General features: G+C 39.9%; 52 protein-coding genes, 3 tRNA genes and 1 other annotated feature (1 of these 56 cut by a window edge). Of the genes, 18 read left to right on the forward strand and 37 right to left on the reverse strand.

Annotation, left to right across the window (positions count from 1 at the left end; translation table 11 throughout):
* Positions 1-193, reverse strand: the 5' portion of a protein-coding gene (locus tag FVA69_RS12435) for a Grx4 family monothiol glutaredoxin (protein WP_004910439.1). Its footprint begins 155 nt before the window's first position; the window shows 193 of its 348 coding nt (coding positions 1-193); it begins with the start codon at positions 191-193; its stop codon lies off the left edge, out of view.
* 479 nt (positions 194-672) lie between these two features.
* Here FVA69_RS12435 and sodB point away from each other — a divergent pair, with 479 nt between their 5' ends.
* Both sodB and purR read left to right on the forward strand, forming a co-directional pair.
* Positions 673-1,251, forward strand: coding sequence for a superoxide dismutase [Fe] (sodB, locus tag FVA69_RS12440; RefSeq protein ID WP_110731882.1), 579 nt, complete (start codon positions 673-675; stop codon positions 1,249-1,251).
* Positions 1,252-1,691: 440 nt separating this feature from the next.
* Entirely contained in the window at positions 1,692-2,717 is a 1,026-nt protein-coding gene (gene purR, locus FVA69_RS12445; protein ID WP_004910435.1) for an HTH-type transcriptional repressor PurR, read from the forward strand.
* Between the two features lie 9 nt (positions 2,718-2,726).
* On the opposite strand, the gene punR is transcribed toward purR, so the two are convergent.
* Entirely contained in the window at positions 2,727-3,632 is a 906-nt protein-coding gene (punR, locus tag FVA69_RS12450; RefSeq protein ID WP_004910433.1) for a DNA-binding transcriptional activator PunR, read from the reverse strand.
* 122 nt (positions 3,633-3,754) lie between these two features.
* Here punR and punC point away from each other — a divergent pair, with 122 nt between their 5' ends.
* From punC to FVA69_RS12465, 3 genes are all read left to right on the forward strand, one after another.
* Positions 3,755-4,981 carry a purine nucleoside transporter PunC gene (punC, locus tag FVA69_RS12455; RefSeq protein ID WP_164528914.1) on the forward strand — a complete coding sequence of 409 codons (1,227 nt, stop codon included), beginning with the start codon at positions 3,755-3,757 and terminating at the stop codon, positions 4,979-4,981.
* A gap of 311 nt (positions 4,982-5,292) precedes the next feature.
* Positions 5,293-6,051: a helix-turn-helix transcriptional regulator gene (locus FVA69_RS12460; protein ID WP_226537834.1), complete on the forward strand. Its 759-nt coding sequence runs from the start codon at positions 5,293-5,295 to the stop codon at positions 6,049-6,051.
* Between the two features lie 24 nt (positions 6,052-6,075).
* A complete protein-coding gene (locus FVA69_RS12465) occupies positions 6,076-6,348 on the forward strand; it encodes a putative quinol monooxygenase (RefSeq protein ID WP_004910428.1) in 273 nt (90 codons plus the stop codon).
* A gap of 213 nt (positions 6,349-6,561) precedes the next feature.
* On the opposite strand, the gene FVA69_RS12470 is transcribed toward FVA69_RS12465, so the two are convergent.
* On the reverse strand, positions 6,562-7,227 hold the full coding sequence (locus FVA69_RS12470; RefSeq protein WP_004910425.1) for a riboflavin synthase: 666 nt from the start codon (positions 7,225-7,227) through the stop codon (positions 6,562-6,564).
* 276 nt (positions 7,228-7,503) lie between these two features.
* On the opposite strand from FVA69_RS12470, the gene FVA69_RS12475 reads away from it, so the two are divergent.
* The 6 genes from FVA69_RS12475 to FVA69_RS12500 all read left to right on the forward strand — a co-directional run bounded on the left by FVA69_RS12475 (position 7,504) and on the right by FVA69_RS12500 (position 11,811).
* Positions 7,504-8,877, forward strand: coding sequence for an MATE family efflux transporter (locus FVA69_RS12475; RefSeq protein WP_004910423.1), 1,374 nt, complete (start codon positions 7,504-7,506; stop codon positions 8,875-8,877).
* Positions 8,878-9,035: 158 nt separating this feature from the next.
* Positions 9,036-9,112: transfer RNA gene (locus FVA69_RS12480), tRNA-Val, on the forward strand.
* 30 nt (positions 9,113-9,142) lie between these two features.
* Positions 9,143-9,219 (forward strand) — tRNA-Val (locus FVA69_RS12485).
* Between the two features lie 31 nt (positions 9,220-9,250).
* Positions 9,251-9,327, forward strand: a tRNA-Val gene (locus tag FVA69_RS12490).
* A gap of 418 nt (positions 9,328-9,745) precedes the next feature.
* Positions 9,746-11,158, forward strand: coding sequence for a pyruvate kinase PykF (gene pykF, locus FVA69_RS12495; RefSeq protein ID WP_004910422.1), 1,413 nt, complete (start codon positions 9,746-9,748; stop codon positions 11,156-11,158).
* 416 nt (positions 11,159-11,574) lie between these two features.
* The gene (locus FVA69_RS12500) at positions 11,575-11,811 is read left to right on the forward strand and encodes a major outer membrane lipoprotein (protein ID WP_004263789.1); all 237 of its coding nucleotides are present in this window, start codon (positions 11,575-11,577) and stop codon (positions 11,809-11,811) included.
* A 97-nt stretch (positions 11,812-11,908) separates the two neighbouring features.
* Here FVA69_RS12500 and FVA69_RS12505 read toward each other — a convergent pair whose 3' ends face one another.
* The 9 genes from FVA69_RS12505 to ydiJ form a co-directional block, all read right to left on the reverse strand.
* On the reverse strand, positions 11,909-12,973 hold the full coding sequence (locus FVA69_RS12505; RefSeq protein ID WP_004910418.1) for a L,D-transpeptidase family protein: 1,065 nt from the start codon (positions 12,971-12,973) through the stop codon (positions 11,909-11,911).
* 389 nt (positions 12,974-13,362) lie between these two features.
* Positions 13,363-13,779 carry a cysteine desulfuration protein SufE gene (sufE, locus tag FVA69_RS12510; RefSeq protein ID WP_004910417.1) on the reverse strand — a complete coding sequence of 139 codons (417 nt, stop codon included), beginning with the start codon at positions 13,777-13,779 and terminating at the stop codon, positions 13,363-13,365.
* A 33-nt stretch (positions 13,780-13,812) separates the two neighbouring features.
* Positions 13,813-15,051 carry a cysteine desulfurase SufS gene (sufS, locus tag FVA69_RS12515; RefSeq protein ID WP_004910416.1) on the reverse strand — a complete coding sequence of 413 codons (1,239 nt, stop codon included), beginning with the start codon at positions 15,049-15,051 and terminating at the stop codon, positions 13,813-13,815.
* 5 nt (positions 15,052-15,056) lie between these two features.
* Positions 15,057-16,364 carry a Fe-S cluster assembly protein SufD gene (gene sufD / locus FVA69_RS12520; RefSeq protein ID WP_123382028.1) on the reverse strand — a complete coding sequence of 436 codons (1,308 nt, stop codon included), beginning with the start codon at positions 16,362-16,364 and terminating at the stop codon, positions 15,057-15,059.
* A complete protein-coding gene (gene sufC / locus FVA69_RS12525; protein ID WP_109911265.1) occupies positions 16,339-17,085 on the reverse strand; it encodes a Fe-S cluster assembly ATPase SufC in 747 nt (248 codons plus the stop codon). Before sufC ends, sufD begins: the two co-directional genes overlap by 26 nt.
* 45 nt (positions 17,086-17,130) lie before the next feature.
* Positions 17,131-18,630, reverse strand: a complete 1,500-nt coding sequence (gene sufB / locus FVA69_RS12530) for a Fe-S cluster assembly protein SufB (protein ID WP_109911264.1) — start codon at positions 18,628-18,630, stop codon at positions 17,131-17,133.
* Positions 18,631-18,646: 16 nt separating this feature from the next.
* Positions 18,647-19,015, reverse strand: a complete 369-nt coding sequence (gene sufA, locus FVA69_RS12535; protein WP_004910405.1) for a Fe-S cluster assembly scaffold SufA — start codon at positions 19,013-19,015, stop codon at positions 18,647-18,649.
* A gap of 409 nt (positions 19,016-19,424) precedes the next feature.
* Positions 19,425-19,841 (reverse strand): hotdog fold thioesterase, encoded by a 417-nt coding sequence (locus FVA69_RS12540; protein ID WP_109911263.1) that lies wholly within the window; start codon positions 19,839-19,841, stop codon positions 19,425-19,427.
* Complete coding sequence (gene ydiJ / locus FVA69_RS12545) at positions 19,841-22,894, reverse strand: D-2-hydroxyglutarate dehydrogenase YdiJ (RefSeq protein WP_109911262.1); 3,054 nt, start codon at positions 22,892-22,894, stop codon at positions 19,841-19,843. The genes FVA69_RS12540 and ydiJ overlap by 1 nt, the downstream gene beginning before the upstream one ends.
* A gap of 256 nt (positions 22,895-23,150) precedes the next feature.
* Between ydiJ and ydiK the strand changes: the two genes are divergently transcribed.
* Positions 23,151-24,266: an AI-2E family transporter YdiK gene (gene ydiK, locus FVA69_RS12550; protein ID WP_109911261.1), complete on the forward strand. Its 1,116-nt coding sequence runs from the start codon at positions 23,151-23,153 to the stop codon at positions 24,264-24,266.
* Between the two features lie 711 nt (positions 24,267-24,977).
* Here the strand turns inward: ydiK and ppsA are convergent.
* A complete protein-coding gene (ppsA, locus tag FVA69_RS12555) occupies positions 24,978-27,356 on the reverse strand; it encodes a phosphoenolpyruvate synthase (protein ID WP_109911260.1) in 2,379 nt (792 codons plus the stop codon).
* A gap of 262 nt (positions 27,357-27,618) precedes the next feature.
* Between ppsA and ppsR the strand changes: the two genes are divergently transcribed.
* The 5 genes from ppsR to FVA69_RS12580 all read left to right on the forward strand — a co-directional run bounded on the left by ppsR (position 27,619) and on the right by FVA69_RS12580 (position 34,334).
* Positions 27,619-28,482 carry a posphoenolpyruvate synthetase regulatory kinase/phosphorylase PpsR gene (gene ppsR / locus FVA69_RS12560; protein ID WP_110731880.1) on the forward strand — a complete coding sequence of 288 codons (864 nt, stop codon included), beginning with the start codon at positions 27,619-27,621 and terminating at the stop codon, positions 28,480-28,482.
* 123 nt (positions 28,483-28,605) lie between these two features.
* Positions 28,606-29,655, forward strand: coding sequence for a 3-deoxy-7-phosphoheptulonate synthase (locus FVA69_RS12565; protein ID WP_164528915.1), 1,050 nt, complete (start codon positions 28,606-28,608; stop codon positions 29,653-29,655).
* 368 nt (positions 29,656-30,023) lie between these two features.
* Entirely contained in the window at positions 30,024-32,198 is a 2,175-nt protein-coding gene (locus tag FVA69_RS12570) for a TonB-dependent receptor domain-containing protein (RefSeq protein ID WP_164528916.1), read from the forward strand.
* A 105-nt stretch (positions 32,199-32,303) separates the two neighbouring features.
* A complete protein-coding gene (locus FVA69_RS12575; RefSeq protein ID WP_123382030.1) occupies positions 32,304-33,332 on the forward strand; it encodes a hemin-degrading factor in 1,029 nt (342 codons plus the stop codon).
* 630 nt (positions 33,333-33,962) lie between these two features.
* Positions 33,963-34,334, forward strand: coding sequence for a helix-turn-helix domain-containing protein (locus FVA69_RS12580; protein ID WP_004910390.1), 372 nt, complete (start codon positions 33,963-33,965; stop codon positions 34,332-34,334).
* Between the two features lie 236 nt (positions 34,335-34,570).
* Here FVA69_RS12580 and FVA69_RS12585 read toward each other — a convergent pair whose 3' ends face one another.
* The 11 genes from FVA69_RS12585 to btuC all read right to left on the reverse strand — a co-directional run bounded on the left by FVA69_RS12585 (position 34,571) and on the right by btuC (position 45,550).
* Positions 34,571-35,587 carry a lipoate--protein ligase A gene (locus tag FVA69_RS12585; RefSeq protein WP_109911255.1) on the reverse strand — a complete coding sequence of 339 codons (1,017 nt, stop codon included), beginning with the start codon at positions 35,585-35,587 and terminating at the stop codon, positions 34,571-34,573.
* A 63-nt stretch (positions 35,588-35,650) separates the two neighbouring features.
* On the reverse strand, positions 35,651-36,139 hold the full coding sequence (locus tag FVA69_RS12590; RefSeq protein WP_004910384.1) for a C40 family peptidase: 489 nt from the start codon (positions 36,137-36,139) through the stop codon (positions 35,651-35,653).
* 81 nt (positions 36,140-36,220) lie between these two features.
* Complete coding sequence (gene arnF / locus FVA69_RS12595; protein ID WP_004910382.1) at positions 36,221-36,628, reverse strand: 4-amino-4-deoxy-L-arabinose-phosphoundecaprenol flippase subunit ArnF; 408 nt, start codon at positions 36,626-36,628, stop codon at positions 36,221-36,223.
* Complete coding sequence (gene arnE / locus FVA69_RS12600) at positions 36,625-36,972, reverse strand: 4-amino-4-deoxy-L-arabinose-phosphoundecaprenol flippase subunit ArnE (RefSeq protein WP_004910381.1); 348 nt, start codon at positions 36,970-36,972, stop codon at positions 36,625-36,627. Before arnE ends, arnF begins: the two co-directional genes overlap by 4 nt.
* Entirely contained in the window at positions 36,969-38,627 is a 1,659-nt protein-coding gene (arnT, locus tag FVA69_RS12605) for a lipid IV(A) 4-amino-4-deoxy-L-arabinosyltransferase (protein ID WP_109911254.1), read from the reverse strand. The genes arnE and arnT overlap by 4 nt, the downstream gene beginning before the upstream one ends.
* A 7-nt stretch (positions 38,628-38,634) precedes the next feature.
* Positions 38,635-39,528 carry a 4-deoxy-4-formamido-L-arabinose-phosphoundecaprenol deformylase gene (gene arnD / locus FVA69_RS12610; RefSeq protein WP_115167380.1) on the reverse strand — a complete coding sequence of 298 codons (894 nt, stop codon included), beginning with the start codon at positions 39,526-39,528 and terminating at the stop codon, positions 38,635-38,637.
* Positions 39,528-41,513, reverse strand: coding sequence for a bifunctional UDP-4-amino-4-deoxy-L-arabinose formyltransferase/UDP-glucuronic acid oxidase ArnA (arnA, locus tag FVA69_RS12615; protein ID WP_109911252.1), 1,986 nt, complete (start codon positions 41,511-41,513; stop codon positions 39,528-39,530). The genes arnD and arnA overlap by 1 nt, the downstream gene beginning before the upstream one ends.
* Positions 41,513-42,505 (reverse strand): undecaprenyl-phosphate 4-deoxy-4-formamido-L-arabinose transferase, encoded by a 993-nt coding sequence (gene arnC / locus FVA69_RS12620; RefSeq protein ID WP_164528917.1) that lies wholly within the window; start codon positions 42,503-42,505, stop codon positions 41,513-41,515. Before arnC ends, arnA begins: the two co-directional genes overlap by 1 nt.
* The gene (gene arnB / locus FVA69_RS12625) at positions 42,505-43,650 is read right to left on the reverse strand and encodes a UDP-4-amino-4-deoxy-L-arabinose aminotransferase (RefSeq protein WP_109911251.1); all 1,146 of its coding nucleotides are present in this window, start codon (positions 43,648-43,650) and stop codon (positions 42,505-42,507) included. Before arnB ends, arnC begins: the two co-directional genes overlap by 1 nt.
* A gap of 119 nt (positions 43,651-43,769) precedes the next feature.
* The gene (locus FVA69_RS12630) at positions 43,770-44,543 is read right to left on the reverse strand and encodes a vitamin B12 ABC transporter ATP-binding protein BtuD (RefSeq protein ID WP_226537833.1); all 774 of its coding nucleotides are present in this window, start codon (positions 44,541-44,543) and stop codon (positions 43,770-43,772) included.
* A 5-nt stretch (positions 44,544-44,548) separates the two neighbouring features.
* Positions 44,549-45,550, reverse strand: a complete 1,002-nt coding sequence (gene btuC, locus FVA69_RS12635; RefSeq protein WP_164528919.1) for a vitamin B12 ABC transporter permease BtuC — start codon at positions 45,548-45,550, stop codon at positions 44,549-44,551.
* A 121-nt stretch (positions 45,551-45,671) separates the two neighbouring features.
* Here btuC and FVA69_RS12640 point away from each other — a divergent pair, with 121 nt between their 5' ends.
* Complete coding sequence (locus tag FVA69_RS12640) at positions 45,672-46,667, forward strand: RhoGAP domain-containing protein (protein WP_109911248.1); 996 nt, start codon at positions 45,672-45,674, stop codon at positions 46,665-46,667.
* Positions 46,668-46,723: 56 nt separating this feature from the next.
* Here FVA69_RS12640 and ihfA read toward each other — a convergent pair whose 3' ends face one another.
* The 13 genes from ihfA to fos form a co-directional block, all read right to left on the reverse strand.
* Positions 46,724-47,020 carry an integration host factor subunit alpha gene (gene ihfA, locus FVA69_RS12645; RefSeq protein WP_004263721.1) on the reverse strand — a complete coding sequence of 99 codons (297 nt, stop codon included), beginning with the start codon at positions 47,018-47,020 and terminating at the stop codon, positions 46,724-46,726.
* A gap of 4 nt (positions 47,021-47,024) precedes the next feature.
* On the reverse strand, positions 47,025-49,412 hold the full coding sequence (gene pheT, locus FVA69_RS12650; protein ID WP_164528920.1) for a phenylalanine--tRNA ligase subunit beta: 2,388 nt from the start codon (positions 49,410-49,412) through the stop codon (positions 47,025-47,027).
* Between the two features lie 14 nt (positions 49,413-49,426).
* On the reverse strand, positions 49,427-50,410 hold the full coding sequence (gene pheS / locus FVA69_RS12655) for a phenylalanine--tRNA ligase subunit alpha (RefSeq protein WP_004263717.1): 984 nt from the start codon (positions 50,408-50,410) through the stop codon (positions 49,427-49,429).
* 123 nt (positions 50,411-50,533) lie between these two features.
* Positions 50,534-50,663: a sequence feature (Phe leader region), on the reverse strand.
* Complete coding sequence (gene pheM, locus FVA69_RS21830; RefSeq protein ID WP_123382177.1) at positions 50,613-50,657, reverse strand: pheST operon leader peptide PheM; 45 nt, start codon at positions 50,655-50,657, stop codon at positions 50,613-50,615. It overlaps the preceding feature by 45 nt.
* Positions 50,664-50,752: 89 nt before the next feature.
* On the reverse strand, positions 50,753-51,109 hold the full coding sequence (gene rplT, locus FVA69_RS12665) for a 50S ribosomal protein L20 (RefSeq protein ID WP_004263714.1): 357 nt from the start codon (positions 51,107-51,109) through the stop codon (positions 50,753-50,755).
* 45 nt (positions 51,110-51,154) lie between these two features.
* Complete coding sequence (gene rpmI / locus FVA69_RS12670; protein WP_004263702.1) at positions 51,155-51,352, reverse strand: 50S ribosomal protein L35; 198 nt, start codon at positions 51,350-51,352, stop codon at positions 51,155-51,157.
* Positions 51,353-51,447: 95 nt separating this feature from the next.
* The gene (gene infC, locus FVA69_RS12675; RefSeq protein WP_071524539.1) at positions 51,448-51,987 is read right to left on the reverse strand and encodes a translation initiation factor IF-3; all 540 of its coding nucleotides are present in this window, start codon (positions 51,985-51,987) and stop codon (positions 51,448-51,450) included.
* 420 nt (positions 51,988-52,407) lie between these two features.
* Entirely contained in the window at positions 52,408-52,947 is a 540-nt protein-coding gene (gene infC, locus FVA69_RS12680; protein ID WP_071524538.1) for a translation initiation factor IF-3, read from the reverse strand.
* Positions 52,948-52,950: 3 nt separating this feature from the next.
* Positions 52,951-54,879 carry a threonine--tRNA ligase gene (thrS, locus tag FVA69_RS12685; RefSeq protein WP_004910357.1) on the reverse strand — a complete coding sequence of 643 codons (1,929 nt, stop codon included), beginning with the start codon at positions 54,877-54,879 and terminating at the stop codon, positions 52,951-52,953.
* A 256-nt stretch (positions 54,880-55,135) separates the two neighbouring features.
* Positions 55,136-55,723: a hypothetical protein gene (locus tag FVA69_RS12690; protein ID WP_109911245.1), complete on the reverse strand. Its 588-nt coding sequence runs from the start codon at positions 55,721-55,723 to the stop codon at positions 55,136-55,138.
* Between the two features lie 79 nt (positions 55,724-55,802).
* Positions 55,803-56,252, reverse strand: coding sequence for a methyltransferase family protein (locus tag FVA69_RS12695; protein WP_004910353.1), 450 nt, complete (start codon positions 56,250-56,252; stop codon positions 55,803-55,805).
* A 102-nt stretch (positions 56,253-56,354) separates the two neighbouring features.
* Positions 56,355-56,753, reverse strand: a complete 399-nt coding sequence (locus FVA69_RS12700; protein WP_004910352.1) for a hypothetical protein — start codon at positions 56,751-56,753, stop codon at positions 56,355-56,357.
* 103 nt (positions 56,754-56,856) lie between these two features.
* Positions 56,857-57,270: a fosfomycin resistance glutathione transferase gene (gene fos, locus FVA69_RS12705; protein ID WP_109911244.1), complete on the reverse strand. Its 414-nt coding sequence runs from the start codon at positions 57,268-57,270 to the stop codon at positions 56,857-56,859.
* Between the last annotated feature and the right edge of the window lie 401 nt (positions 57,271-57,671).

The raw sequence follows: 57,671 nt of genomic DNA on the forward strand, positions 1-57,671 counted from the left end.
CGTATTTTGGCAATTCAGCGCGAATATCTGGGTTTTGTAAGATATCAACATAAGCAAAACGCTCACCACAAGAAGACAGAGCTTGTACTGCTTGAGCAGAAAAACCACAGCTCGGAAGTTTAGGAGAGCCTTTCATATATAATAAAATTGGGTTTTCTTTAATTTGGCGCTCAATTCTTTCAATAGTTGTCATTTTTAACTTCCTTAAAACAAAGATGCAGGTTTGCAGTCAGCCGGTAACTGAGAGTCTACCGCAACTTAACAGAATACATTGACTGATATAATAAGAAACTGAATTGTTTCATACAATATGCCAGTTTTATAGGGGCATTACTATAGCATTCCAAAAAGCAAAAAGGCATCTTTTCTATCTTCTCTTTACCTAAGTCAAACAAGCAGCTATTTCTAGTTAAAAATGCATATTTGATATATTCAGGTCATCTATTCGGAATATCCATATGATTTCTATGTGTAACTCCCCTATTTATTTGTTAACATTTGAGTAACGCTATTACCTTTACCTTTGTAAGGTTTAACGTGTTATCATTAATATATTAAATATCATATCGCCGATAGGCGAAACTCTAATGATAAGCAGTAACCGACTATTTCGCTCATTTTAAGAGCAAACACCCTAAGTTTTTTGATATAAAAGCAATCAAGGAGTACGAAATGTCATTTGAACTACCCGCTTTACCGTATGCAAAAGATGCTTTAGAACCTTATATCTCAGCTGAAACCTTAGAATATCACTATGGTAAGCACCATAACACGTACGTTGTTAACTTAAATAACCTAATCAAAGGCACTGACTTTGAAGGAAAATCTTTAGAAGAAATTATCAAAACTTCTGAAGCCGGAGTTTTTAACAACGCAGCACAAGTTTGGAATCACACTTTCTATTGGAATTGCTTAGCGCCAAATGCAGGTGGTGAACCAACAGGTAAAGTAGCTGATGCAATCAATAAATCATTCGGTTCTTTCGCTGAATTTAAAGCTCAATTTACTGATGCAGCAACCAAAAATTTTGGTGCAGGTTGGACATGGCTGGTGAAAAAAGCAGATGGTAGCCTTGCTATAGTGAATACATCTAACGCTGCAACACCTATTTCTGGTGATGATAAGCCCGTGTTAACTGTTGATATTTGGGAGCACGCTTACTATATCGATTACCGTAACGCTCGCCCTAAATATTTAGAAAACTTCTGGGCACTGGTTAACTGGAAATTTGTGGAAGAAAATTTAGCATAACAATTTCTGCTTGTTGCTAAGTTTAGATACTGCAAGGGCGAGATATACTCGCCCTTTTAAATTCACCCTACTCAAGGCTGAAATAAAATCAGAAAATATGCGCAGCAAGAAAGATAATTAATGCTAATGAGCCCAGCGCAGCAAGCAATCCATATTTAACATCTGTATCCATGAGTTCCTCTCATTCTAATGTAATTGAATTAATAAATAACCATGAAACAATAAAGGTTATTAAGTATACATATCCAAAAAAGTAAAACTAGTGTCTATATCACATGTTATAACATCAATTATTTCTTTCGTTTTTGCGCTAGATCAGACAAAATCGACAACAAATCGCTAAATTATTGCCAGCAAAGGATCAATGCATCAATATGCAGGTAATTTTTTAACAAGAATTCTTATAGAGACCGGTTATTGGTCAGGAGTTTTTTTCCCCCATGGCAACGATTAAAGATGTGGCGAAGCGCGCTGGCGTATCTACCACAACCGTATCCCATGTTATTAATAAAACGCGCTTTGTAGCTGATGACACTAAGGCTGCGGTTTGGGCTGCAATTAAAGAGCTCAATTATTCGCCAAGTGCGGTTGCCCGTAGTTTAAAAGTTAACCACACAAAGTCGATTGGGTTGTTAGCAACTTCCAGTGAAGCGCCTTACTTCGCTGAGGTGATCGAATCTGTTGAAAATAGCTGTTATGAAAAAGGCTATACGCTGATTCTTTGTAATTCTCATAACAATTTGGGAAAACAAAAAGCGTATTTACAGATGCTAGCACAAAAGCGCGTTGATGGCTTACTTGTGATGTGTTCCGAGTACCCTGATACCTTAATTGGTATGCTAGAAGATTACCGCAATATCCCAATGGTAGTCATGGACTGGGGAACTTCTCGTGGCGATTTTACAGATAGCATTATTGATAACTCGTTCCATGGTGGATACCTAGCAGGTCGCTATTTAATTGACCGTGGGCATCGCGATATTGGAGTGATCCCTGGTTCACTTGAAAGAAATACAGGTATTGGACGTTTAACTGGCTTCAAAAAAGCAATGGAAGAGGCCAAAATTACACTAAAAGAAGAATGGATAGTTCAGGGGGATTTCGAACCTGAGTCTGGCTATAAAGCAATGACGCAAATTTTAAGCCATAAACAGCGCCCTACCGCTGTATTTTGTGGTGGTGATATCATGGCAATGGGAGCAATTTGTGCCGCTGATGAAATGGGATTACGTGTTCCACAAGATATTTCAATCATTGGCTATGATAATGTGCGAAATGCGCGCTATTTTACACCGGCATTGACCACAATCCACCAACCCAAAGAGCGTTTAGGGCAAATGGCCTTCACAATGCTGCTCGATCGTATCGTCAATAAGCGCGAAGATGCTCAAACAATCGAAGTCCACCCTCGCCTTGTAGAACGTCGTTCTGTTGCAGATGGTCCATTTATCGATTACCGCCGATAGTACGAATAACTAGGTTGAAAGCCACTCTGCGTTAAGCGTTTCGTTATCGCCAAGGTAATCTAACAACCAGCTGAGCGCTGGTGATGTATTATTTTCCACCCAAGTTAAACAGCAAGGACTGGGTGGAAAAGGCTGCGCTAATGATAGTTCAACTAATTGGCCGTTTTCACAAAGCGGAGCCGCTCGATGCTCAGGTACCATCCCAACACATAACCCATTAACTAAACAAGCTAAGCCATTTTCCCAGTAAGGCACAACAAGCCGACGCTGGTTATCAAGAGCCCAAGTATCACGTTTGGGTAGGTTACGTGAAGTATCTTCAAGGCACAAACTAGGGTACTCTCTCATTTGATCATCGGTCAGTTTTTCACCTATTCTGGCTAATGGGTGCTCTGGGCTTGCAACACACATCCACGACATAAAACCCATATCACGGAAACTATACCTTTCACCAATTGGAGATGCTCGAGTCGCACCAATCGCAACATCTACACGCCCATCAGCAAGTGCATCCCACACCCCATTAAACACCTCTGGATGAATAAAGAGTTCGATATCAGGAAAATGACGATAAAAATCAAGAATTAGCTGTTCTGTCCGCTGTGGTTTGACAATACAATCAACGGCAATACTAAATTGACCACGCCAACCATTCGCAACTTGCTGACACTGGTGACGAGTATCTGTCATTTTTTTGATAACAGAACGGCTCTCCTTAATAAATATCGCCCCAGCTTCCGTTAGCACAACATCACGATGTCGACGCTCAAACAGAGGAACCGCAAGCCATTCTTCAACTTGCTTAACGGTATAGCTGATTGCAGAAGGTACACGGTGCAATTCTTCAGCAGCACCACTAAAGCTTCCAGTTCGAGCAACTGCATCAATCACTTCGAGTGCATGCGCAGACCACATAACTTCTCCTTTCAAAAATTTTGATAACAAGATCCAAATATTACCGTTTCACAACCTAAAAAAATAGCCTATACAATGGCGTCATCATTAACATTTTTTTAAATATCAGATAAGTAATAATTATGTCGAATACTGTGAAAAAAAACGCCCCTGGATTTATGGTGTACCTTGCAGGACTTAGCATGCTGGGGTTTTTAGCCATTGATATGTATTTACCTGCATTTGGTGCTATGCAAGACACCCTGCATACATCCGAAGGCGCGATCAGTGCTTCTCTCAGTATCTTTTTAGCTGGTTTTGCCTTCGCTCAGCTATTATGGGGGCCATTATCAGACAAACTTGGCCGTAAGCCTGTTCTCATTGTGGGCTTAACTATTTTCATTTTAAGTAGCTTAGCTATTTATTGGGTGGAAACCGCAACACAGCTATTAACACTACGTTTTTTACAGGCGGTTGGAGTCTGCTCCGCGGCTGTTTTGTGGCAAGCACTAGTTATCGACCGCTATGATGAAGCAAATACCCAAAAAGTTTTTGCTTCTATTATGCCGCTAGTCGCGCTATCCCCTGCTTTAGCGCCATTATTAGGTGCATGGGTTCTTGAGCACCAAACATGGGAAGCAATTTTCCTGATCCTAATGGCGGTGGGTATATTACTTTTATTACCAACGCTCTTTTTGAAAAATGTTTCAGTTAAAACAATAACTGATGACAACCAACCACAAGCTAAGATTTCTTTCTCAAATTTGCTCAGTTCCCCTGTTTTCAGCGGCAACGTACTAGTTTATGCATCCTGTAGTGCAGGTTTCTTCGCTTGGCTAACAGGTTCTCCCTTTATTTTACGCAATATGGGCTTCAATCCTGCTGATATTGGTTTGAGTTATATTCCACAAACTCTAGCCTTCATTATTGGTGGATATGGCTGCCGTATTTTATTAGCAAAAATCCGAGCAGAAACAATATTTCCATTGTTACTTCTTGGTTACGCGCTAAGCATGTCCATTTTATTTATCATGGCTATCTATACCACACCATCATTAACCATGATCTTGATTCCATTCTGCTTTATGGCAGCAATGAATGGAGCCTCTTACCCAATTGCAGTATCTAAAGCACTAAATACATTTCCTAGTGCGAGTGGTAAAGCAGCTGCGTTACAAAATGCCTTACAATTAGGGCTATGTTTTTTAGCAAGCCTACTTGTTTCTGCCTTGACCTTCGATCCATTGTTGGCAACAACCGGGGTCATGGCAGTCACAATTATTCCAATGGCCATTGGCTATTTTATGCAACGTTGTGCCAGCAAAAACAATCAAACTCTTAAGCAAGTCGATTACCATGCGAATTCATAAAGTGTAGTTTACTGAATCAACCATGCCGATAAGACTCGGCATGGTTTTTATTTTAGTGAATTCAAGAAAATGTTCCTTCAGTGTATAGCACTTGTGAGGATACGGTAATATTTATTAAGTATGTTGCTATATAACCCATTATTCTTAACTTACAACCCCTAATATTCTCTCATCAATTTTCTTTATTCAAAGCGGATTTCACTAAAAAATAAGGCTTTTATTTTGTCATCTACTAAGATATAGATATTTCTTGGTTAATTTTCTTGTTAAAAAACGTTATCATTGCGACATTAAATAATGAGTGCTCAAAAATGATGTTAAAACAGTATTATCCACCAGATGAATTAAAATCCTTTGTTAGTTCTATTTTGATAATCAAAGAGTTTACAGAGGCAATTAAAATTTTCCCTGGAACTGGTGCTGAAATCTGGGTTTCATCAGATGCTTTTTGCATGACAACAGAGAGCGACTCAGTCGCAGACTCATACCAACTTATTATTCCTAGGGTTAATACGTTTACTGCTAGCCCCAATCATTCTAAAGTCATGGTATTACGTATTCGTCATGATGCCTTACGTTTTTTACTACCTCAAAGCACACTAAATTATACGGATAAACCCATCGCATTGAGTGGCATATGGGAAGACCGCTGGTTTGAAGCTTTAGCTAATTCTTCATTTAAAGAGCTGTTAGAGTGTTTTAATAAGACAAAAGCCAAGAAAAAACCTCATTTCATAGATGAAATCTTAGAGTTGCTATATCGTAACCCAACTAAAAAAATCACTGAAATTGCCGAAGAGACCGGCTTACATGTCCGTGTCATTCAAAAAGAGTTTCTAAAAGAATATGGTATTACGCCAAAAAGGTACCAGATCAATTGTCGCTTAGAACATGTTTTAAAAAGTATGGTAGTAGAACAAGACACCTACCGCTGGTTTGAAACAGGCTATTATGATCAATCCCACTTTTACCGTGATTTTAAAAGATACTTTACTATGACGCCGTCGGCATTTTTAAAATCGAGTTATTCGCTTTTTTACAATACAAAAACTAAGTACCCATTAAGATAGTTCTTAATACATAAGGAGAACGGAATGAGTATTGTTGTGTATGCCCAAATTACAACAGAAAGGACGGATGGGTATTTAACGAAAGAAATCGTTCGTGACTTAGCAAAACTAAGCCGCCGAGAGAAAGGATGCATTCAATATGATCTTATGGCTAAAGAGAATGGTTACATTGTTTTCGAGGAATGGGAAGACACTCAGGCATTAGAGATGCATAAAAATAGCCCTCATTTCAGGCGATTAGTTGAAGCAATTGAACGTGATAACGCCAGCTTTTCTGTCAATTTTAGTGAAAGATGATCTATTAATAATGAAAGCTAGAGCTAGTTGTCATTTTTGAGAATTTTAATCATCTTTATTTAATAGAACTTCATAACCTACATTCAAGAAACAAAGATTGAACGTGTTTCATTCAGGCTATAGCATAAACCATTATTGCTATAGCCTACCTGACTGTTTATGCCGCTATTTATCTTTCAAGCACGAAACACGGTTATTACTTTGCATGCCTATTTACTCTGTTTTTGCTGCGTCAGCCAATTCTTCTGCTTGTTGTAATAATCTTTCTTGTTCTTTTTGATTTAAAACACGCTCAACAGTATCAACAATCGCCTGAGTTTGTGGATCTATCTCAATATTTATTTTATCACCCAAACGTTTTTTACCTAATGTTGTTCTCTCTAATGTTTCAGGAATGAGATGCACACAAAAACGATTATTGATCACGTCACCGACAGTTAAACTAATACCATCAATCGCTACAAATCCTTTATGTAAAATGTATTTCATTAATGGTTTATCATGAATTGACAACCAAATTTGATGGTTATCTTCAGATGTGAAGATTTTACTAATTTCAGCGGTTGTCATAATATGACCAGAAACAACATGCCCACCTATTTCGTCACCGTATTTTGCGGCACGTTCGATATTAACAACATCACCTTCTTGCAATTCCCCCAAATTAGTTAATCTCAGGGTTTCTTTAATTAGATCAAAACTGACTCTTTCGCCATCAATTTTTGTTACCGTCAAACAACAACCATTATGCGCAACGGAGGCCCCTGTTTCTAAACCTTTCAGCAATTCTGGGGTAAACTTCATTACATGAGTTCTAAAGTTGGCTCTTTCTGTAATTTCAATAATAGGAGCAGTCGCTTGAACAATGCCTGTAAACATAATGATTCTCAGTGTAGTGGATTAATAGACTCAGTTTACATCAGAATTTTTAGAGATCTATCCTATTTGAGTGGTAAACAACACGATAATAAACCTTATATTCAGTAATATATTAGGCTTGAAAATGCTCTTTTATAGTTTGTTACCATATCATTATTGGAATCTATTTAGAAACGGGATAGAATGAGCGGTTTTTAATAATCAATGAGTTTTAAGTAACTCACTTATTTTTCTAATTTTTTTCCTCTTACTTGCTTTTATTACAAAGGTGTATGCGTGCAGAAATATTTTACAGAAGCGCGTAGCTTGTTGGCACTTGGTATTCCTATCGTTTTAGCTCAATTTTCACAAACTGCGATGGGGTTTGTGGATACAGTTATGGCTGGAAGCGTTAGTGAAATTGAGATGTCCGCAGTTGCAGTTGGTTTTTCCATCTGGCTGCCAGCTATTCTTTTTGGCCAAGGGATTTTAATGGCATTAACCCCAATCGTTGCACAAATGAATGGGTCAGGTCGTCGTAACTTAATTGGTGACCAAATTCAGCAGGGCCTGTGGTTAGCGCTACTTTTAGCCTTAGGTATTATGTGCCTTCTTTATAATAGTCAGCTAATTATTAGTAATATGCCCCATATTGATAAAGAATTGGCGGATAAATCTGTCCGTTTTTTACATGCTATTATGTGGGGTGCGCCAGGCTACTTATTTTATCAAGTATATCGTAGCCAATGTGAAGGGCTTTCAAAAACCAAGCCGGGGATGGTGATTGGTTTTCTCGGCTTAATGATTAATATTCCCATTAACTATATCTTTATCTATGGTCACTTTGGTGCCCCCGCTTTAGGTGGTGTTGGTTGCGGTGTCGCCACCGCATCAGTGTATTGGGCTATGTGTCTGATGATGAGATGGTATGTGAAACGTGCTACTGCGCAGCGTGATATTCGCCCTACACTCTCTTTCACATCGCCAAATCCATTAATCTTGAAGCGAATTATTGTGTTAGGTACACCAATTGGTCTGGCACTTTTCTTTGAAGTCACTTTATTTGCTGTCGTTGCACTGCTAGTCGCTCCATTAGGTGTTGTCGCAGTAGCTGGTCACCAAGTTGCGTTGAATTTCAGCTCTGTGATGTTTATGTTCCCATTATCATTAGGAATAGCTGCAACCATTCGCGTAGGTTACAACTTGGGACAGAAATCAACTGAAGCGGCTAAAGTTTCATCTTATACTGGCATTGCTGTTGGCTTAATGGTCGCTTGTTTTACCGCGGTTCTCACAGCCGTCTTCCGTGAGCCGATTGCAATGATGTATAACAAAAACCCCGAGGTGGTTGTTTTAGCTAGTAGTTTAATGCTATACGCCGCTATTTATCAGTTGTCAGACTCTGTGCAAGTTATTGGTGCGGGCATTTTACGTGGCTATAAAGATACGCGTTCTATTTTCTTTATTACCTTCACTGCATATTGGTTACTTGGCTTACCTTCCGGCTATATCTTAGCGTTAACTGATATCATTGCACCGGCGATGGGGCCTAAAGGCTTCTGGATTGGCTTTATTATTGGTTTGAGTGCGGCTGCAATAGGAATGGCGACACGAATTATGTGGATCCATAAGCAGACAGAGGATGTTGTTTTACTTCGTTCAGCGCGCTAATCGACGGTTTTTTAAGCTTTTTATTATGGGAGAAGATGTATTTCGCACCAGATAGTTTTAAATACGAGCAAACTATCACGAAAATACATTTTCCCCTTGCCAGATGAACTTCATAACGTTAATATTCATCCCCGTTGTCACCTAGATAACTTTTAGATGCGTCCGTAGCTCAGTTGGTTAGAGCACCACCTTGACATGGTGGGGGTCGGTAGTTCGAGTCTACTCGGACGCACCATTTCTAGTGAACACAATGTTAATTTTCAGCGCGTCCGTAGCTCAGTTGGTTAGAGCACCACCTTGACATGGTGGGGGTCGGTAGTTCGAGTCTACTCGGACGCACCATTTCAAATTAACACAAATCAAGTCTCTCAGTGCGTCCGTAGCTCAGTTGGTTAGAGCACCACCTTGACATGGTGGGGGTCGGTAGTTCGAGTCTACTCGGACGCACCATTTAATTTATCTTCCTACCCCACTATAATTTCTCTTGATTGTCTATTATTATTCCCTTATTTTGTTGCGCAACAAATTAACAGCCTAATATCAACTGAATTTTTGATCTGAACGCCTTCTTCTTTTAATTTAATAAAATTTGATTTGTCTCACAGTTTTTTGTTGTCTATAATACTCACATTGGCTGAAAGGTTTCAACAGTAATAAATCAATACGTTAGCTTTAATTGAATTTGTCATCTACACTATAATAAGAATCAAAATGTGACAAATTTAAGTGTAAAAATGCATTAAACACCAGACTGTCGCCTATTCTTATAAATGAGTTGCGCAACAAAATTTACCCTGCGCACGACTTATTAAATGTACTAAGCATCGGCGGCAATACCGATTTCCTTTATAACATTAGATAGACTGCCATGAAAAAAACCAAAATTGTTTGTACTATCGGTCCAAAAACCGAATCAGAAGAAAAACTGACCCAACTCCTTGATGCAGGCATGAACGTCATGCGTCTCAATTTCTCTCACGGTGACTACGAAGAACACGGTCAACGTATCAAAAACCTTCGCGCTGTTTGTGCAAAAACAGGTAAACAAGCTGCTATTTTGCTAGATACTAAAGGGCCTGAAATCCGCACCATGAAATTGGAAGGTGGTAACGACGTTTCTCTCGTTGCTGGCCAAACTTTTACATTTACTACCGATACCTCTGTGGTAGGTAATAAAGATAAAGTTGCGGTGACCTATGCGGGTTTAACTTCAGATTTGAAAGTTGGCAATACCGTATTAGTTGATGATGGCTTAATTGGTATGAAAGTGACTAATGTCACTGCAACTGAAGTTGTTTGTGAAGTTTTAAATAACGGTGACCTCGGTGAGAAAAAAGGGGTTAACCTGCCAGGCGTTTCAATTGGCCTTCCAGCATTAGCAGAAAAAGATAAAGAAGACTTAGTCTTTGGTTGCCAGCAAGGTGTTGATTTTGTTGCTGCTTCATTTATTCGTAAGCGCTCAGATGTTGAAGAAATTCGAGCTCACCTGAAAAAACACGGTGGCGAGAACATCCAAATTATTTCTAAAATTGAAAACCAAGAAGGTTTAAATAACTTTGATGAGATTTTAGAAGCCTCTGACGGCATCATGGTCGCTCGTGGTGATTTAGGCGTTGAAATCCCAGTTGAAGAAGTTATTTTTGCACAAAAAATGATGATTGAAAAATGTGTTGCAGCACGCAAAGTCGTGATCACAGCAACCCAGATGCTTGATTCAATGATCAAAAACCCACGCCCTACTCGCGCGGAAGCGGGTGACGTTGCCAATGCTATTTTAGATGGCACTGATGCGGTTATGTTGTCTGGTGAAAGTGCTAAAGGTAAATACCCGGTAGAAGCTGTTACCATTATGGCAACTATCTGTGAACGTACAGACCGTGTAATGCAAACTCGCATCGATAACCAAAAACCAAGCCAACGCCTACGTGTCACTGAGGCTGTATGTCGTGGTGCGGTGGAAATGTCTGAAAAATTAGATGTCCCATTAATCGTTGTTGCAACTTATGGCGGTAAATCGGCTAAGTCTGTCCGTAAGTATTTCCCTACTGCACCAATCTTAGCGTTAACTACCAATGAAGAAACTGCACGCCAGTTACTGTTAGTTAAAGGTGTGATCCCAATGATAGTTGGTGGTTTTACTTCTACAGATGACTTTTATCGTGAAGGTAAACGCGCAGCTCTAGAAAGTGGTTTAGCTGTTTCTGGTGATGCGGTTGTAATGGTCTCTGGCGCATTAGTACAAAGCGGAACAACCAATACATCTTCAGTTCACGTACTTTAATTAGTCTTTAATTGTCTTCTAAAAGGCCGATAGTGATTATTTTAGCTATCGGCCTTTTTATTTAGATTTAACATTTAGTGCTGCCTTGATGTAACTATCCCTTTATTTACTTTTCTCTAGTAAATATCTTATTGCATTTTAAGTGTAATATCATAAACCCCACTTAAATTGGTCAAATAACAACCTTCATTGATCTTAATTTAAATTTTTCTTCTTTTTCCTAGTACTAAATATAAAGTATTTCTAGCAAAACTTCATATTTAGTACTAGCATAAGACATAGTAAGTGCCATACCCTAATTTTCATTAGGTTGTTTTAAAGGGATATAGCAAGCTTTAAGATAACAAGCTTAGCTCTATTGTTTGGTGACTTGCTTTTTTATATTTTCAAGATAAATCAATCTAGAGGGTAAAATAATGATTCGTACTAAAATTGTACTGGGCTCTATCGTATTAGCTTCAGCATTACTAGCGGGTTGTTCTAACAGCACTGAAGTGCAAAAACTCTCTTCAGATGTGCAAACTCTGAATGGTAAAGTTGATCAACTGAGCAACGACGTTCAGTCTCTGCGCTCTGACGTACAGACAGCTCAAGAAGAAGCAGCACGTGCTAACCAACGTCTGGATAACCAAGTTCGTACTTACAAAAAATAAGTTCGATTTGGCGATAATCTAGTCTTAAAGATCCTTCTTTGAAGCTAGTAGCATTTATGAGGGCCTATGAAAATAGGCCCTTATTATTTGGTCAGGGTTATTGAGTTACAACAGAAGAGCGGTATTTCGCAGGTAGCAAGGCCCCAACTTTACCGTCATAGATGGGTTCTGGCTGTGAAATCGAGAATGGCTCAATAGGTACTAAACCTTGGTGTTGTGTTTCATCTTCAGGGATACCATTACTCTGATCATTATTTACACGCACAGGCATACCAGAACGCCTTGCTAGCTCTTTTTCCACTAAAGCCTTATCAATCCCTTCATTTTCTAGAAAACGCTTGAAATCGTCAGACAGCTTGATTGGCATGGTTTGTGGGTCATCACCGCTTGTTCGTGACAATGGCTGATGCACCTCAATGTAATAACTGCCATCAGTTTCTTTGGAGTATTTGACAGGCTGATCAATAACTTGGACACGAGTTCCTTTTGGTACTGTTTTAAATAATGCTTCGATATCATCAGGACGTAAACGAATACAACCGGAGCTCACTCGCATACCAATACCAAAATCCGCATTAGTGCCGTGTATCAGATATTCACCACGCCCATACGCTAGGCGTAATGCATACAAGCCCATTGGATTTTCAGGCCCTGCTGGAACGACGGCTGGAAGAGTTATACCTTCTTTAGCGTAATTTTTACGGATATTCGCCGTTGGTGTCCATGTAGGATCTTTAATTGACTGACTTACTGAAGTCACCATTTCAGGTGTGTCGCGACCTAACTGGCCGATACCGATAGGATAAACAATCACTTCCTCACTGTTCGCAGGGTAATAATATAAACGCAGCTCCGCCAGGTTAATCACAATTCCCGTTCTTGGTGTTGATGGTAACAACATTTGTGCTGGAATGATGAGTTCTTTACCCGCTTCAGGAAGGTACGGGTCTGTTCCTGGGTTTGCTTCAAGCATACCGAGTAGACCGATTTGGTGCTCACTTGCAATGGCCTCCAATGGTCGCCCATCATTGGGGACGATATACGTGTAATTTTCCCCGATAAGACGAGTGTTACTGTCAGGTAATGGATATTCTTTTGCTTGAGCTGGAGCCAATAAGGCGCTCATGACAAATAAACTTGCCACCGTCAAAACTCTTTTCATACCTACTCCAAGGAAAATAGTGTTCTTACAATAATTCAATGATTATTGTTCATAATAGCAACTATCCTTCATATCTTTAATACTAATTAAATATTTTTATTAAGTATTAATAAGGTAGTAGTCTTTTTATGATAGCCAAATACAATCACTTTAATGGACTGGTCGAATAAAAATAATAACCAAGAAGTAAAATAAGTAAGGGAGCATAAAGCTCCCTGCAGACTTGCTGCCAAACATATTATGTTTGGCAGCAAGTCTAATAGGTTATTGAAAATAAATTAGGAAAATCAATTTATTGATTTTCGGCTGATAACACAAAGCGGGAAAAACCACGCTTTTATCCCGCTTTGTCAACAACCTCAAGGGAGCATAACGCTCCCTCGGTAGGATCATACTAATTGTGCCGCACGCGATAAAATTGTACGGATCATCGCATTTAAACCTTGAGTTCGCGAAGGTGTTAAATGTTGCTCCAATGCAAGTTGTTCAAAAAATGACTTCACATCGAGTGCGAGTATTTGTTGCGCCGTTTTGCCTTGAAAAAGGATAATCACAATAGCAACTAACCCTTTAACGATTGCAGCATCGCTATCACCTGCAAACGTAATTGTCCCGTCTGCTTGTTTTTGCATATCAATCCACACTTGGCTTTGGCACCCTGCGATTAAATTATTATCGCTTCTTTGTACCTCTGAGAGTTCAGGTAAACGTCCCCCTAGCTCTATCATATAGAGATAGCGTTCCTCCCAGTCCTGACAACGGGAGAAATTACGTAATAACTTATTTTCATCGGGTAATGCGGGCATGCTCAGTTCCTTTACCATATATTTCTTATGTGCTTAGCCTAACAATTTTTTAATGCGCTGTAACGCATTGTATAAAGAATCGATTTCTTCTTTCGTGGTGTATATCCCCACAGAAGCACGGCACATAGCAGGAACGTGATAATGTTCCATTAATGGTAAAGCACAGTGATGGCCAGTACGGATAGCAATACCATATCTATCTAGAAAAGAACCCACATCATAGGCATGGTGCTGGCCTAAATTAAACGCCAAAACGCCTTCCCGTTGGTCATTGCCATATAATATAACTGATGGTATTTCTTGCAATTTCTTAGAAGCATATGCCATTACTTCAGCTTCATGAGCAAATACATCAGGTAAATTAAGTGCGTTTAAATAATCGAATGCCGCCCCTAACCCAATAATTGCGCTAACGTTCGGTGTTCCTGCTTCAAAGCGCCATGGCGCATCAGCAAAAGTGATCCCTTTGGTCAGGCTGACTTGGCGGATCATTGCCCCACCGCCCTCCCATGGTGGCATCATATCCAAAATAGCTTTTTTGCCATAAAGGATACCAATACCTGTCGGGCCATATAACTTATGCCCTGAAAACACATAGAAATCACAGTCTAAGGCTTGCACATCAACCTGCTGATGCATTGCACCTTGCGCGCCATCGACCAATATCGCGATCTCTCCACCTTTTGAAGCCGCAATCGCTCGGGCTTGTTTAATGATATCCTGTACGGGATTAACTGTTCCCAATACATTAGAGATATGTGTAAAGCTCAATAATCGCGTACGTGAATCAATGACATCATTTAATACATCTAATTGCAGTCTACCATCGTCAGAAATTGGGATAATTCGAATTTCAAAGCCAATTTCCTCAGCTAACATATACCAAGGTACAATATTCGCATGGTGCTCCATTTCAGTGATGACAATATTGTCCCCTTCATGGAAATACTTTCGACCAAAACTATTTGCAACAAGGTTAATACCTTCCGTTGTGCCTTTAACAAACACGATTTCTTCATTTGAAGCTGCGTGAATGAAAGAGGCAGCTTTCTGGCGAACCTCCTCCATCATTGTCGTCGCATTTGCACTGAGAGTATGTATACCACGGTGAACCGCGGCATACTGATGTAACGTAAACTCACTTTCTTTTTCAATAACTTGCAAAGGCTTTTGTGCACTTGCGGCGCTATCTAAATAAACCAGCGGATGATTATTGACTGACTGTGATAAGGCAGGAAAATCCTGCCTTACTGAAGCGACATTGAATAGCATGGATATTAAACCTCCGCTAAGCGCTGGCGGATGTTTGCCATCACAGCGTGTTTTAACTCTTCCGATTCAATAGATTCTGTAAGTTCCGCAGCAAATGCGATAATAATCATATGTTTTGCTGCCTTACCCTCAATTCCTCTTGAGCGCAGATAAAACAGTTGTTCGTCATCAATACGACCGACCGTTGCACCGTGACCACACTTTACGTCATCTGCATAAATTTCAAGCTGAGGTTTAGTATCAATTTCTGCTTTTTCACCTAACAACAATGTGTTGTTAGTCATTTGACCATCTGTTTTTAATGCGTTGGGTGCGACTTTGATCATGCCATTAAAGACAGCTTTACTGCTATCCATCGCAATCACTTTATGTAATTGACGGCTATTGCAGTAACCTTTATTGTGCTCTAAATACGTACGAGTATCAGCAATTTCATTGCCTTTAGGCAGCAGTATACTGTTGAGTTCAAACTCAGTATTTTCACCGTCAAGGCGAGCACTTGTATGGTTTCGTGTTAATAATGCGCCAAGTAAAAAACTGGTACTTTTCACACGGCTATCGCGCCCAATAACAATATCATTGTGAGCAAAATGCTGAGCTTGGCCATTTTCAACATTTAACTTAAAGTGACTAAAGTCTGCGTTATCACCGACTTCAACTGTTAAACGACTACCAGTCATGTGCCTTTGCTCATTCAAACTAACATAATGCTCAATAACTTGGGCTTTACTGTTTGCATCCAAGGTTAAATGGTACCGATACTGGCTAATATTGGTGGTCTGTTTATCGTCGCTACCCGTTGAAATATTGAGCAGGTACAATGGCTTTTCTGCTATTTTATTTGCTGCAAGATGGACGACTAACGGTTGTACAGCCAAGCTTTCGGTTAAATGCAAAAAAATCTCGCTATTTACAGGCGAAGGAAGCAAGTCTTGGTTATCAAGCAAAGCCACTTGGAATGGCCCCATATCAATAGAGCTCAATGCAGAGCTATAACGCCCATCAATTAAAACAAGGCGATATGCATCAATTGGCAGAGCCAGTGCTTCGCAGTCTTGTGCTACAACATCACCATCACTAAAACGATACTGAGTCTCAAGTACAGTATTTAGTGGAGTATAGTGCCAATCTTCATGGCGAAACACAGGTAAACCAACTTGTTTTGCTATTTCCCAATGGGTTTTAGCATGTTGAGAATTCGCACCATGTCGTAGTTCAAATAATTCAGAAAAACGTGACATTGCTTGCTCGTTAAGCTTCGCAACTTCCGCACGTTTTTGTGCTCTTTCACTGTTGGTCAATAAGCCAGCCATAACCCTGCTCCTCCAGTTTTTTCGCTAAACTGAAATCACCTGATTTGATGATTTTCCCTTGATATAACACGTGGACAAAGTCAGGCTTCACATAATCTAAAATACGCTGATAGTGGGTTACGATGATAAAAGAACGCTCAGGCGAACGTAATGAATTCACGCCATTAGCCACAATTTTCAACGCGTCAATATCTAAACCAGAGTCAGTTTCATCGAGAATACACAATTGAGGCTCTAGAGCTGCCATCTGCAAGATATCATTACGTTTTTTCTCACCACCGGAGAAACCTACGTTGACAGAACGTGCAAGTAAATCTTCTGGCATTTCTAATAATTTGATTTTGTCTTCAATAAAATCTTGAAAATCGAAACGATCTAATGCTTCTTGCTGACGATATTCTCTAACCGCATTGACTGCCGTTTGTAAGAAAAATTGGTTACTGACCCCTGGAATTTCAACAGGGTATTGGAATGCAAGGAAAACACCTTCCCCTGCACGCTCTTCTGGATCTAGTGCAAATAGGTCTTTACCTTTAAACGTCACTTCACCGCTATCAATTTCATACTCTTCGCGGCCAGCAAGTGTGGCGGATAATGTACTTTTACCAGAGCCATTTGGCCCCATAATGGCGTGAACTTCCCCTGGTTTTACCTCCAGAGATAACCCTTTTAAAATCTCATTACCTTCTACACTCACGTGTAAATCTTTAACACTTAACATATTTACATGCCTTTAGCGCTTTAGCGCAAATAAACTCGATTAGGATCAGCCAACGCTGTGCTCTAGGCTGATCGCCAGTAATTTTTGTGCTTCTACGGCAAATTCTAATGGAAGCTCCGAGAACACATCTTTGCAGAAACCATTTACAATCATTGAAATTGCATCGTCTTCGCTGATACCACGTTGTAAACAGTAAAATAACTGGTCTTCCCCAATACGTGAGGTTGTCGCTTCATGTTCAAGTTGTGCCGTATTATTCTTAACTTCCACATATGGGAATGTATGTGCACCACATTGGGTGCCAATTAACATAGAGTCACATTGGGTAAAGTTACGAGCGTTATGTGCACTCGGTAGAATTTTCACTAAACCGCGATAACTGTTTTGGCTTTTACCTGCAGAAATACCCTTAGAAATGATCGTTGAACGGGTATTTTTCCCGATATGGATCATTTTCGTTCCTGTATCCGCTTGTTGATTGCCGTTCGTTAATGCAACGGAGTAAAATTCACCGACAGAGTTGTCTCCTTTAAGGATAACGCTTGGGTATTTCCATGTGATGGCAGAGCCAGTTTCTGACTGTGTCCATGACATTTTTGAATTATCACCTTCACACAATGCACGCTTAGTCACAAAGTTTAGGATCCCACCGGCTTCGCTATCTCCACCGGAGAACCAGTTTTGGACAGTCGAATATTTAACTTCGGCATCTTTATGAATAATAACTTCAACAACCGCCGCATGGAGCTGATAACTATCACGAACAGGTGCAGAACACCCTTCGATATAGCTCACATAGCTACCTTCATCAGCAATTAAAATCGTGCGCTCAAACTGGCCGGTTTTGGCTGCGTTGATCCTAAAATACGTTGATAGCTCCATTGGGCAGTGTACGCCTTTTGGTACATACACAAAGGTACCATCTGAAGCCACTGCCGCATTTAATGCAGCAAAAAAGTTATCATGGCTCGAAACGACTGACCCGAGATATTTCTGTACCAGTTCAGGGTATTCTTGAATAGCCTCACTAAACGAACAAAAAATAACACCATGTTTCGCTAAGTCATCACGGTAAGTTGTAGATACTGAGACCGAGTCAAAAATGGCGTCAACCGCAACGGCCTTCCCTTCACGTACAGGAACGCCTAATTGGTTAAAGGCTTCTTCAACTTCAGCCGTTAAATAATTATTGGTTTCCGCCACACCTGTGCCTTGTGTAGCACCAGATTGCGAACCACAGGTATCATCACATGAGCCACAAGATGGCGCAGAGTAATAGCTATAGTCTTGGTAATCGAGATTTGGGTAATTTGCTTTAAGCCAATGAGGTTCTTCCATGCCTTTCCAGTGATTAAAGGCATCAAGACGGAATTGGAGCATCCACTCAGGCTCATTACGTTTAGCTGAAATTGCACGAATAACATCTTCGTTAATGCCTTTCGCCATTTCATCCGTTGCGACTTCGGTAAAGAAGCCTTCTTTATAACGCTGGTCATCAAGCCAGCTTTGAACATCATCGCCAACTTCTACATTGCTCTGTGACATAATCTGACTTCACATGTTAAACGCCGAAGCTTTCACCACACCCACAGGCATGTTGGGCTTTCGGGTTATTAAATTTGAAAATTTGATTCAGCCCTTCTTGGACAAAATCAACGACTGTGCCATCAATAAATGGCATTGCTTCTTTTGGCACATAAAGGTGTGCGCCATCGAGTTCAAATAACAGGTGTTGGTCTGTTGGGTTTTCGATCATTTCAAACACATAACCGAAACCTGCGCAGCCAGACTGTTTTACGCCGAGTGAAAGCCCTTTTGTATTTGGGTTTTGCACCATCAATTTTTTGATTTGTTTTGCAGCGCTTTGTGTCAGGCTAACTCCCTGCCAATTGTTTTCATCAAATGAAAATGTCTCTACACCGTCAGTCATATTGACCCCACATTTCTTATGGCTTTTCAGCCTGTTATCAGGAGATTAACTCTGCCTACCCTATGGTAATGATTAGCTAATTGACTTCAACCATTTGTTTTAAGAGGTTATAGCTATTATAGCTCTTTTTTTGTTCATTTTCAGATTGCAAAACAAACAAAATTACAAAAAAACAAGCTTAACCCATTGATAAACAATAAATAAGTAGAGTTGTGTTTTTTATTTAAATTTGTACTAAATAATACACTTAATGACACAAATTAATAAAGGTGCATTTATTATACAACTTAATTAACTTGATAAAAAATGAATTTATAGAAAGAATGGGCATAAAACCATACAAAATAAAGGGTTTTATCGGGTTTTCTGACCTTTCCTTAGCCAAAAAACCCTGCAATTAAAATGGTTATTATTCAAATAATACGGCGGTTGTCAGGCGAGAAGTACAACACAATTTGCCTTGCTCATTGAAAACCTCAATATTCCATACCTGCTGACGGCGCCCTAAATAGATAGGTTTACAAATACCCTTAACAACCCCTGAGCGAGCAGCACGAACATGATTGGCATTGATTTCCAACCCGACCACCTTTTGTTCTCCTTCCGAGCACATATAACCCGCAATTGAACCTAAGGATTCAGCTAATACAACAGAAGCACCGCCATGCAATAACCCAAAAGGCTGTTTGGTGCGATGATCAACAGGCATTATCCCCTCTAAATAATCATCGCCAATTGCCGTGATTTCAATACCGAGATGCCCTAACATGCAGGTTTTTGACATTTCAGCGAGTTGCTGCAAATTAAATTGACGTTTCCAAATCATTAAACTATCTCCAGCAGCGCTTGAATCGGATGTTTTATCGATACATTTTCCATGCGTTTAACTTGGCTACGACAGGAATAACCTGAACTTAAACAACGTTCTTTTGGCAAAGAAGACATCGCCTCCTTCCACGATAAGTTATATATTCCTTTTGAATTTTCAAGATTGGCCACTTCGTGCCCATAAGTCCCAGCCATGCCACAACAGCCAACACTAACATTATTTAATGTTTGCCCAAAGCGTGCAAATAACACCGCCCATTGATTCGCACTATTAGGTAAAGCCGTTGATTCAGTACAATGACCGAAAAAATACCACGGCTGGGTCGATGTGGTTTGCACATTGTGTGGTTCAGGCAATGTCATTAACCATTCATGCGCTAACATCACCGTAAATTGGCAGTGGTCTTTGCCTAAAATTTCATGATATTCATCGCGATAACAAAGTACTAGTGCGGGGTCAACACCGACCATTGGCAACTGCAATCTTGCCACTCGATTTAAAAAATCTGCCGTCTTACGAGCCGTTTTAGCAAACTTCGCTAAAAAGCCTTTGATGTGTTGTGCTTTTCCATTCGGCGAGAACGGTAGCAACACAGGCTTAAGACCTAATTTCTCAATTAAATGGACAAAATCTGCCACCACTTTGGCGTCGTAATAACTAGTGAAAGGGTCTTGAACCACCAGCACATGTTTTTCACGTTGTGAATCCGTCATACTTTCAAGTTGTTCAAGCGTGACAGAAACCGCTGCATGACCTGAAAGTTCTTGTTTTAATGTTGGTTGAGAGAACAACGGCAAATCCACCATACCGATAGTATGTTGACTCAGTTTTTGCACCACCGGTTGACGCAAAAAGAAATTAAATACGCCGGGCACTTTGGAAAATAAAGGTGCACTCGCTTCAACATTTGCAACAATATAATCGCGAATAGGACGCAAATAACGCCCATGATACAACGCTAAAAACTTAGCTCTAAATGATGGGACATCAATTTTAATTGGGCATTGCGTTGAGCAGGCTTTACAGGCAAGACATCCTGCCATTGAGGCTTTCACTTCATGAGAGAAGTCATAATCACCTTGTTTAGCGCGCCAAGTGTTACGTGTTTTTTCTATCAGCCCACGCAATGACGGTTGGTCTTGTGTAATGCCCTTTTCAAGGTGTTCTGGTGTAACACCTTGTTCAGCTAATAGCCTTAGCCACTCACGAACAAGTGTCGCACGGCCTTTTGGAGAATGAATTCGTTGACCACTCACCTTCATGGATGGACACATCGGGCTCTTCACATCAAAATTGAAACACAGCCCATTACCATTACACTCCATTGCACCACGGAATTCTTGGCGCATTTGGACTGGTATCTGTCGGTCATACGTTCCTCGTTTGATGCCATCAACCTGCTTCATCGGTGCATCCAACCCCGCAGGTGGGCAAATTTTACCCGGATTTAAGCGGTTATCGGGGTCAAATGCCGCTTTGATATTGCGCAACTCACCGTATAGCTCATCACCAAAAAATTCAGGACTATATTGTGCACGAAAACCTTTCCCATGTTCCCCCCACAACAACCCACCGTATTTAGCAGTTAATGCAACAATTTCATCAGAAATTTGTTTCATCAATACTTCTTGTTGTGGATCGCACATATCCAGCGCTGGACGAACATGTAATACTCCTGCATCCACATGACCAAACATGCCATAATTTAAGTTATGACTGTCTAATAACGCACGAAATTCCACTATATAATCAGCAAGATGCTCAGGAGGAACGCAGGTATCTTCAACAAATGGAATTGGCTTCGCCGCACCTTTACTGTTACCCAACAGCCCCACGGCTTTTTTACGCATGTTATAAATACGCGTAATATCTTCAAGATCATGGCAAGTTTGATAGCCAATCACCCCAGCTTGATTATTCGCCATTAATTCATCTAAGCGTTGGCACAAGCTTTCAGTCAATTGATTGATTTCATCTTCATCATCGCCGCTAAATTCAACGATGTTTAACCCTAACATTTCTTTGTTTGGCACATCCGTAATTAAGGCTTTAACAGAATGCCAAACGATGTCTTCTTTCGCTAGGTTAAGCACTTTTGAATCTACAGTTTCAACTGATAGCGCTTTGGCTTGTACCATAAAGGGGGCATTACGCAGTGCAGACTCAAATGAGTCATATTTCACATTCACTAAACGACGTACTTTAGGAAGTGGCGTAATATCCAATGTTGCTTCAGTGATAAAAGCAAGAGAGCCTTCTGAGCCAGTGAGAATGCGAGTAAGGTCAAATTCAGTTAACTCATCATTAAACACATGACGTAAATCATACCCTGTCAGGAAACGATTTAATTTGGGAAATTTTTCTTCAATTAGAGAACGTTGCTCTAAACAGCGCTCTAACACCGTTTTATAAATACGCCCCACTGTAGAATCTTCTGACGCAATCGTTTGGGCGAGTTCGATAGGCATAGCGCGCGTATCTAAGCATTCTCCCCCTAAAACCATGGCTTTAACGCCTAACACGTGATCAGAGGTTTTACCATAGACTAATGAACCTTGGCCTGATGCGTCAGTGTTGATCATTCCACCTAGCGTTGCTCGGTTACTGGTAGATAGCTCCGGTGAAAAGAAATAGCCATAAGGCTTGAGATATTGATTTAATTGGTCCTTGATGACCCCTGCTTCAACCTTAACCCAACCTTGCTCTGGGTTTATTTCTAAAATTCGATTCATATAACGGGACATATCCACAACAATCCCTTCGGTTAAGGATTGCCCATTAGTTCCCGTTCCCCCTCCCCGAGGGGTAAAGCTAAGCTCACGAAATTTCGCTTGCCCCGCAAGCCGAGTGATTATTTGTACATCTGCACTCGAACGCGGAAACACAACCGCTTGGGGTAATAGTTGGTAAATACTATTATCTGTCGCCATGGATAAACGCTCAGCATAGCTGGTGCCGTTATCCCCAGTAAAACCGTGTTCTTGTAGCTCATGCAAGAACTCAATAACTAAATGACTAAGATGAGGAGCTTCTGATATACGCGGGATCATTATTAACGATGACTCTTGTTGTTTAGTGTTCGCATTACTCGTTATGTACTATCTTTATTTTAAGTTGCACAATAGTGTCTGAGGTCTATGATGAGTTATCTTCACAGCCTGTAAAGACAGCACAGCCGCTGATGACATTGTCATCATGAACCATATCACAATATTGTTTTTTTTAACCGTGAAAAATAATTACGTTATTTTCACCTAAAAATTTGCTAGACACGCAGAATTTTCATTTGCAAAGGATCAATCATTAATGGAAAAATCTCAAAAACGCTTGGATCTTCCCAAACTTATTTTCGGCCTATTATCCATCGTTTTAATGATAGCAGCCTGTTTTTGGGTACTTAATCCATTTATTCTTGGCTTTGTATGGGCGGGAATGATGGTAATTGCAACTTGGCCACTATTATTAAGACTCGAAGCTCGCTTATGGCGCAAGCGCTGGTTAGCTGCATTAGTGATGGTTCTTCTTATATTACTATTATTCGTTATCCCATTAGGTATCCTAATTGGCAGTATTATTGAAAATAGTACTCCACTTATTGATTTAGCTAAATCACCATCAAGCCTAACGCTGCCTGATTTAGAATGGCTAAATACTATCCCGATGGTAGGTGAAAAAATTTACTATGCATGGCATAGCTTAGTTGCCAGTGGGGGTAATGCTTTACTTGCCAAAATTCAACCCTACTTTGGCCAAGCCGCAGGTTGGTTTGCCACACAAGCTATTAGTGCAGGAAGATTTGTTTTTCACTTGATGTTAATGCTGCTGTTTAGTGGTTTACTCTATCTTAAAGGCGAATCAGTCATGGTTGGTATCCGCCACTTTGCTGTGCGTCTTGCAGGGATCCGTGGAGATGCAGCTGTCGTATTAGCCGCACAATCTATTCGAGCCGTTGCGTTAGGTGTTGTTGTGACTGCACTCATTCAAGCCATTGTCGGTGGCATTGGCCTCGCTCTTTCTGGTATCGGTTACGCAGCAATCTTGACTGTTCTATTGTTTATTTGCTGTGTGGCTCAATTAGGGCCTTTATTAATCATGATCCCCTCCGTGTTATGGCTATTTTGGACAGGTGATACGACCTGGGGGATCATCTTGGCTATTTGGGCTGCCGTTGTCGCTACTATGGATGGCGTTCTTCGCCCATGGTTAATTAAAATGGGCGCAGACTTACCCATGGTTCTAATCCTTGTTGGTGTTATTGGGGGAATTTTATCATTTGGTATGATTGGTTTGTTTATCGGCCCGGTTGTATTAGCAGTTTCTTACAGCTTATTAAAAGCTTGGATGAACGAAGTCGCTGTTCCGAATGAAGACTTAACAGAAACTGAAAAGTTTCTAGAGGAAGAGTTTTCGATTAAAAAGTAGTATACCGCCAATTAGTCGCAGGTATGTTTAAGCTATACATGCTTGCGAACTTAATAAATCTAGTTCCATTAATATTTAGAAACAATATTTAACATTCTAACGTTAGTATTTAGTCTAATTTATGTTAACATAAATCTATTGAATTAATTCTCTTTAAGTAACAATGAGTAATATTAATATTGAGAGTGTTCTTAATGATTGTATAATATGAATAGTTTAATATTCAATTATTGAATCATATGAATCTAAGAAGCCGCGCCCTTCCCCCTTTAGGCGTTGCTTTATTAACTGAATTGCTGTGTGTAGTCTTTGCCTGTCAGCCCATGATAGGCTTTTTTTTTATCTTTATTTAATATGAATACTATTCATGTCATAATCAGAACATCACTTTATAATTATTGATTAACATCAATTTTTGTCATTATTATCCGTTATAATACTCCTTTGGCGTTATATAATTAATTAACTTACGTTACTCTTATTTAGCATATACTTGCCTGTTAAATTTAATACGCATAATAAGGGTAATTATATTTAGCTTATTGTTTGTTTATGCCTAAAAAGCATTACACAACCACTTATTCAAAACTATTTAATATCAAACTACCTATTATAGAATTTATCAATTTCTATAATAGGTAGCTTTGATTAAGTAAACACAAAGGCTGAATGCTATTCACATTCAGCCTTGATAATTAAAAAACTAAATAGTTATTGATTTTCAGCTATCGTTAGCCATGTTTGCACAACGGTGTCAGGGTTTAAAGATAAACTATCAATACCTTCATCAACCAACCATTGAGCGAAATCTTGATGGTCGGATGGCCCTTGCCCACAAATGCCTACATATTTATTTTGGCGTTTTGCAGCCTGTATTGCCATGGATAACATCGCTTTCACGGCATCATTTCGTTCATCGAATAATTCAGAAACAACACCCGAGTCCCTATCAAGACCTAATGTTAACTGAGTCATATCATTCGAACCGATAGAGAAACCGTCAAAATGTTCGAGGAATTGATCAGCCAGTAAAGCATTTGATGGGATTTCGCACATCATAATAACTTTTAAGCCATTTTCACCACGTTTCAAATCATGTTTAGCCAATTCTGCAACTACGGCTTCCGCCTGTGCAACCGTGCGAACGAATGGGATCATGATTTCAACATTTGTTAGGCCCATGGTATTACGAACACGTTTAACCGCTTCACATTCCAATGCAAAACAGGCACGGAAGCTATCAGACACATAGCGCCCTGCACCACGGAAACCTAACATTGGGTTTTCTTCTTCAGGTTCATAAATATCCCCACCGACTAAGTTGGCATATTCGTTTGACTTGAAGTCAGATAAACGGACAATAACGCGTTTTGGCCAGAAGGCTGCGGCTAAAGTCGAAATTCCTTCGGTTAATTTACCGACATAAAATTCAATCGGGTCATCATAACCTGCCATCATTTGGCGAATTTCTGCTTGTAGCTCAGGAGATTGCTTATCAAATTCCAGCAACGCTCTTGGGTGAACACCAATCATACGATTGATGATAAATTCAAGCCTAGCTAAGCCCACGCCTTCATTAGGTAAACAAGCAAAATCAAATGCACGGTCAGGGTTACCGACGTTCATCATAATTTTGACATCTAGACTTGGCATATCACTCACTTCAGAGCTGTGAATTTCAAATGCAAGTTTACCTTCATATACAAAGCCTGTATCGCCTTCAGAACAAGAGACAGTCACCTCTTGGCCTTCTTGCAAACGGTCAGTCGCATCACCGCAACCGACAACGGCTGGAATACCTAACTCACGAGCGATAATCGCAGCATGGCAGGTGCGTCCACCACGATTGGTAACAATCGCAGCCGCTTTTTTCATGATTGGCTCCCAATCAGGGTCGGTCATATCGGTAACGAGTACATCCCCCGCCTGAATTCTATCCATTTCACTCAAGTTATGAATAACTTTAACCGCCCCTGAGCCAATACGATGACCAATTGCACGCCCTTCAACTAAAACTTGTCCTTGTTGTTTTAATTGGTAACGCTCCATCACTTGTTGATTAGAACGAACGGTTTCTGGCCTTGCTTGAACAATATACAAACGCCCATTATGACCATCTTTTGCCCACTCGATATCCATTGGGCGACCGTAGTGTTTTTCAATCTGTAAAGCTTGACGTGCAAGTTCTTCAACTTCGTGATCAGCCAAAGAGAAACGATTGCGTAGAGCCTCTGGCACATCTTCGATTTGTACTTGTTTACCGTGCTCTTTACTATTGGCATACACCATTTGTAATTTTTTTGAGCCCAGTGTACGACGTACAATCGCAGGGCGGTTGCTGGTTAACGTTGGTTTATGGACATAATACTCGTCAGGGTTCACGGCGCCTTGTACCACCATTTCACCTAAACCATACGCAGAAGTGATAAATACAACTTGGTCGAAACCTGATTCAGTATCAATCGTAAACATGACACCCGACGAGGCTAAATCTGAACGTACCATGCGTTGAACACCCGCAGAAAGTGCTACACCGCGGTGGTCATAACCTTGGTGAACGCGATATGAAATCGCACGGTCATTAAATAATGAAGCAAAAACGTGTTTAATCGCAACTAAGACTGCGTCTATCCCTTGAACGTTAAGGAATGTTTCCTGTTGCCCTGCAAACGAAGCGTCAGGCATATCCTCAGCCGTTGCCGATGAACGGACAGCAAATGAGGCTTCCGCTTCACCTTCTGACAGTTGCGCGAATGCATCACGAATATCTTGTTCCAACTCCTTCGTCAGCGGTGTATCAATCACCCATTGACGGATCTGAGCACCTGCTACAGCCAGTTGGTTCACATCATCAATATCCGTTTCATCTAGCAGGTTATAAATGCGCTGATTTACACCGCTCTGCTCCAGAAAATCATTAAACGCCTGTGCGGTTGTCGCGAAACCGTTAGGTACGGATACTCCCAGATCAGATAAGTTAGTGATCATTTCACCGAGAGAAGCATTTTTGCCCCCAACACGGTCAACATCATTCATCCCTAATTGGTTATACCAAAGTACATTACACGGAGTGAGGCCATTTGTGGACATTGAAAGCGATCCTTTTATAGCAATTTAGTGACAGAGTACAAATCGTAAAAAATCTCGTTGGCGAAAATTCGCCTCGTGAAATAGACTAGCACAGACACTAAGAGAAGATGGACTGGTGAATCGTTCCATCACTGAAGAAAACTTTTTTGTTCTAAAAATCGTTCAAAAAATGGCTATAGTTCCCCCTATAAACTAATTTTTAAACTTTAAACAAAGATAATATCTCCCAATATCCAGTGATAAATACAATAAGAGACAAATAATGATGACCGAATTAGGAGCAATGAATAATATGGCAAGCCAAGTTCAACGCACAGTTTTTTTTATTTCTGATGGAACAGCGATCACCGCTGAAACTTTGGGGCATGCCGTACTTTCTCAATTTCCGCTGTCATTTATTTCTTATACTCTGCCGTTTGTCACAAGCGAAGCTCGCGCGCAGGAAATTAAACAAAAAATTGATATTATCTTCCAAGAAACGCAATTGCGCCCTTTGGTGTTCTATTCGATTATCTCCCCCGAAGTAAAGCAAATCATCACTCAAAGTGCCGGGTTCTGCCAAGATATCGTTCAGAGCTTAGTCGCCCCGATTCAAAAAGAAGTCGGCCTAGAACCTGAACCCAAACTTAACCGAACCCATGGTTTATCTATGCAGAATATGAATCAATATGATGCACGTATCGCTGCCATTGAATATACACTGGCTCACGACGATGGGATTTCGTTACGAAACCTGGATCAAGCCCAAGTGATACTGATAGGGGTTTCACGTTGTGGCAAAACACCAACAAGTCTCTATTTAGCGATGCAATTTGGTATCCAAGCTGCAAACTACCCATTTACGGCTGACGATATGGATAACTTACAGTTACCAGCCGCATTACGCCCATATACGCATAAATTGTTCGGTTTAACTATCAGCCCTGAACGGTTAGCTGCCATCCGTGAAGAGCGCCGTGAAAATAGCCGCTATGCTTCCATAAGGCAATGTCGTATTGAGATAGCTGAAGTTGAAGCTTTATTTAGACAAAATAAAATCAATTACTTAAATACAACTAACTACTCTGTTGAAGAAATTTCCGCAAAAGTGATTGATACCATGGGCTTACAAAGACGAATCTTTTAATGAATACAAATAAAAAAAATATTCATTCCAGCTAAGTTGGAGGTTGAAATTACGCCACATTCGTTTATTGTGATCTTAATCACTTATAGGGCATACGCCTATTAAAGTTCTTTGAGAAAGAAAATGCACAAAACTGATGAATTACGTACTGCGAGAGTGGATAGCTTAATTACCCCACAAACTCTGGCTGATGAGTTTCCTATTTCCCAAAAAGTCGCTGAAAACGTGACAGCGTCACGAAAACGCATAGAACAAATATTATCCGGTCAAGACCCGCGTTTACTGGTTATTGTTGGCCCTTGTTCGATTCATGACATCGATGCGGCTATTGAATACGCTAAAAAATTAAACGCATTAAGAGAGCATCATCAAGACCGTTTAGAAATCGTCATGCGAACTTACTTTGAGAAACCACGTACTGTCGTGGGTTGGAAAGGGTTAATTTCTGACCCAAACCTTGATAATTCTTGCCAAGTTAATACCGGTATCCGGTTAGCTCGTAAATTATTAATTGAAGTTAACCAATTAGGGTTAGCCACGGCAACCGAATTCCTTGATATGGTCACCGGGCAATATATTGCAGATCTGATTAGTTGGGGAGCAATAGGTGCTCGCACAACAGAAAGCCAAATTCACCGTGAAATGGCATCCGCATTATCTTGTCCTGTTGGTTTCAAAAATGGCACAGACGGTAATATTAATATTGCCATTGATGCAATAAGAGCTGCAAAGGCACAGCATATGTTTTTATCACCAGATAAAAACGGGCAAATGACCATTTACCAAACTAGTGGTAATCCACATGGTCATATCATTATGCGTGGGGGTAAACAACCTAATTACACTGCCGGTGACTTAGCCGCAGCTTGTGACAAACTACGTAAATTTGAATTAACAGAGCATTTAGTGGTCGATTTCAGCCATGGTAATTGCCAAAAAATTCACCGTCGACAACTCGAAGTTGCTCGAGATATCGCTGAACAAATAAAAGATGGTTCTACCGCTATCAGTGGTGTAATGGCAGAAAGCTTCTTGGTTGAAGGCTCGCAAAAAGTGGTTTCTGACCAACCTTTGGTTTATGGTCAATCAATTACCGACCCATGCCTTGGCTGGGAAGATACCGAGCAACTTATTGAAATTCTTGCTCAAGCTGTTGAATCACGCTTTAAATAAACCCAATAATTCCAAAATTCTTCTATTACAAGCCCTTTAGTTTCGTTCACTAAAGGGCTTCTTTATATTTAAATCAGAAATAATTATTATTTAAACATAATCAAAACGATATAATACTCTAATTAATCAAATAAAATAGAATTTTAATCCAAAAAAGTCTTGACCCACCCCACACTAACGATAATAATTCTCACTACGAACTAATTTATGCGTTCGGTTTCCTGTAGCCCAGCCCGACTATCCGCTACAACATTACAGTGCTAAATAGTTCTAACAAATAAATACGCTACGCGAACACTTATTGCATGCCACCCAGAGATTTTATCCAGGCAGCCAGCAAATTTTGAAACCAAAGGAAAGGATTTCCTATGCTGTTTAAATCGATGCCTACATCAACTCATCAAGAACATAAAATACCACTCTCCGCTATTGCAGCTACCATTATAATGACAGGGTTTAACAACACAGCCTTAGCTGAAAATTTATTACCCGCAAAAGCAGTATCAACAACGGATACCCGCGACATTATTCACGTTTCTACCTCACCTTATGACTTAGAAAAAATTGCTGTTGCAGAGAATGTTGAGGTTATTGATGCCCAAGCCCCCGAACAGCAAGCCGCCACATCCGCCCTTGATTTATTAAAAGGCCAACCTGGGGTGTTTGTCTCTGGTTCCAATAGTACTTATGGGCAAAGTATTCAAATGCGGGGCTATGATCCCCGAGGCGTAAAAGTAACCGTTGATAATATCACTCAGGACTTTAATTCTGGCCTATATGATGCAACATTTATTGACCCAACTTTAGTAAAAAAGGTGTATATCCATAAAGGTTCCTCTTCGATACACCATGGCGGTGGCGCTTTGGCGGGGGTAGTCTCTTTCAAAACATTAAATGCTACTGATATTTTGAAACCCAATCAAAATCTAGGTGGCCGTATTTTCAGCGGTATAGATCACAATGAACATAGTTACTATGCAGGAGGAACACTATTCGGGCGTCTCAACACTCTTGATACATTAATCAGCTACAGTCAACGCAAGAAAAATTTGATTGGCTCACCTGATTTTGCACACATCGATAATCATGAAAATATTCATAATTGGATGCTAAAAACCACATGGGCAGCGACTCCCTCTTACCTTTTAGCAATTCAGTTAAAAGATTATCGCAATGAAAGCTTAGGGGTGAAACAACCCAGTAAACCAACAACCAAAGAGCGTTATCCGAATACACCACATGAAAGAAACAGTCGCCAATTTGATGTCGCGATAAGCCAATACTTTACCCCTAAAAATAGCGTTAACTGGCAGGCTGAGTGGGATATTTACTATAGTGATTTATCTCTAGACCAAACTGACACGGTCAAGATCACCACAAAACCCAAAGAGTACGGTACAGAAAGGCGAAATCAATACACCTATGGAACTAAATTCGCCAATAGCTTCACCATTCCAATGTATCGCTGGGCAAATCATCATATCCAAAGTGGAGTTGAGTATTACGCACAACAACAAAAATCAAACCAATATGCGATTAGCTACCCGACAGCGTCATTAACTAATACTTCAGGTTGGCTAGTCAATGACATGACATTACAACACTTACCTATCACGTTCTCTGCGGGCACTCGTTTTACACGATATCAAACAGATAGCACGCGCATAGCTAAAAATGCTCATACTAATTGGTCGTCACGTTTTGCTGTCAGTGCCACCCCACAACACTGGGTAAATATTTTTTCTTCTTATTCGGAAAGTTACCGCACCCCACGCATGAGCGAGCTGTATAACAATTCAAATCATTTCACGATCCCTTTCATCGGAATGAAATCAGACTTCCGCCCTTCCCCGGAATTACTACCGGAAGTCAATAAAACTATAGAAGCAGGGGTAAAACTCAGTTTCGATGATCTGCTAATAGCGAGGGACTCTCTACATTTTGGTTCAACTTATTTCTATACAAAAGCCAAAGACCACATTGCTCTTGAAGGAGAATACGAAGAAATATTTAACATAAGAAAGTTTAGAACCGAACATTTTCCGAAAGAACTTTATTTTGTAAATATACCTTCTGCCACTATTCGCGGATTTGATAGTTTTATCCATTACAAAACACAATGGTTTGAGCTTAATCTCAGTCACAACCTAACCCAAGGTAATGAAGATGGCTCACATTATTCCCTTTCATCAATACGTCCTGAAACCCTAGTTGCTCGCTTCAATGCTCCCGTACTTGAGACAGGAGTCAATATCGGCTGGATCGGCGAATTTACGGGAAAAACTGCATTTGAAGGTAATGTAAAATACCAGTTATCACACCATAAATCGGATAAAGGCTTAGACCGCTACCACAAAGAGGTTATTCAACAGGCAGGTTATAGCCTGCATGATTTTTATCTCAACTATCAAGCCGACCAATTTATTAAAGGCCTCAGCTCAACACTAACGATGAAGAACGCATTCGATAAACAATATGTTTCTTCAATGGGTGTTCCTCAGGAAGGTCGAAATTTCCACCTTAACGTAAATTACTCATGGTAACGCATTAAAAATCGCATGTTATCAACTGGTTTGGCTAGTATTTAAAATAAAACAAATCAGTTGATGACTTTCTCCCGGCAATCTTAATTTTTCAAGGAAAAATTTGTGAACTCAAACCTCTACAATGATTACCAACAAATTCAAAAATCACATTCTAACTTATGCCCTCACAAAATCGCTGCCTTACTTCAGGTTTCAGAAGCACAACTAGTTCATTGCCGTGTAGGAAATGAGAAAGTTCTTCGATTATCAGGAAAACCGGCAGATATCTTGCAAAATTTAGTCTCTATCGGCCAAGCGAAGGGAATAACACGCAATAACTATGCCATCAGTATTCAAACCGGTGAGTATAGTAACCCGCGGTTTAGTCACCATGGCGGGCTATTTTTAAATCCTAAAGCACTCGATTTACGCATGTTTTTTGCACAATGGGATTCCACTTTTGCTCTTGTTGAAGAAACCTCAACAGGGCTACGCCATAGTATGCAATTTTTTGATAAGCATGGGGACGCATTACATCAGGTTTATGCTACAGATAAAACGGATATGGCTGAGTGGCAGGCTATTGTTGAACGCTATGCTTCGCTGGATAACTTACCTATTGTACCAAAAGAAATTCTCCCACCTTCAACACAAGAAATTAGTCAAGAACTAGCCACTGAGCTAGAACAACAATGGCGAGATATGACTAATGTACACCAGTTTTTTGGAATTTTACAAAAACATAATTTAAGTCGTCAGCAAGTTTTCCGTGCGGTTAGCCAAGAATTAGCATGGCAAGTTCCTACCACCGCCTTATCTGATCTGCTTTCTCTTGCATACCAAGCACAAAATGAGGTGATGCTTTTTGTCGGAAATCGTGGCTGTGTTCAGATTTTTACTGGCAAAATAAAAGAGTTAACAAAAAATAATTCGCTCAATATTTCTGGTCATAACTTTCAATTGCATTTCATTGAAAATGGTATCTCCGAATGCTGGGTGACTCGAAAACCGACTAAAGATGGGTTTGTAACTAGTTTAGAGGTCTTTGATAAGCAAGGTAATCAACTTATTCAAATGTATGGGCAACGTATAGAAGGTACGCCAGAACAAATAGAATGGAGTAAACAAATTCTTTCTATATCTCGCTTATAATAAAAAGTATTAAAAAATTGTTGGGCTTCTAATGGTAAATTTCCGAATACTTTTTAAGCAAATATTGTGATTAAGTTAGAGATGAAATTTACCATAGAACCCTTTGCTTCATTAATTCACGACAGCGGCATAAGCCACTTTTTGATATGGAAAGAGAATAATCCTCCATTATCCGCATAAAGCGTTTTACTTGTAGTTTATATTAGTTATTAACCCTGCAAATATTGTCATTACAGAGATTTCCCACCATGACAATTACCTCGGAATTTCCTGTTTATTGTTATATAAAAACGATTATAAATGGAACAATAATTTTTCAATTATTTACTTGGTTAATAATTTCGAATGGATTGAACAATTTTTTTGAACATAACAAAAAAAACGCCTTCAACTCGCCTAGTAAAACAAAAAAAATAACATAGTTATTTGAATTAAAACAATTTTAAACATACAATAATGAATGTTTAAAATGTTAATTTTATCAACATCTATTGTACTAATAGCTATTCTCATTTAAAAACCGCACGTTTGGCCTATCGATATATCGGAAAAACAGGAAGAATAGACCCTAATTTCGTGAGTTATTATTAGTTATTAATGAACAATAGCCTACTTGAGTAGGAGGTAAATATGTCAGAAAGTGTAGTCAACGATATTGTTAAATGGCTTGAAAGTCAGTTGCAACGCAATGAAGGCATCAAAATCGACACAATTGCCGATAAAAGCGGTTATTCAAAATGGCATTTACAGCGTGTTTTCAAAGAAATGAAAGGTTGCACGCTTGGCGAATACGTCCGTAAACGTCGTTTATTAGAAGCAGCTAAATCATTACGTGAAGGTAACTTACCTATTCTTGACATCGCATTGCAATATGGCTTTAGCTCACAGGCGACATTTACCCGTATCTTTAAAAAGCACTTTGATACAACGCCTGCAAAATTTCGCCAATCAGGTGAATTGCCTGAATGCAAAAATTTTATGACCTGTAGTTGTCATAACTAATTATTTTAGAACATCCCTTCCTATTAGTTATTTGTAATTTTGAAGTCTATGTCTGAGCCGACTATGTCGGCTCAAGGTTGTTGGCAAAGCAAGATAAAAGTGTGATTTTTCTCGCTTTGTGTTATCAGTCGAAAATCAAAAAATTGATTTTCCTCTTTTATTTTCAATAACCTATTAGACCGCAGCTAAACATAAATGTTTATCCGCAGTCTGAGCCGACTATGTCGGCTCTTTTTTTAACTTAATTCATGGGCTAACCAGTTTTCCAAATCAGCCAACTGTTCCTGCAATTGCGGCCATTTCACAACCATCTCTTTGCTCAATGCACGTACTGTTTCTGCCTGATACGCTTTACCTGTCAATTGCTCACTCAGCCACTCTAAAGGGGATGGGTCTAAACTATCCGTAAAAAACTGACAGCGGTTTATCACACCTTTTTCGATATCAAAATGAAACTCAATTCCCCCCCAAGGAAAACGGGTATCTGAATAGTGAGAGAAAGCCGGGGCTTGCCCAAAATTCCATTCCCAACTACTTTGTTTTGCAAAGGTGTCTGTGAAATTTGGCAAATCAGGTAGTTTTTCAGGGGAAATATACTCAGCAGCGACCGTTTCACCGAAGTAATTAAAAAAGCTTTTAATTATTCCTTCGCAAACAATTTCATGAGAAATATTGGGGACAAGCTCAGATAAATTAGCCACACGAGAACGCACTGACGTAATTCCTTTTGCCTGTAATTTTTTCGGATCTGGATTCAGATAGTTTGCTAAGCGACTTAAATCTGCATTAATCAGCAAGGTTCCGTGGTGAAAACCTCTATCCTTCGTTTCTCGGTATGCAGAACCCGATATTTTTCGCGGACCACTTTCAGTCTCTAAAACTAAATCATTACGGCCAGAGATTTGTGCGTTAATACCGACAAGTGCCAATCCATCGACAATAATTTGTGTAGAAACTGTTTTGTCATATTCCGGTTTTCCTGCCATAAACGTAAAACAAGTATTACCTAAATCATGAAAAACAGCCCCACCACCGCTACTACGCCGTGCTAAACGAACATTATCTTCTTCCATCCTCCGAGTGTTACATTCTTTCCACGGGTTTTGTGCACGCCCTATAACCACCGTATCAGCATTTCGCCAAAGAAACATAACACGTTGGTCGGTTGGCATTTGTCGGAAAATGGTTTCTTCAACCGCAAGGTTAAACCAAGGATCGTAGGATTCAGAGATGAGTAAACGTACTGTTGACATTAGGCTATCCTTAAAACAAAACTTGCCCTTAAGATAGCATAATCACTAAAGAAAATAGCGAATTTAGATACGCCTTGCCTGCCAAAACACTTTTCGCCAATAAACGTTGTCCATTGATGAACGGATCACCCCTTTACTCGTTGATGCATGAATGAATGTATTATCGGTATCGTAAATACCCACATGCAATCCATTCTCTCCTGAACCTGTTTTAAAGAACACCAAATCCCCTGGCATCAAATCTGATTTATCAATCCGTGTGCCTAATTGAGTTTGATCTACCGTTGTACGAGGTAATTGAATGGCAAAGCGATCATTAAATGTGCGATAGACAAAACCGGAACAATCAACACCATTTTGATTCATGCCGCCATAATGATAAGGCGTACCATACCACTGCTCGAGTTGGTCTTTTAATTGCGCTATCGTCATAATTGGATCAGATAACTGTGTTTTTAGCGGCGGTGGTGGCGTTCTTTTAACAGATGTCGATGAACAACCAATTAAAACTAAACACAATAATAGTGGCAGGTGTTGTATTTTAATAACCATAAAGCACCTTATTTATCTATCTGATTACGATAACTTGCTTATATTATAGTGCGTGAAGACTATAATATAAGCAACTAAGAATTATTCTATTCTATCACTTGATGATTTATTAGGTCGGCTAATTAGCCATACCCCTAATAAAATAAAACAGATACCAATGGCCTTTAACCCTGTAGCAGGTTCATTAAACCAAGGTAAGAAAACTGCTAATAAATAAACGAAAACATAGCTTAAGCTAATAAGCGGATAAGCTTTATTCAATGCTATGTATTTTAATGCTAATAGCCAACATAACATCGATAACGCATAACAAACTAACCCTAAAAAAATAATTCCTAAACTAGTAATATTAGCGAGTAACCAATCCAATTGCAGCCAATGCCAGCCAAGTGCGAATGAGGGTAATTCAACTACCCCTGCTTTTAAGCTCAGTTGAGCGACTGTAACTAATAACGCACTGCCAATCACCCATAAATAACCCTTGTTCATACGCTGATACTCATTAGCAAAATACCAAACATAATGGCAGCAACCCCTAACCAGTGGTTGAGCCCAGTTTGTTCTTTATAAACAAACTGGCCAATTAGCGTAATTAACACAAAATTAATACTTAGCATTGGATACGCGATACTTAGCGGCATGGTTTCCAATAATTTCAACCAAAACAACATGCCAAGCCCTAGCATGAAAACCGCCAGCACCAACCACCGAAGGGCTGATGCTGTTTTATTGGTTTTATTACTCTGCCAATTGACGACGGCTTGCTTTTGAGCCACTTGTCCAATACAGGTCAAAACGCTAACCAGCAATAACAGTAATAGTTGTGCAATCATTGTTGATGATAAACCACAATCGCCATACGTGAATTTTTAATAACTTCATCTGGCTTAGGAATATCTGGCAGACCTTCTTTACGGCCTAATAAAAAGACAACAGTTACCTGCCCTTCTTTACGTGCTTTTGTCAGCCATTGTGCAAACTGGTCCGGTTTTATTAAGCGATGTTGGCTATCTGGATATTCCAACCCATAACTTAACTCTCCACTACTATTGTATAAATAGATATTGGAATTTTGAGTTTCCCAAGCAAGACCGGCTGCGACCCCAACATTACTTGCCATCAGATATTTGCTATTCATCAGTAAATCATGATTTTGATGAATAAAGTTTTGAGGCAATTTAGAATCGATGGTGTTGTTCGGCAAAGCACTGCCAATACACAAACTCACGGCCAAAGAGCACGATGCGGCCCATAACCAATATTTCGCATTTAATACCGTACATAGGTAACCGATAATCGCCCAAATAGAAAAGGCAACGACACCTAACACCATTTTTGACCATTCATCAGGTTCGTATAACGGCTTTTTGATCACTGTGCTCACGACAATTACCGCTATAACCGCAGCGATCCCTAATACAACATTAATAATCCCATTGGCTTTCAATGCTTTCATTTTACCACTACGAACGCAGTCAACCCCATACTTTGCCATAAGCAATGCCAATGGCGCCATAAACGGCAACATATACGTTGGTAACTTACCGCGGGAAATACTGAAAAAGATGACGGGAACAACAAACCAGCACAGTAAGAAAAACATATCGGGGCTAGATTTACGTTCTTTCCAACCTTTCATGATAGCACCGGGTAACAGCCCTGCCCATGGAATAGCGCCAAGAATAATAATCGGAATATAATACCAAAACGGTGCGATATGCTGAGCATCATCTGCCGTGAACCGCTTAATGTGCTCAATCCAAAAGAAATAATGCCAATAATCAGGCTCTTGTTTTGCAACCGCCAAAGCCCATGGCAAGCTGATAATAACCGCAGAAATTATTGCAAGCGGCCCATATTTGAGTAGCTCAAGAAACCGCTTTTGATAGATTGTGACAGGCAGCATGACAATCACTGGAATAGCAAGGGCTAAAAAGCCTTTGGTCATAAATGCCATGCCACAAGCTAGCCCAAGACAAAGCCACGCCGCTAATTTGGACTTTACTTCCCTCGATTTCATTGCCCACAAGCAACAAAACATACTTGCCGCTATCCATAAAGACAACATTGGGTCGAGTACACTGTAGGTCCCGATGGAAAACACTAAGAACATCGAGATATAAATGAGGCTTGCAACATAGGCAACGTGGTTATTACGCCACATCATCTTTGCCATACGATAGACAAGTAATGCACTGAGAAGAATACAAAAAACCGAACCAAAGCGAACAGCAAAATTAGTTTCACCAAAGATCATTTGGCTAATATTGTTTATCCAGTAACCTGCCACTGGTTTTTCAAAATAGCGTACATCCAGCATGTAAGGAACAATCCAATCGCCACGCTGTAACATTTCACGGCTAATTTCTGCGTATCGCGTTTCATCTGGTTGCCAAAGTAAACGACTATTCAACGGCAACAAATAGGTTAGGATAAAAAAAAGAGCCAGCAGAGAGGCTCCTACTTTGCTCGCTCGGTTATTCAACATAGGTTGCTTATTCCTCTTCTTGGCAGCCTAGCCAGCCTTCACGTCCGGGGAATGGTGCCCTCACCACACGCCCTTTGGGCAATGAATTCAAATTGTCTGGCAGTAATTCACTCAATGTACAGAATTGGATTTCTTCTTGTGTAATTCGTTCCAATAATTGTGAAAATTGTTCCGATTTGGACATTCCTTCCACTTCTGTATGGATAGTATAAACTGGAACGCCTTGATCTTCTTTAATTGCTTGAAGAATAAAATCATTAAATGCATCATCACTCACGACTGTCCCTACGACTTCATCGTAAGTCGGCAGTGTGACAGGGATTTGAACCGTCCCGAGTGAGCCATCGGCTAAAATTGGCCTAAATGGGTATTTACCACGACAATCACTGTTGTAGTCAAAGTTAAACGCTTGTTTAACTTCCAACACACGCTCATCACCTCGCCAACCAGCAACGGCAGAACAAGTCACTCGGTGTCCAATGGCTTGCTCCAGCGCATCCACCCCTAACTTAACTTGCTCTGTTAGTTGCGGTTTGCTCCATTTGGCAACTTTAGCCTGCCAACCTTGATGGTCCCATGCATGTAAGCCAACTTCATGACCAGCATCCAAAGTTTGTTTCATCAAATAACCTAAATCTTTAGCAATTTTTTTACCCGGCCATGCTGTGCCCGCTAATAAGATATCTAACCCATAAAGGGATGCAGCGTTCGACCTAAGCATTTTCCACAGAAATTTAGGACGCAAAAGGCGCCATAAATGGCGCCCCATGTTATCGGGTCCTACACTGAAGAAAAAGCTGGCCTGGATATTATGCTCTTTGAGCACTTTGAGTAGCTGTGGAACCCCTTTCAAGGTACCTTGGTAGGTATCCACATCAATTCTCAAGCCAACTTTTTTCATTAGTCTTTATTACCTAACTCTTCAACTGCACCTTGTAAGAAGAAATCTAATGTTTCTTCGATGGTATCTTTCATATCGATAGTTGGGACCCAATCCAGTAAACGACGTGCATTTTCAACACTTGGTTTACGGTGTTCAACATCTTGATACCCTTGGCCATAATAGCTGCTGCTTTCGATTTCACGGAAGCCTGCAAATGGAGGAAATTTCCCACGTTGAGGGTGTTTTTCGAAGCTTTCCAACAACATTTCTGCTAATTCACGAATACTCGCTTCGTTAGTTGGGTTACCGATATTGATGATCTGACCATCACATTTGCCATCTTTGTTTTCGATAATACGGAATAACGCTTCGATACCGTCTTTAATATCTGTAAAGCAACGTTTTTGTGCACCACCGTCAACCAGTTTAATTGGCGAACCTTCAACTAAGTTTAGAATTAACTGAGTAATCGCACGCGAACTACCAATACGTGCAGAATTCAAGCTATCTAAGCGAGGCCCCATCCAGTTGAATGGACGGAATAAGGTGAATTTTAAACCTTCTTTCGCACCGTATGCCCAAATCACTCGGTCAAGTAATTGTTTAGAAACTGAGTAAATCCAACGTTGTTTATTGATTGGGCCGACGATTAAGCGTGACTCGTCTTCATCAAACTCTTTATCATCACACATACCATAAACTTCAGACGTCGATGGGAAGATAATACGTTTGTTATATTTCACGCAGTAACGTACAACTTTCAAGTTTTCTTCAAAGTCTAATTCGAAAACGCGTAATGGATTACGGGTATATTCGATTGGCGTTGCAATCGCAACCAGAGGCAGAATAACGTCACATTTTTTGATGTGGTATTCAATCCATTCTGTATGGATGCTAACGTCACCTTCAATGAAGTGGAAGCGTGGGTTACCAATAAAACGCTCAATCGCAGAAGAACCGATATCCATACCATAAATATCGTAGTTACCGTCTTTTAATAGGCGCTCCGTTAAATGGTTACCAATAAACCCATTCACACCTAAAATAAGAACACGTGTGCGGCGTTTAACTTGTGCTGTTGGTTTTGCTCCAACACGGACATCAGTTACGATACCCATTTCGTTAGCAAGGCGGCTACCTTGCATATATAAACCAGTCTCGCTTTGGCCGCTAATCACTTCGATAGCGCCTTGCCCGCAAGCAATACGCAGTGGGTCACTCGAAAGTACCGTACCAGCTGCTTTACCTTGGTTATCATCTAAAACGCGTGCGCGCCAGATAACCATTTTACGTGCGCCTAAATAAGTGAACGCACCTGGGTAAGGTTCAGTTACTGCACGAATTAAGCAGTTAACTTCTTTTGCGCTATTATTCCAATTAATCAAACCATCTTCAGCGGTACGACGACCAAAATATGTTGCTTGGCTTTCATCTTGTGCAACAGATTTGTAGCTACCAGCTTCAATTAATGGCAGTGTTTTATTCAATAAAACTTCCGCCGCTTCACGTACTTTCGCATGTAAAGTTAGGCTAGTGTCTGTATCGGTAATCACCACTTTTTCTTGAGCAATAATATCGCCAGCGTCAGCTTTAGCTACCATTTTATGTAAGGTCACACCAGTTTCGCTTTCACCTTTTAATAATGCCCAATTAATAGGTGCACGACCGCGGTATTTAGGTAGCAATGAGCCGTGTAAATTAAACGCACCTTTAGGCGCGATAGCTAACAGCTCTTCACTTAACATATCACGATAGTAGAAAGAGAAAATCACATCAGGTTTCATTTCGCGAATACGTTCAATCCATAATGGATGATTAACGTTTTCAGGCGCAAAAACAGGAAGCTCCATGTCAGCACTTAAACGCGCAACTGAGGAGTAAAAGTGGTTTTCATTTGGGTCATCAGTGTGTGTAAACACTGCTTGGATATCAAAACCTGCTTTTTCAAGCGCTTTTAGCCCTACGCAGCCAATATCATGATAGGCAAAAACAATAGCTTTCATTAGTCTTCTTCCTGATTTTTGTCGGATTTCGCATCTGCTCCAACGACTTTTTGAATAAAATAACGAGGTCTTGCGCGCACATCATTGTAGATCCTACCGATGTATTCGCCCAGTAGCCCCATGGCAACAAATTGTGCACCAATAAACATAAAGAGTACTGCAAACAGAGTAAATACGCCATCTGCTGCCCACTCTGCGCCAAAAATTAAACGCAATGCAATTAACAATACCGCTAATAAAAAACCGCCAGCAGCGATAATACTTCCTACAACACTCAATAAACGTAGTGGCGCTGTAGTCAGGCATGTTAATAAGTCATACATTAAATTAATCAGCTTCATAAAGCTGTATTTAGAATCACCAAACTCGCGTTCTGCATGCGCTACATCAATTTCAATGGTTCTACGTGCAAATGTATTTGCCAAAATAGGAATAAATGTACTTCTTTCATGACATTGCAACATAGCTTGAATGATATGACGGCGGTATGCACGTAACATACAGCCGTAATCTCCCATTGAACGCCCTGTCGCTTTGGTGATCATCGCATTGATCATTTTAGAGGCTGTTTTGCGAAACCAAGAGTCTTGGCGATTCGCACGGCGCGTACCAACTACATCATAACCTTGCATAGTTGTTTGCACTAAACGTGGGATTTCCTCTGGTGGATTTTGTAAATCCGCATCCAAAGTAATCACTAAGTCGCCATCAGCTTGGTTAAAACCCGCCATAATAGCAGAATGCTGCCCATAGTTACGGTTTAAAATAATTGCAATAACGTGGTTATCTGGATTTTCTGCGGCTTCTGTAAGCATTTGTGCTGAACGATCGCTACTACCATCATCAACTAGAATTAATTCATAGGATTGAGTTAATTGTTTACATGACTTGATAGTACGTTCTAACAATTGCGGTAAACTCTGCTCTTCATTATAGACAGGGATAACCACTGAGACTTTTTTAATCTCATCAAATTCATCTGCGTGTGACACTATTTTGACTCCAAAAGAACTGCTTCTACAGCTTTAACGACCCGTTCAACATCTGCATCAGTCATATCGGGAAATAAAGGTAACGAACACAATGTGGCGCTATTCCATGTTGATTCAGGTAAAACTAACTCAGGGTATTTTTCGCGATAATATTTTTGTGTATGCGCGGCACGAAAGTGCAACCCTGTTCCAATATCATGCTCTTTCAATTTTTCCATGAATGTATCGCGATCAATACCGCATGCTGCTTTATCGACACGTACCATAAATAAATGATTTGCATGTAAATGAGAGTAACTAGGGACACTCAACATTTGTAAAGGAGAATTTTTCAGTAACTCACGATAACGAGCTGTAAGTTCCGCACGACGCTGATTTAATTGCTCAACTCGTGATAACTGCACCACTGCAATCGCGGCGTGAATGTCTGATAAATTATATTTAAAACCGGGCTCAACAACCTCGGCTTGCGGCTTACGGCCTTGCATTTGTCTATCAAACGCATCAACCCCTAGACCGTGAAACTTGAGTGTACGTACACGCTGAGCAAGTTCATCGTCATCTGTTGCGACTAATCCCCCTTCCGCACAGGTGACATTTTTGATGGCATGAAAAGAAAAAATAGACGTTCCCTTTTCGCCAATCCACTCATCTTTATAACGAGTACCCACGGCATGTGCCGCATCTTCGATTAATGCTACACCGGCTTTTTGAGCAATCAAACGCAATGCGTCAAGATCACAAGGAGCTCCCGCATAGTGTACTGGGATAATAGCCTTTGTTTTTTCTGTTAACGCTTTTTCTACGGCATCAGGTTGGATCATTAATGTATCACGATCAACATCAATCATGACCGGTGTTGCCCCAAGCAACTCAATCATATTGATTGTAGATACCCATGTTTGAGAAGGCGTGATGACTTCATCACCAGGACCAATACCCAATGCCATTAATACAACATGCATGCCTGCAGTAGCTGATGACAATGCAATTGCATGTTTACAGCCATAACGCTTACAAAAATCGTCTTCTAGCTGATGATTCTGTGGGCCTGTTGTTATCCAGCCTGAACGCAGAACGTTTTCTACTGCCTTGACCTCTTCATCACCAATTGCTGGTTTTGAAAATGGTAAGAAATTGCTCATATTGTTAATAGCCTAGTTTTCATTGTGAATAGAATATTCTAGTTAATTATACTTTAACCGAACCTCAACACCTGCAAACATTGCGGGATTATCATGTAAAAATGTGTGATAAAAACAACTTATTGCTTATCCGCTAAATTTATAACCTGCCACACTTGATGAGATGTACTGTGACTTAACTTAATTTCAGACATAAATATGTCAGATAAATTATTTTCTGTCATTATGCACTCTGGTTTCCCTATTGCGACTAACTGTCCTTGTTTCATCATCCAAATACAAGATGCATTTTTATATGAATGACTAAGGTCATGACCACTCATTATAACGGTTCCTAAGCAATCACAAAAATATTTAATCCATTTATCAAGCATCGATTGCTGAATAATATCTAAATTATTGGTCGGCTCATCCAATAATATGAATTTTCCCTTACATTGCTGTTTATCCCAAACCTGCAAAAATGCGGCTGTAATTCGAACCCTCTGCCATTCTCCACCCGAGAGTTGGCTAATAGGTTTACTTAATAATGATGTCAGTTGAAAATCTGAACATAAGCGATCAAAAATATCATTGGAAAACAAGGTGTCAGGTGAAAAAAGACCAAAGTATTGAAAAACTTTGAGTATAGGAACGTAACTAACTAATTGTGAAAGATAAGCACGCTGTTGGCTTAATTGTGCAATACGATATTGCCGTATACTTCGGCCATCAATTAAAATATCGCCACCTACAGGTAAATAACCGCTTATCGCAGCTAATAATGTACTTTTCCCCGCCCCATTCGCACCCAATAGATGAATTTGTTCTCCAGCCCGCACTTGAGCTGAAACATTAATCAATCGAGTATCGACGGTAATATTTTTAATATCAATAATTAATTTGTTATCCATCACTTCTACCGCCATTGTTGGTGACGAATTAACAAGAAAATAAATATCGGTGCCCCTAAGGTGGCCGTAATAACACCAATAGGAACTTCGGCATTGGCGATTAATAACCGAGACAGTATATCTGCAATTAATAACCCTAATGCCCCTGCTACAGCAGAACCAACTAATAATACTCGGTTATCTGTTAAACCACTTAATCGCAATATATGAGGAATAACCAAACCAATAAAACTAATCGCACCCGCAATAGCGACGCTGAGGCCAATTAATACACCACTAATAATAATTAATATCACGCGCCATTTATGGACTGAGATTCCTAATTGATAAGCTTGTACTGTACCTAATGAAAGATAATTCAGTATATTACCTTGGAAGAGCACCCAAATTAAAAACGGTAAACAGCCAATAACAAGGCCAATTTGACGCCAGTCAACCCCACTAAAACTCCCCATCATCCAATACAGTAACTGCCGCAAATCAAGGTTACTGCTCATATACACCATCCATGTCATGCAAGCCCCACTAATCACACCAAGTGCAACCCCAACAAGCAATAAACTCGAATTATTCAAGTTCTTACGACGAGCAAAGTAAAGCAATATGGAGGTAAATAATAAAGCCCCTATAATCGCGCTAACACTTAATAGCCAATAATGCGTCACACCTGATGATAATAATACAGTCAGCACCACTGCAACACCCGCACCATTGCTAACCCCTAATAAGCCTGGTTCTGCTAAAGGGTTTTCAAATAAAGCTTGCATTATAGCCCCTGTGACTGCAAGAGCTGCGCCAATGACAATGACCGCTAGTGTGCGGGGAAAGCGAATTTGCCAGACAAAAAGTTGTGCAGTGTCATTCATCCATTGATTTGGCCATAGATGAATTTCACCCACGCTTAATGCAATCACTGCGGTGACTACTAATAAAATTATTAGCACAATAACTAATCGCATATCAGAGCGAAGCTGATTTTTTTGAAGATTTATTAAGTGATTATTCATTATGTTAATAATATTTAAAATAGCGTTGTGAATTCTCGATTATATCTATTTATGAAAGAAATACGATAACAACTACCTATGATAATTAGAGCTTCATCAACCACAAAACCAAAGGAACACTATGAGCATTTCAACTAAGTTGCCCATTAAAACTCCCTCACAAATGACTAATCCATTTGTCCAAGAGCCTAAGCCGCCTTCATTTTGGCAACAAATAAAATTCATGTGTAATAAAATATTCTGTTATCCGCTATTTAGCAACAAAACCAAATTTAAAGTATATGAGAACCCAATATATCGTTCAGATAACATTAAAGCTCATAGCACTCACATGCCTAAAACTAGTAACGATGCCGATAACCTTTCAATTAGCATGGATATTATTTCAAAAACTGAAAATATACAAAAAGATAGATTACAATCCGCAACCAATAATATAGATATTATATTGAAATATATAGAAAATAGAAATGCGATTAAAGCTCAAAAAAAAACAACTTATGAAGAACAAAAAAAGCATCATCAGTTCAATAAATTAGATAAGGCAATTCGGCTACATCCTGAGTTTGCGTCAACTGAAGGAATCTTCAGACTTTCAGGTAAGAAAACAGATATGAATAATATCTTTGAACGTTTAAATTCAGGTAAGCAACTTACTCAAAAATTTATTGATGAACATAATATCAGCCTACCATCCATGACTTTGGCTTATAAAGAATTATTTGGACAGATCATGGACAAGCAAGATTATTCCACCGATTTCTTGAACAAATCGCCTGACCGAGCTTTAAGCGATGCTCTTCAAAATCAGCGAGATGTTATCGAATTTATGAAAAATAATGGGATTACTGGCGAAAAAGAAAAAATTATATTAGCCAATACAAAAACCAGAATTAATTGGGAAACACCGACATTACCATTCAACATGCTTATCTCACTTTTGGCTGATATTGCTAAAAACCCAGCAACAAAAATGGATGCAAAAAACCTTGCTATATGCGTAGCGCCGAGGCTATTAGCAGAACAATTTAAAACACCTTCGAAAGAAAATATCCTATTAAATAATAGAATGATTACCTTTATTGAGATATTGATTCACACTAAATTACACGCTTAAAATTCTTAAAAACAAAAGACCGCCTAGGCGGTCTTTTTCTATATCAAACGATATAATTACTCTTTCGGTGTTGCTTTTTCTACACGGCTTTTCAATTTTTGGCCTGGGCGGAAAGTAACAACACGGCGTGCAGTAATTGGAATATCTTCCCCAGTTTTTGGGTTACGTCCGGGACGTTGATTTTTATCACGTAAATCAAAGTTACCGAATCCAGATAATTTTACTTGCTCACCATTTTCTAAGGAAAGGCGAACCTCTTCAAAGAAAGTTTCGACAAGGTCTTTAGCATCACGTTTGCTAACACCCAGTTTTTCAAACAAATTTTCTGACATTTCAGCTTTAGTAAGCGCCATAGGTTTAGTCCCTCAAGGAGGCTTGGAATCGCTGTTTTAACGCAGCAATACACAGATCAACGGTAGCAGTGATCTCTTCTTCTTCCATGGTACGTTGGGTATCTTGGAAGACAAGACTGATAGCAAGGCTCTTGTAGCCATCTGCTATTCCTTCACCACAGTACACATCAAATAAGTTTATGCCAACTATATGATTTATGCCAACTTTTTTACACTCTGCTAAAACTTCAGCAGCAGCCACATCTTCTGGCACGACTACAGCGATGTCACGGCGGTTCGACGGATAGCGCGAAATCGCCTTAGCTTCAGGGATGACACGTTGTGCTATCGCATCACTACGAACCTCAAACACCACCGTACGACCATTTAAATCGAGTTTGCGTTCTAATTCTGGGTGGACCACACCAATAAAGCCAATGTGTTCATTTTCCAGATAAATCCCAGCACTTTGACCTGGATGCAATGCAGGGTGTGCCTCAGATTTAAATGTAATTTGATTTAGTTTCCCAGTCAATTCAAAAACAGCTTCAAGATCACCTTTTAAGTCAAAGAAGTCAACAACTTGTTTATCTAATGACCAATGTTCTTCAAATCTATTGCCTGTGATGACCCCTGCAAGCATTGGTTCCTGACGGATCCCATATTCTGCTTGATTATCAGGAATAAAGCGCAGACCTGTCTCAAATAAACGAATTCTATTTTGTTGACGATTCTGATTATAGACAACCGTTCCTAATAAACCAGTCAACAGCGATAAACGCATCGCTGACATATCGACAGAAATCGGGTTAGGTAAAATCAATGCGTCTTGTTGTGGGTGCAGTAAAGCTTGAACTTTAGGATCAACAAAACTATATGTAATTGCTTCTTGATAACCACGGTCAACTAACATCGCTTTAATACGTTTTAAAGGTAAGTTAGCTTCTTTATGATTAGTCATGACCAGGTCGGCACGCAGTGGCACATCAGGAATACTGTTATAGCCATAAACACGCGCGACTTCTTCCACTAAATCTTCTTCGATTTGCATATCGAAGCGCCAACTTGGAGCAACAACATCCCATGTGTTAGCCGAAACCGTGACTTTACATCCTAAACGCGTCAAAATATCAGTGACTAACTCATCTTCAATAAAGTGGCCGATCAAACGGTCTAATTTATTGCGCGTCAGCTTAATATTGGCTGCTTTCGGTAAATGCTGTTCACTGGTGACATCAATGATTTCACCCACTTCACCACCGCAAATATCCACAATCAGTGAGGTTGCACGTTCAATCGCTTTAAACTGCAATTGTGGGTCAACACCGCGTTCAAAACGGTGTGAAGCATCGGTATGTAAACCGTAGTTACGTGCGCGGCCTGTAATCGATAATGGGTCAAAAAACGCACACTCTAATAAAATATTTTTGGTTTCGTTATTAACGCCTGAGTGCTCACCACCAAAAATACCCGCGATCCCGAGTGCTTTAGACTCATCAGCGATTACTAAGGTGTCTGATTTCAATGTTGCTTCGCTACCGTCAAGAAGAACCAGTTTCTCACCATCTTTAGCCATACGAGCAACAATAGCACCGTCTAAACGGTCTAGATCGTAGGCGTGTTGAGGTTGGCCCAATTCCAATAAAACGTAGTTGGTAATATCCACAACAGCGTCAATAGAACGGACTCCACCACGACGTAGCTTTTCTTTCATCCACATTGGTGTCGGTGCTGAAACATCAATATCTTTGATCACTCGCCCTAAAAAACGTGGGCACGCATTTGGCGCTTCGACTCGAATTGGGAATGTATCTTTTGTTGTCGCAGATACAGCATTAATAACTGGTTCATTTAACGCTAATTTATTAATAACTGCGACATCACGTGCAACCCCAAGAATACTTAAGCAATCTGCACGGTTAGGTGTAATGCTGATTTCAATCGCATTATCATCAAGTTTTAGATATTCACGAATATCGGTACCGATAGTGGCATCCTGCGGCAATTCAATAATTCCGCTATGATCATCGGAAATACCCAGCTCAGAATAAGAACACAGCATACCTTCAGAAGGCTCGCCACGTAATTTTGCTGCTTTAATTTTAAAATCACCGGGCAATACCGCACCCACGGTAGCAACAGCAACTTTCAAACCTTGACGGCAGTTTGGTGCACCACAGACGATATCTAATAAACGCTCACCACCCACGTTAACTTTTGTGACACGCAGTTTGTCTGCGTTTGGGTGTTGATCACACTCAACCACCTCACCAACAACAACGCCGTGAAATTGGCCAGCAACCGCATCTACACCGTCAACTTCCAAACCTGCCATCGTGATTTGTTCTGATAATGCTTCACTACTGATCGCCGGGTTTACCCATTCGCGTAACCATAGTTCACTGAATTTCATGAGATAGACCCGCCTTATTTAAACTGTTTGAGGAAACGAAGATCATTTTCGAAGAATGCACGCAGGTCAGAAACACCGTAACGCAGCATTGTTAAGCGCTCCATTCCCATACCAAATGCAAAACCTGAATAGACTTCTGGGTCAATACCTACATTGCGTAATACATTTGGATGCACCATTCCGCAACCTAATACTTCTAACCACTTACCATTTTTACCCATAACGTCAACTTCTGCTGAAGGTTCTGTGAATGGGAAATAAGATGGGCGGAAACGTACTTGGACTTCTTCTTCAAAGAAGTTATTCAAAAAATCATGTAATGTGCCTTTTAGATTGGTAAAGCTGATATCTTTATCAACAATCAGGCCTTCTGTTTGATGGAACATAGGTGTATGCGTTTGGTCGTAGTCATTACGATATACACGACCTGGGGCAATGATACGAATTGGTGGTTGTTGGCCATTCATTGTACGGATTTGCACACCCGATGTTTGCGTACGCAGTAAGCGTTTTGCATCGAACCAAAAAGTATCGTGGTCCGCACGCGCGGGGTGGTGAGCAGGTATATTTAGCGCATCAAAATTATGGTAGTCATCTTCGATTTCTGGACCTGTTTCTACAGAGAAACCCAATTCGCCAAAAAACTCTTCAATTCGCTGAATTGTACGGGTGACTGGGTGTAACCCACCATTTTCCATACGACGCCCTGGTAATGACACATCAATTTTTTCTGACACTAGACGTGCATTAAGAATTTCAGCTTGCATCGCGTCCTTACGGGCGTTCAGTGCATCTTGAACCTGTACTTTAGCTTCATTTATCACAGCCCCTGCTGCTGGACGTTCCTCAGCAGGCAGATCACGCAACGTTTTCATCTGTAGTGTGAAATGGCCGCTCTTGCCTAAATATTCAACACGCACTGACTCCAACGTAGCAACATCTTGGGCCTGTTCAATGGCTGCTTTTGCCTGTGCAACCAACTCAGCGAGATGTGGCATTGTTTCCCCTTTATGACCGCTTGGTCTTTTTGCTAGTTATTCACTATATATTTTAAGCTTCACATTCTATTTGGTAATGAATGAATACTTAACTGATTTTACTGCACTTAATTTAAAACTAGAAACAAAAAAGCCTCCCTAAGGAGGCTTTAGCGTAATTTTTCATTTCTTCTTTCTATTTACGCGCAAAAGCCCCCGAAATTCAGGTGCTAAAGTAAAAAAAGAAACGAAAAATCACAAAATGCATAGAATAAATTCCTAATAACTATCTGAGTCTAAAGTATTAACACAAATAGCTATAAATGAAAAGAGGAAGTTACCCTCCTCTTTTCAAGCAAACAATTAAGCTAAAGCGCCTTTCGCTTTTTCAACTAAAGCAGTGAATGCTGCTTTATCGAAAACTGCGATGTCTGCTAAGATCTTACGGTCGATTTCAATTGAAGCTTTTTTCAAGCCATTGATGAAACGGCTGTAAGACAGACCATTCTGACGAGCCGCAGCGTTGATACGTGCGATCCACAGTTGACGGAACTGACGTTTACGTTGACGGCGGTCACGGTAAGCGTATTGACCAGCTTTGATTACCGCTTGAAATGCTACGCGGTAAACACGTGAACGTGCACCATAGTAACCTTTCGCCTGCTTCAGAATTTTTTTGTGACGTGCACGTGCGATTACACCACGTTTTGCGCGAGCCATAGCTATCTCCTATCGTCTTTTATCTTAATTAACTAAATTGTTTACTTATGCGTAAGGCAGGCAAGCTACTACCAGACCCAGATCGCCCTTAGATACCATTCCTTTCGGACGTAAATGGCGTTTACGCTTAGTTGACTTTTTAGTCAGGATATGACGAAGGTTTGCATGCTTACGCTTAAAGCCACCGCCTGCAGTTTTTTTAAAGCGCTTTGCTGCGCCACGTACAGTTTTAATCTTTGGCATTTCTTTTATTTCCAACTTCGCATTGTGATTAACTACGAATTAACTAGGCGAATAACATCTATATTGCTATAAATGAATATTACTTGCAGGCCTAATTATTTCTTCTTCGGTGCCAGCACCATGATCATCTGACGCCCTTCAATTCTTGAAGGGAAAGACTCTACGGATGCCAGCTCTTCCAGATCAGCTTTGATGCGATTAAGCATTTCCAGACCAATCTGCTGGTGAGCCATTTCACGACCACGGAAACGTAGTGTAACTTTAGCTTTATCACCATCTTCCAGAAAGCGAGTCAGGTTGCGTAGTTTGACCTGATAATCACCTTCATCTGTACCAGGGCGGAATTTAATTTCCTTCACCTGAACAACTTTTTGTTTCTTTTTTTGCTCTTTTTGAGATTTGCTCTTCTCATAAAGGAATTTGCCGTAATCCATAATACGACAAACTGGCGGTTCAGCATTTGGGCTAATTTCAACTAGGTCTACACCTGCTTCTTCAGCTTTTTCAAGCGCTTCGCGTGCGCTCATGATGCCTAACTGTTCACCGTCTAAACCCGTTAAACGGACCTCTGGAACACGAATTTCATCATTAATACGATTTGGACGTGTTGTTGGGATTCTTTTTCCGCCTTTAATACTTCATTCCTCCAATTGGATAAAGAGATTTGCTTCTCTCAAGCAAATACACTCGTCACTCAATAGTTAATACCTGACGTGTGTACGATATTCTGTGTTTGTCTTCATGCGCTATGCACTGACAAAGTGATTCGACCGCGGATTTTAATGCTTATTGCCGGATTACTCAAGTAAATCTTGCAATAAATCACACTGAACTGTTTGAAAACTTGGCTATTGAGGCCAAATATTGCTTTGACGTAATTATCTTTATTCATTAATGAAGCAAATAACAAGACATAAAATACACCCGTATCATAGCTACTATGAGATTACTTTCATCATTAATAAAAAGAAAACTCGGATAAAACAGAGAAGCAGCGCCCAAAATGAGCGCTGCTAGACTCTAGCAATTACTTCGCTATAACCATACTGGCTTAATTATTTTTTCTTTGGTGCCAATACCATGATCATCTGGCGTCCTTCAATCCTTGATGGGAATGATTCAACAGATGCCAGTTCATCCAGATCGGTTTTGATGCGGTTAAGCACTTCCAAGCCAATCTGTTGGTGAGCCATTTCGCGACCACGAAAACGCAGTGTCACTTTAGCTTTGTCACCATCTTCCAAAAAGCGAATTAGACTACGTAATTTAACTTGGTAGTCGCCTTCGTCTGTTCCTGGACGGAATTTAATTTCCTTCACTTGAACAACTTTTTGTTTTTTCTTTTGTTCTTTCTGAGATTTGCTTTTCTCATAAAGATATTTACCGTAATCCATGATACGACAAACCGGTGGTTCAGCATTTGGGCTGATTTCGACTAAGTCAACACCAGCTTCTTCTGCTTTAAAGAGGGCTTCACGCACACTCATAACACCAAGTTGCTCACCGTCTAAACCAGTGACACGGATTTCTGTTGCGCGAATTTCATCGTTAATTCGATTTGGACGCGCTGTTGGGAGTTTTTTTCCGCCTTTAATACCTTATTCCTCCATCTGATTGAGTTGACGACTGCGGATCTCTTCAAGCAGTTTTGTCATGAATTCGTTGACATCAAGGCTGCCTAAGTCTTTACCACGACGGGTACGAACAGCGACTTTACCTGATTCAACTTCTTTATCACCACATACTAACATGTAAGGGACGCGACGCAGTGTGTGCTCACGGATCTTAAAGCCGATTTTCTCGTTACGTAAGTCCGCTTTCGCACGAATGCCAACACTTTGCAGCTTGCTTACTAATTCTTGAACATAGTCTGCTTGGCTATCAGTAATGTTCATTACAACCACTTGTTGTGGTGCTAACCATGTTGGGAAAAAGCCTGCATACTCTTCTGTTAAGATACCAATGAAGCGTTCTAGTGAACCTAACACTGCACGGTGGATCATAACAGGAACGATACGTTCGTTGTTTTCACCTACATAGGAAGCTGTCAAACGACCCGGTAAGAAGAAGTCTAACTGGACAGTACCACATTGCCATGCACGGTCAAGGCAGTCATACAGTGTAAACTCAATTTTCGGGCCATAAAATGCGCCTTCACCTGGTTGGTATTCAAACTCAATACCTTTTGATTTCAGGGCGTTGGCTAAGTCTTCTTCCGCTCTGTCCCACATCTCGTCAGTACCGATACGTTTTTCAGGACGGGTTGATAGTTTTACAACAATTTTTTCGAAACCAAAAGTTGCGTAAACATCATAAATCATTTCAATACAGCTAGTGACTTCACTTAAGATTTGCTCTTCAGTACAGAAGATATGTGCGTCATCCTGAGTAAAGCCACGCACACGCATTAAGCCGTGCAATGCACCTGATGGCTCATTACGGTGACAGCTGCCAAATTCTGCCATACGCAATGGTAAGTCACGGTATGATTTCAAACCTTGGTTAAAAATTTGTACGTGACCTGGGCAGTTCATTGGTTTTACACAATATTCACGGTTTTCAGATGACGTCGTGAACATAGCGTCTTTATAGTTATCCCAGTGACCTGTTTTTTCCCATAATACGCGGTCCATCATAAATGGCCCTTTCACTTCTTGATAATTATAAGCTTTCAGTTTAGTGCGTACGAAGGTTTCCAGTTCACGGAAAATTGTCCAACCGTCATTATGCCAGAATGCCATTCCCGGCGCTTCTTCTTGCATATGGTATAAATCTAACTGTTTACCAATTTTACGGTGGTCACGTTTAGCTGCTTCTTCTAAACGTAATAAATAGGCTGCCAATTGTTTTTTATCAGCCCATGCGGTGCCGTAAATACGTTGCAGCATTTTGTTATCGCTGTTACCACGCCAGTATGCACCAGCCACTTTTTGTAGTTTAAAATGGTGGCAAAAACGCATATTCGGTACGTGTGGACCGCGACACATATCAACATATTCTTCGTGATGATATAAACCAGGGCGGTCATCTTGACTAATATTTTGATCTAATATTTCAACTTTATAGTCTTCGCCTCGAGCCACAAATGTTTCACGAGCTTCGCTCCAAGAAACACGTTTTTTCACCACATCATAATCTGTTTTGGCAAGCTCAAGCATGCGCTTTTCAAGCTTTTCCAAGTCTTCCTGGGTCAGCATGTGGTCTAAATCAACATCATAGTAAAAACCATTGTCGATAGTCGGCCCAATCGCCATTTTAGTGTTTGGCCATAATTGTTTGATTGCATGGCCTAACAGGTGAGCACAAGAGTGACGAATAATTTCGAGTCCGTCTTCATCTTTGCTCGTAATAATGGATACATTTGCATCATGTTCAATTATTTCACATGCATCAACGCGTTCGCCATTAATTCGACCCGCGATACAGGCTTTAGCTAAACCCGCTCCGATGTCTCGAGCAACATCCATCACAGAAACGGGATGGTCAAACTGACGCTGACTTCCATCAGGAAGAGTAATAACAGGCATTAAAAAATCCTTATCAGCAGTGGTGACCCACACGAAAGATCACTTGCTTGATTATTCCAAAGTTATAAATCAATACGTTACTAACGATTTCTCACTTCACTATGCAAGATATGTACACAAATATGGGAAACTTAAACGCCCTATTTCGTTACATCGTGAGCAACTCAACTGCTAATGATAACACAGACCTATTTTATGGTGATAGCGTAATACCGTGAATTGTTCTTCTTCATATGAAAAATCAACACCTTCCCGATTAAATGATGAATAAGTTATCCAATGCAGGAAATAGTTTTTCTTTTTGCTTGAAAAACACACGATACCAACGGGATCCACTAGGTGCGATTAACTCTTCACTGATTATCTTATTTTGTTGAAGAATGATAACCGATTGAATTGATTGCCATAATGAATAAACGATGTAGGACGTGGCAATTAACCCGAATAATAGTACAAAAATGTTATCTAATTTCTCTATTTGCCAAAATAAATAGACACAAAAGATAATTTGAATTAGCGCCCGAATAATAAAGGCAATACTAAAGAATGACTTCGCATGCTGTATCGTTGCAAAACAGGGATTGGACAGAGTTTGTCTTCTTTCTTGGACTGGAATACCATTCACATATACCATCCAATCAGAAACATCGCTATTTTTTAAGATTATTCCTTTTTCTTTCATTCCATGAATTTTAAATGAGACTACGACAGCCCAAACAATCCCAACGGTAAATAAATAAAGCATAAAACCACTTACCGAAAAAAAAGCAAAAAATACGCTAATCACTATAAAACACGCGAGCTTACCCGAATATATCCAAAATGGCGCAACCTGATAGTTCATTATTATCCTTAATATATTTTGTATAAATTTTGTAGTATACAAAACAGATTAAATGATAAAGCGTCTCATTTCTACTAATCTATAACCAACGTCTCGTTTGCTTACTGTAATCTTCCCACTCATTTTTAAATGATGCAGATAAAAAACGCTCTTCCTGTGGGATCGTATATAAATCAGTAATCAGCCAAAATACTAGCCCTGCGACCAAAAAGTAAGAAGAGTGCGAGAAAAAAGCTAAAGCCAAGCTCATTGATGTAAAAGCTAAATACATCGGATTACGTGAAAATCGATAAGGCCCATTAGTGACTAAATGCGTTGCCTTAACCGTAGGGTTTGGTGATGTTTTATGTTTATAAAAGTAGTAAAGACTCGTCGCGACCCAACTCACACTCTCCAGCGCAACTAATATACCTAAAATTCCCATCCAACCAGAAAATGTCCAGTCTAAAAGACCTTGCCTGAAAAGAAAATAAACCGCAATGCCATTAGCCACTAACCAATTCAATAATGGCAATTTAAATATATTCATTACATTACCCTTAAGCCAACATGATGTTATTAGCATAACATATATGAATATATAAATTTGAGTGGAAGAATATATAGAGGGGTAATATTAACTGCAAAAAGATTAGTTACTGGAACCTAATGAAAACACACTTTTTAAACCTTCTAATTTACTGTATTCCTGCTGGCAAACTAAATTTCGGACATCACTTGGCATAGAATCAATTCTGGTTTGAATATTAGCCAGTTGTTCATCTAAGCTATTCATTCCTTTTACATCAACGATATCCTGATTTACTTTAAGATAGTTAGCAAAACTTTGCAGGTTATCCTCTAAGCTATTACAAATATCATTACTGGCTAAACTCTGCGGTAAAATAGCACTGAGTGAAGTTGGTAAGACTTGAGATATATTCGGATAAATACTTTGCTTCCACTGCTGAGGAAAAACGATTAGTACCATGGCGGCTGCCAAAACTAATAGCATAGACGCTCCGGCTAATGTCGCTATAAGTTTTTTCATTCTTTTTCCTATTACTCAAAATTAACTGAAAATAGGATATACAACTCTGCGTAAAGCTATTTTTAAAACTAAAAATCCTTTGTAAAGAAATCCATAACTCTTTTTAATAAAATTTCATTTCTTCATACGGTTTTTCTTGGCAGCTCTTTAAGCGTTGTAATAAACCGCCTACATGTAATTCTAATTTGTGGCCATCCGGATCAAGAAAATAAAAAGAATCTCCTTCACTTTTATTTTCTTTCCAGACAATGACATTCGCTTGCATTAGCCTATCAACAACGATAAGAAAGTCTTTCGCATCAACGTTAAAGGCATAGTGTGTATAATCCGTTTTTTCTGGGGACAAAAATTGGCGAGTTGTATCTAATGATAAACATAACCATAAATCGCCACAGGAAATATAGGCGCCCTTTTTCCAACTCGCATGTAACTTCATACCAAGTAGTGATTGATAAAAACTAATACTTTTATCTAAGTCAGTTACCGCTAAAGTTAAATGGTTGATTCCGTTTAACATATTTTTTTACTCTTGGGTTGTCTGTTACATTGAATTCTTTTAATGAATTTACATAAATTATCAGTAAATAACATTGCAGCAGATATACTACATTCCATATCAACTTAATGACAACCTGTTACGAAATGCCCTTAACCTTTTTATCCCCCTATAAAAAGGTTTTTTTTTGCCTATAAAAATTGAATACTTTTACCACAACAACTCATCCAATTGTTATTTAACAAAAAAAACAAGTTACTCACAGTTCAAGGCCACGGTTATCCACAGTTAATGTGAACAACTCCAATTATCTACAAATTAATAATACTGACTTTTACTCATCAGTACTGTCGCAGTACTCCTACCACAAAACACCTTACTAGATATAAATGCTAACCTACAGATCTATAAGAAATTTTGCT

It is taken from the genome of Providencia sp. PROV004 (assembly GCF_011045615.1).
In the GTDB taxonomy this organism is placed as follows: Bacteria; Pseudomonadota; Gammaproteobacteria; order Enterobacterales; family Enterobacteriaceae; genus Providencia; species Providencia rettgeri.

Bases quoted from the DNA above. Each gene is read 5' to 3' on its own strand.
- sodB (WP_110731882.1), top strand. From the start codon at position 673: ATGTCATTTGAACTACCCGCTTTACCGTATGCAAAAGATGCTTTAGAA.
- purR (WP_004910435.1), top strand. From the start codon at position 1,692: ATGGCAACGATTAAAGATGTGGCGAAGCGCGCTGGCGTATCTACCACA.
- punR (WP_004910433.1), bottom strand. From the start codon at position 3,632: ATGTGGTCTGCGCATGCACTCGAAGTGATTGATGCAGTTGCTCGAACT.
- punC (WP_164528914.1), top strand. From the start codon at position 3,755: ATGTCGAATACTGTGAAAAAAAACGCCCCTGGATTTATGGTGTACCTT.
- FVA69_RS12460 (WP_226537834.1), top strand. From the start codon at position 5,293: ATGATGTTAAAACAGTATTATCCACCAGATGAATTAAAATCCTTTGTT.
- FVA69_RS12465 (WP_004910428.1), top strand. From the start codon at position 6,076: ATGAGTATTGTTGTGTATGCCCAAATTACAACAGAAAGGACGGATGGG.
- FVA69_RS12470 (WP_004910425.1), bottom strand. From the start codon at position 7,227: ATGTTTACAGGCATTGTTCAAGCGACTGCTCCTATTATTGAAATTACA.
- pykF (WP_004910422.1), top strand. From the start codon at position 9,746: ATGAAAAAAACCAAAATTGTTTGTACTATCGGTCCAAAAACCGAATCA.
- FVA69_RS12500 (WP_004263789.1), top strand. From the start codon at position 11,575: ATGATTCGTACTAAAATTGTACTGGGCTCTATCGTATTAGCTTCAGCA.
- FVA69_RS12505 (WP_004910418.1), bottom strand. From the start codon at position 12,973: ATGAAAAGAGTTTTGACGGTGGCAAGTTTATTTGTCATGAGCGCCTTA.
- sufE (WP_004910417.1), bottom strand. From the start codon at position 13,779: ATGCCCGCATTACCCGATGAAAATAAGTTATTACGTAATTTCTCCCGT.
- sufS (WP_004910416.1), bottom strand. From the start codon at position 15,051: ATGCTATTCAATGTCGCTTCAGTAAGGCAGGATTTTCCTGCCTTATCA.
- sufD (WP_123382028.1), bottom strand. From the start codon at position 16,364: ATGGCTGGCTTATTGACCAACAGTGAAAGAGCACAAAAACGTGCGGAA.
- sufC (WP_109911265.1), bottom strand. From the start codon at position 17,085: ATGTTAAGTGTTAAAGATTTACACGTGAGTGTAGAAGGTAATGAGATT.
- sufB (WP_109911264.1), bottom strand. From the start codon at position 18,630: ATGTCACAGAGCAATGTAGAAGTTGGCGATGATGTTCAAAGCTGGCTT.
- sufA (WP_004910405.1), bottom strand. From the start codon at position 19,015: ATGACTGACGGTGTAGAGACATTTTCATTTGATGAAAACAATTGGCAG.
- FVA69_RS12540 (WP_109911263.1), bottom strand. From the start codon at position 19,841: ATGATTTGGAAACGTCAATTTAATTTGCAGCAACTCGCTGAAATGTCA.
- ydiJ (WP_109911262.1), bottom strand. From the start codon at position 22,894: ATGATCCCGCGTATATCAGAAGCTCCTCATCTTAGTCATTTAGTTATT.
- ydiK (WP_109911261.1), top strand. From the start codon at position 23,151: ATGGAAAAATCTCAAAAACGCTTGGATCTTCCCAAACTTATTTTCGGC.
- ppsA (WP_109911260.1), bottom strand. From the start codon at position 27,356: ATGTCCACAAATGGCCTCACTCCGTGTAATGTACTTTGGTATAACCAA.
- ppsR (WP_110731880.1), top strand. From the start codon at position 27,619: ATGATGACCGAATTAGGAGCAATGAATAATATGGCAAGCCAAGTTCAA.
- FVA69_RS12565 (WP_164528915.1), top strand. From the start codon at position 28,606: ATGCACAAAACTGATGAATTACGTACTGCGAGAGTGGATAGCTTAATT.
- FVA69_RS12570 (WP_164528916.1), top strand. From the start codon at position 30,024: ATGCTGTTTAAATCGATGCCTACATCAACTCATCAAGAACATAAAATA.
- FVA69_RS12580 (WP_004910390.1), top strand. From the start codon at position 33,963: ATGTCAGAAAGTGTAGTCAACGATATTGTTAAATGGCTTGAAAGTCAG.
- FVA69_RS12585 (WP_109911255.1), bottom strand. From the start codon at position 35,587: ATGTCAACAGTACGTTTACTCATCTCTGAATCCTACGATCCTTGGTTT.
- FVA69_RS12590 (WP_004910384.1), bottom strand. From the start codon at position 36,139: ATGGTTATTAAAATACAACACCTGCCACTATTATTGTGTTTAGTTTTA.
- arnF (WP_004910382.1), bottom strand. From the start codon at position 36,628: ATGAACAAGGGTTATTTATGGGTGATTGGCAGTGCGTTATTAGTTACA.
- arnE (WP_004910381.1), bottom strand. From the start codon at position 36,972: ATGATTGCACAACTATTACTGTTATTGCTGGTTAGCGTTTTGACCTGT.
- arnT (WP_109911254.1), bottom strand. From the start codon at position 38,627: ATGTTGAATAACCGAGCGAGCAAAGTAGGAGCCTCTCTGCTGGCTCTT.
- arnD (WP_115167380.1), bottom strand. From the start codon at position 39,528: ATGAAAAAAGTTGGCTTGAGAATTGATGTGGATACCTACCAAGGTACC.
- arnA (WP_109911252.1), bottom strand. From the start codon at position 41,513: ATGAAAGCTATTGTTTTTGCCTATCATGATATTGGCTGCGTAGGGCTA.
- arnB (WP_109911251.1), bottom strand. From the start codon at position 43,650: ATGAGCAATTTCTTACCATTTTCAAAACCAGCAATTGGTGATGAAGAG.
- FVA69_RS12630 (WP_226537833.1), bottom strand. From the start codon at position 44,543: ATGGATAACAAATTAATTATTGATATTAAAAATATTACCGTCGATACT.
- btuC (WP_164528919.1), bottom strand. From the start codon at position 45,550: ATGAATAATCACTTAATAAATCTTCAAAAAAATCAGCTTCGCTCTGAT.
- FVA69_RS12640 (WP_109911248.1), top strand. From the start codon at position 45,672: ATGAGCATTTCAACTAAGTTGCCCATTAAAACTCCCTCACAAATGACT.
- ihfA (WP_004263721.1), bottom strand. From the start codon at position 47,020: ATGGCGCTTACTAAAGCTGAAATGTCAGAAAATTTGTTTGAAAAACTG.
- pheT (WP_164528920.1), bottom strand. From the start codon at position 49,412: ATGAAATTCAGTGAACTATGGTTACGCGAATGGGTAAACCCGGCGATC.
- pheS (WP_004263717.1), bottom strand. From the start codon at position 50,410: ATGCCACATCTCGCTGAGTTGGTTGCACAGGCAAAAGCAGCCATTGAA.
- rplT (WP_004263714.1), bottom strand. From the start codon at position 51,109: ATGGCTCGCGCAAAACGTGGTGTAATCGCACGTGCACGTCACAAAAAA.
- rpmI (WP_004263702.1), bottom strand. From the start codon at position 51,352: ATGCCAAAGATTAAAACTGTACGTGGCGCAGCAAAGCGCTTTAAAAAA.
- thrS (WP_004910357.1), bottom strand. From the start codon at position 54,879: ATGCCTGTTATTACTCTTCCTGATGGAAGTCAGCGTCAGTTTGACCAT.
- FVA69_RS12690 (WP_109911245.1), bottom strand. From the start codon at position 55,723: ATGAACTATCAGGTTGCGCCATTTTGGATATATTCGGGTAAGCTCGCG.
- FVA69_RS12695 (WP_004910353.1), bottom strand. From the start codon at position 56,252: ATGAATATATTTAAATTGCCATTATTGAATTGGTTAGTGGCTAATGGC.
- FVA69_RS12700 (WP_004910352.1), bottom strand. From the start codon at position 56,753: ATGAAAAAACTTATAGCGACATTAGCCGGAGCGTCTATGCTATTAGTT.
- fos (WP_109911244.1), bottom strand. From the start codon at position 57,270: ATGTTAAACGGAATCAACCATTTAACTTTAGCGGTAACTGACTTAGAT.